The sequence below is a fragment of the Psychrobacter sp. M9-54-1 genome, assembly GCF_016613355.1.
Taxonomy (GTDB): domain Bacteria; phylum Pseudomonadota; class Gammaproteobacteria; order Pseudomonadales; family Moraxellaceae; genus Psychrobacter; species Psychrobacter faecalis.
On record NZ_JADGFW010000017.1, the window covers coordinates 57,672 to 115,342 of the forward strand.

50 protein-coding genes, 1 tRNA gene and 1 pseudogene (2 of these 52 cut by a window edge) are annotated in these 57,671 nt (G+C 43.9%); 31 read left to right on the forward strand and 21 right to left on the reverse strand.

The genetic code is table 11. From position 1 onward, the window contains the following. The 4 genes from IQ457_RS07675 to IQ457_RS07690 all read left to right on the forward strand — a co-directional run. Positions 1–1,376, forward strand: the 3' portion of a protein-coding gene (locus IQ457_RS07675) for a UDP-N-acetylmuramoyl-L-alanyl-D-glutamate--2,6-diaminopimelate ligase (protein ID WP_200662715.1). Its footprint begins 388 nt before the window's first position; the window shows 1,376 of its 1,764 coding nt (coding positions 389–1,764); its start codon lies off the left edge, out of view; its stop codon occupies positions 1,374–1,376. A gap of 115 nt (positions 1,377–1,491) precedes the next feature. Further along, positions 1,492–2,928 carry a UDP-N-acetylmuramoyl-tripeptide--D-alanyl-D-alanine ligase gene (locus IQ457_RS07680; protein ID WP_200662716.1) on the forward strand — a complete coding sequence of 479 codons (1,437 nt, stop codon included), beginning with the start codon at positions 1,492–1,494 and terminating at the stop codon, positions 2,926–2,928. Positions 2,929–2,931: 3 nt separating this feature from the next. Further along, a complete protein-coding gene (gene mraY, locus IQ457_RS07685) occupies positions 2,932–4,050 on the forward strand; it encodes a phospho-N-acetylmuramoyl-pentapeptide-transferase (RefSeq protein ID WP_200662717.1) in 1,119 nt (372 codons plus the stop codon). 161 nt (positions 4,051–4,211) lie between these two features. Beyond that, positions 4,212–5,162, forward strand: coding sequence for a putative RNA methyltransferase (locus IQ457_RS07690; protein ID WP_200662749.1), 951 nt, complete (start codon positions 4,212–4,214; stop codon positions 5,160–5,162). 35 nt (positions 5,163–5,197) lie between these two features. Here the strand turns inward: IQ457_RS07690 and cls are convergent, their stop codons facing one another. Both cls and IQ457_RS07700 read right to left on the reverse strand, forming a co-directional pair. After that, positions 5,198–6,649 (reverse strand): cardiolipin synthase, encoded by a 1,452-nt coding sequence (gene cls / locus IQ457_RS07695; RefSeq protein ID WP_200662718.1) that lies wholly within the window; start codon positions 6,647–6,649, stop codon positions 5,198–5,200. Positions 6,650–6,751: 102 nt separating this feature from the next. Further along, on the reverse strand, positions 6,752–7,546 hold the full coding sequence (locus IQ457_RS07700) for a YdcF family protein (protein ID WP_200662719.1): 795 nt from the start codon (positions 7,544–7,546) through the stop codon (positions 6,752–6,754). A 164-nt stretch (positions 7,547–7,710) separates the two neighbouring features. Between IQ457_RS07700 and arsC the strand changes: the two genes are divergently transcribed. From arsC to IQ457_RS07715, 3 genes are all read left to right on the forward strand, one after another. Then, complete coding sequence (arsC, locus tag IQ457_RS07705) at positions 7,711–8,118, forward strand: arsenate reductase (glutaredoxin) (protein WP_200662720.1); 408 nt, start codon at positions 7,711–7,713, stop codon at positions 8,116–8,118. Then, positions 8,105–8,917, forward strand: a complete 813-nt coding sequence (gene arsH / locus IQ457_RS07710; protein ID WP_223808573.1) for an arsenical resistance protein ArsH — start codon at positions 8,105–8,107, stop codon at positions 8,915–8,917. Before arsC ends, arsH begins: the two co-directional genes overlap by 14 nt. Before the next feature lie 66 nt (positions 8,918–8,983). Continuing rightward, positions 8,984–10,294, forward strand: coding sequence for an arsenic transporter (locus IQ457_RS07715; protein ID WP_200662721.1), 1,311 nt, complete (start codon positions 8,984–8,986; stop codon positions 10,292–10,294). Between the two features lie 63 nt (positions 10,295–10,357). On the opposite strand, the gene IQ457_RS07720 is transcribed toward IQ457_RS07715, so the two are convergent. Then, a tRNA-Ser gene (locus IQ457_RS07720) sits at positions 10,358–10,448 on the reverse strand. 146 nt (positions 10,449–10,594) lie between these two features. On the opposite strand from IQ457_RS07720, the gene IQ457_RS07725 reads away from it, so the two are divergent. The 3 genes from IQ457_RS07725 (at position 10,595) to IQ457_RS07735 (ending at position 12,484) form a co-directional block, all read left to right on the forward strand. Beyond that, positions 10,595–11,488, forward strand: coding sequence for a DNA/RNA non-specific endonuclease (locus tag IQ457_RS07725; protein WP_242465387.1), 894 nt, complete (start codon positions 10,595–10,597; stop codon positions 11,486–11,488). Between the two features lie 74 nt (positions 11,489–11,562). After that, on the forward strand, positions 11,563–11,826 hold the full coding sequence (locus tag IQ457_RS07730) for a hypothetical protein (RefSeq protein WP_200662723.1): 264 nt from the start codon (positions 11,563–11,565) through the stop codon (positions 11,824–11,826). 274 nt (positions 11,827–12,100) lie between these two features. Beyond that, entirely contained in the window at positions 12,101–12,484 is a 384-nt protein-coding gene (locus IQ457_RS07735) for a DUF2147 domain-containing protein (RefSeq protein WP_200662724.1), read from the forward strand. A 200-nt stretch (positions 12,485–12,684) separates the two neighbouring features. On the opposite strand, the gene IQ457_RS07740 is transcribed toward IQ457_RS07735, so the two are convergent. From IQ457_RS07740 to IQ457_RS07755, 4 genes are all read right to left on the reverse strand, one after another. Then, entirely contained in the window at positions 12,685–13,959 is a 1,275-nt protein-coding gene (locus IQ457_RS07740) for an ammonium transporter (RefSeq protein WP_200662725.1), read from the reverse strand. 93 nt (positions 13,960–14,052) lie between these two features. Then, on the reverse strand, positions 14,053–14,391 hold the full coding sequence (locus IQ457_RS07745; protein ID WP_011514651.1) for a P-II family nitrogen regulator: 339 nt from the start codon (positions 14,389–14,391) through the stop codon (positions 14,053–14,055). 449 nt (positions 14,392–14,840) lie between these two features. Continuing rightward, positions 14,841–15,695 (reverse strand): universal stress protein, encoded by an 855-nt coding sequence (locus IQ457_RS07750; RefSeq protein WP_200662726.1) that lies wholly within the window; start codon positions 15,693–15,695, stop codon positions 14,841–14,843. A 147-nt stretch (positions 15,696–15,842) separates the two neighbouring features. After that, a complete protein-coding gene (locus IQ457_RS07755; protein WP_200662727.1) occupies positions 15,843–17,342 on the reverse strand; it encodes a SulP family inorganic anion transporter in 1,500 nt (499 codons plus the stop codon). Positions 17,343–18,013: 671 nt separating this feature from the next. Here IQ457_RS07755 and murD point away from each other — a divergent pair. Together murD and IQ457_RS07765 are read left to right on the forward strand one after the other, a co-directional pair. Beyond that, on the forward strand, positions 18,014–19,432 hold the full coding sequence (murD, locus tag IQ457_RS07760) for a UDP-N-acetylmuramoyl-L-alanine--D-glutamate ligase (protein ID WP_200662728.1): 1,419 nt from the start codon (positions 18,014–18,016) through the stop codon (positions 19,430–19,432). Between the two features lie 498 nt (positions 19,433–19,930). Then, on the forward strand, positions 19,931–21,127 hold the full coding sequence (locus tag IQ457_RS07765) for an FtsW/RodA/SpoVE family cell cycle protein (RefSeq protein WP_242465388.1): 1,197 nt from the start codon (positions 19,931–19,933) through the stop codon (positions 21,125–21,127). Positions 21,128–21,204: 77 nt separating this feature from the next. On the opposite strand, the gene gluQRS is transcribed toward IQ457_RS07765, so the two are convergent. The 6 genes from gluQRS to IQ457_RS07795 all read right to left on the reverse strand — a co-directional run bounded on the left by gluQRS (position 21,205) and on the right by IQ457_RS07795 (position 26,832). Next, positions 21,205–22,164, reverse strand: a complete 960-nt coding sequence (gluQRS, locus tag IQ457_RS07770) for a tRNA glutamyl-Q(34) synthetase GluQRS (RefSeq protein WP_200662750.1) — start codon at positions 22,162–22,164, stop codon at positions 21,205–21,207. Between the two features lie 227 nt (positions 22,165–22,391). Continuing rightward, complete coding sequence (gene dksA, locus IQ457_RS07775) at positions 22,392–22,835, reverse strand: RNA polymerase-binding protein DksA (protein WP_068404274.1); 444 nt, start codon at positions 22,833–22,835, stop codon at positions 22,392–22,394. 512 nt (positions 22,836–23,347) lie between these two features. Continuing rightward, the gene (locus IQ457_RS07780; protein ID WP_200662729.1) at positions 23,348–24,187 is read right to left on the reverse strand and encodes a metallophosphoesterase; all 840 of its coding nucleotides are present in this window, start codon (positions 24,185–24,187) and stop codon (positions 23,348–23,350) included. A gap of 284 nt (positions 24,188–24,471) precedes the next feature. Next, positions 24,472–25,317, reverse strand: a complete 846-nt coding sequence (locus IQ457_RS07785; RefSeq protein ID WP_068404270.1) for a metal ABC transporter permease — start codon at positions 25,315–25,317, stop codon at positions 24,472–24,474. Positions 25,318–25,382: 65 nt separating this feature from the next. Then, a complete protein-coding gene (locus IQ457_RS07790) occupies positions 25,383–26,120 on the reverse strand; it encodes a metal ABC transporter ATP-binding protein (protein WP_200662751.1) in 738 nt (245 codons plus the stop codon). A 163-nt stretch (positions 26,121–26,283) separates the two neighbouring features. Beyond that, on the reverse strand, positions 26,284–26,832 hold the full coding sequence (locus tag IQ457_RS07795; protein WP_200662730.1) for a transcriptional repressor: 549 nt from the start codon (positions 26,830–26,832) through the stop codon (positions 26,284–26,286). A gap of 224 nt (positions 26,833–27,056) precedes the next feature. Between IQ457_RS07795 and IQ457_RS07800 the strand changes: the two genes are divergently transcribed. From IQ457_RS07800 to IQ457_RS07860, 13 genes are all read left to right on the forward strand, one after another. Beyond that, positions 27,057–27,941, forward strand: coding sequence for a metal ABC transporter substrate-binding protein (locus tag IQ457_RS07800; protein ID WP_200662731.1), 885 nt, complete (start codon positions 27,057–27,059; stop codon positions 27,939–27,941). Positions 27,942–28,251: 310 nt separating this feature from the next. After that, a complete protein-coding gene (locus tag IQ457_RS07805) occupies positions 28,252–28,659 on the forward strand; it encodes an ATP synthase subunit I (protein ID WP_068404263.1) in 408 nt (135 codons plus the stop codon). A gap of 730 nt (positions 28,660–29,389) precedes the next feature. Continuing rightward, positions 29,390–30,256, forward strand: coding sequence for a F0F1 ATP synthase subunit A (gene atpB, locus IQ457_RS07810; RefSeq protein WP_068404261.1), 867 nt, complete (start codon positions 29,390–29,392; stop codon positions 30,254–30,256). A 35-nt stretch (positions 30,257–30,291) separates the two neighbouring features. Beyond that, positions 30,292–30,540, forward strand: a complete 249-nt coding sequence (atpE, locus tag IQ457_RS07815) for a F0F1 ATP synthase subunit C (protein ID WP_025651437.1) — start codon at positions 30,292–30,294, stop codon at positions 30,538–30,540. 117 nt (positions 30,541–30,657) lie between these two features. Beyond that, a complete protein-coding gene (locus IQ457_RS07820) occupies positions 30,658–31,128 on the forward strand; it encodes a F0F1 ATP synthase subunit B (RefSeq protein WP_025651436.1) in 471 nt (156 codons plus the stop codon). A gap of 13 nt (positions 31,129–31,141) precedes the next feature. After that, positions 31,142–31,765 carry a F0F1 ATP synthase subunit delta gene (locus tag IQ457_RS07825; RefSeq protein ID WP_200662732.1) on the forward strand — a complete coding sequence of 208 codons (624 nt, stop codon included), beginning with the start codon at positions 31,142–31,144 and terminating at the stop codon, positions 31,763–31,765. Positions 31,766–31,856: 91 nt separating this feature from the next. Then, the gene (gene atpA, locus IQ457_RS07830; RefSeq protein WP_068404258.1) at positions 31,857–33,401 is read left to right on the forward strand and encodes a F0F1 ATP synthase subunit alpha; all 1,545 of its coding nucleotides are present in this window, start codon (positions 31,857–31,859) and stop codon (positions 33,399–33,401) included. A 248-nt stretch (positions 33,402–33,649) separates the two neighbouring features. Beyond that, a complete protein-coding gene (atpG, locus tag IQ457_RS07835) occupies positions 33,650–34,531 on the forward strand; it encodes a F0F1 ATP synthase subunit gamma (protein ID WP_068404256.1) in 882 nt (293 codons plus the stop codon). Between the two features lie 50 nt (positions 34,532–34,581). Next, positions 34,582–36,015, forward strand: a complete 1,434-nt coding sequence (atpD, locus tag IQ457_RS07840) for a F0F1 ATP synthase subunit beta (RefSeq protein WP_200662733.1) — start codon at positions 34,582–34,584, stop codon at positions 36,013–36,015. Between the two features lie 114 nt (positions 36,016–36,129). Continuing rightward, complete coding sequence (locus tag IQ457_RS07845) at positions 36,130–36,546, forward strand: F0F1 ATP synthase subunit epsilon (RefSeq protein ID WP_191690707.1); 417 nt, start codon at positions 36,130–36,132, stop codon at positions 36,544–36,546. Positions 36,547–37,310: 764 nt separating this feature from the next. Then, entirely contained in the window at positions 37,311–38,027 is a 717-nt protein-coding gene (locus tag IQ457_RS07850; RefSeq protein ID WP_021812806.1) for a response regulator, read from the forward strand. A 366-nt stretch (positions 38,028–38,393) separates the two neighbouring features. After that, positions 38,394–40,079, forward strand: coding sequence for an ATP-binding protein (locus tag IQ457_RS07855; RefSeq protein WP_200662734.1), 1,686 nt, complete (start codon positions 38,394–38,396; stop codon positions 40,077–40,079). Positions 40,080–40,163: 84 nt separating this feature from the next. After that, the gene (locus IQ457_RS07860; RefSeq protein WP_200662735.1) at positions 40,164–40,343 is read left to right on the forward strand and encodes a hypothetical protein; all 180 of its coding nucleotides are present in this window, start codon (positions 40,164–40,166) and stop codon (positions 40,341–40,343) included. Positions 40,344–40,428: 85 nt separating this feature from the next. On the opposite strand, the gene IQ457_RS07865 is transcribed toward IQ457_RS07860, so the two are convergent. After that, a complete protein-coding gene (locus tag IQ457_RS07865) occupies positions 40,429–41,901 on the reverse strand; it encodes an ATP-binding protein (protein ID WP_200662736.1) in 1,473 nt (490 codons plus the stop codon). A gap of 435 nt (positions 41,902–42,336) precedes the next feature. On the opposite strand from IQ457_RS07865, the gene rpsP reads away from it, so the two are divergent. From rpsP to rplS, 4 genes are all read left to right on the forward strand, one after another. Next, positions 42,337–42,606, forward strand: coding sequence for a 30S ribosomal protein S16 (rpsP, locus tag IQ457_RS07870; protein WP_021812802.1), 270 nt, complete (start codon positions 42,337–42,339; stop codon positions 42,604–42,606). A gap of 212 nt (positions 42,607–42,818) precedes the next feature. Continuing rightward, on the forward strand, positions 42,819–43,352 hold the full coding sequence (rimM, locus tag IQ457_RS07875; protein WP_144297691.1) for a ribosome maturation factor RimM: 534 nt from the start codon (positions 42,819–42,821) through the stop codon (positions 43,350–43,352). Between the two features lie 62 nt (positions 43,353–43,414). Further along, the gene (trmD, locus tag IQ457_RS07880) at positions 43,415–44,179 is read left to right on the forward strand and encodes a tRNA (guanosine(37)-N1)-methyltransferase TrmD (protein ID WP_200662737.1); all 765 of its coding nucleotides are present in this window, start codon (positions 43,415–43,417) and stop codon (positions 44,177–44,179) included. 204 nt (positions 44,180–44,383) lie between these two features. Then, positions 44,384–44,806: a 50S ribosomal protein L19 gene (rplS, locus tag IQ457_RS07885; protein ID WP_068403752.1), complete on the forward strand. Its 423-nt coding sequence runs from the start codon at positions 44,384–44,386 to the stop codon at positions 44,804–44,806. A gap of 222 nt (positions 44,807–45,028) precedes the next feature. Here the strand turns inward: rplS and IQ457_RS07890 are convergent, their stop codons facing one another. After that, positions 45,029–45,586, reverse strand: a complete 558-nt coding sequence (locus IQ457_RS07890) for a DUF4442 domain-containing protein (protein WP_200662738.1) — start codon at positions 45,584–45,586, stop codon at positions 45,029–45,031. Between the two features lie 439 nt (positions 45,587–46,025). Between IQ457_RS07890 and IQ457_RS07895 the strand changes: the two genes are divergently transcribed. After that, a complete protein-coding gene (locus IQ457_RS07895) occupies positions 46,026–47,549 on the forward strand; it encodes a DUF3360 family protein (RefSeq protein ID WP_200662739.1) in 1,524 nt (507 codons plus the stop codon). A 186-nt stretch (positions 47,550–47,735) separates the two neighbouring features. Further along, the gene (gene uvrC, locus IQ457_RS07900; protein WP_200662740.1) at positions 47,736–49,580 is read left to right on the forward strand and encodes an excinuclease ABC subunit UvrC; all 1,845 of its coding nucleotides are present in this window, start codon (positions 47,736–47,738) and stop codon (positions 49,578–49,580) included. Between the two features lie 109 nt (positions 49,581–49,689). Here uvrC and IQ457_RS07905 read toward each other — a convergent pair whose 3' ends face one another. The 6 genes and pseudogenes from IQ457_RS07905 to IQ457_RS07930 all read right to left on the reverse strand — a co-directional run. Beyond that, a complete protein-coding gene (locus tag IQ457_RS07905) occupies positions 49,690–50,262 on the reverse strand; it encodes a dihydrofolate reductase (RefSeq protein WP_200662741.1) in 573 nt (190 codons plus the stop codon). Between the two features lie 48 nt (positions 50,263–50,310). After that, positions 50,311–50,424 (reverse strand): annotated as a pseudogene (locus tag IQ457_RS07910) (thymidylate synthase); the annotation flags it as partial. Between the two features lie 225 nt (positions 50,425–50,649). Next, on the reverse strand, positions 50,650–52,437 hold the full coding sequence (locus tag IQ457_RS07915) for a restriction endonuclease subunit S (RefSeq protein ID WP_200662742.1): 1,788 nt from the start codon (positions 52,435–52,437) through the stop codon (positions 50,650–50,652). 26 nt (positions 52,438–52,463) lie between these two features. Continuing rightward, complete coding sequence (locus IQ457_RS07920) at positions 52,464–53,939, reverse strand: N-6 DNA methylase (protein ID WP_200662743.1); 1,476 nt, start codon at positions 53,937–53,939, stop codon at positions 52,464–52,466. A 107-nt stretch (positions 53,940–54,046) separates the two neighbouring features. After that, entirely contained in the window at positions 54,047–56,473 is a 2,427-nt protein-coding gene (gene hsdR, locus IQ457_RS07925) for an EcoAI/FtnUII family type I restriction enzme subunit R (RefSeq protein ID WP_200662752.1), read from the reverse strand. A 262-nt stretch (positions 56,474–56,735) separates the two neighbouring features. Next, positions 56,736–57,671, reverse strand: the final stretch of a protein-coding gene (locus IQ457_RS07930) for a hypothetical protein (protein WP_200662744.1). The gene runs 1,035 nt beyond the window's last position; 936 of the gene's 1,971 nt are visible here — the last part of the coding sequence; the start codon falls outside the window, past its right edge; the stop codon is at positions 56,736–56,738.

Consider the following 57,671-nt stretch of genomic DNA (forward strand, 5'->3'; position numbering starts at 1 on the left):
TTCCATTATCTACTGTTAATGCACAGTCCGTAGCGCAGCAGCAATTAGCCGCCCTGCCTTGCCCAGTTTTATACGTGCCCAATATTCGCGATTTTTTAGGCAGCCTTATTCAAGCGCGTTTGCAATATCAGCAGCCAGTGACCTTGCCAACGGTCGTGGCGGTGACGGGCACCAATGGCAAAACCACCATCAGTCAATTGGTCGCACAGTTAACCCAGCTGACGGGTATGAGCAGCGCTGTGATGGGAACGGCTGGTAATGGCCGGCTTGGTGCGCTGGTGCAAGCCAGCCATACCACGGGCGATGCCTTAGCAGTGCAGCAGTTTTTATATCAAATGGCTCTTGAGAACGCAGAATTACTGGCGTTAGAGGCCAGCTCGCACGGTCTGGATCAGCAGCGTTTACAAGGTATGCCCGTATCGGTGGCGATTTTTACCAATTTAAGCCGTGATCACCTCGATTATCATGCCGACATGGCAGAGTATGCCGCAGCAAAAGCCAAGCTGTTCGATAAAGCACACTTTCCAGACTTAACTCACGCCATTATCAATATTGATGACGAGTATGCACAGACTATGCTTGATACGGCGCGTGCCAGTGAGTTAACGGTTTGGACGTATAGTTTAAACCCAGCAAAATCTGCCACCTTTGTCGCCGCTGATATCACGCCAAGTTTACAAGGCGTTGAGATTGGTCTGCGTACAGATTTTGGCAATGAAAAAGTTAATAGTTTAGATATCGTCAGTCCATTACTTGGGCGCTTTAACGTGGCAAATTTACTTGCGGCGATGGCAGCGGCAGTCGCAGTTGAGACTAATAATGACGGTGATAGTAACAATAATATAGCCGATAACCTTGAACGTATTGCCGCCGTTGTCCCGCAGCTACAAGGCGCGGTCGGACGTATGCAGCGTGTGCCATCTACTAACGGCTGTTTTATCGTTGATTATGCCCATACGCCTGATGCGTTAAGCCAAGTGCTTGCCAGTTTAAAAACCCACTGTAAAGGTCAGCTGTGGGCGGTATTTGGTTGCGGCGGCGACCGTGATGCGGGCAAGCGCCCATTGATGGCGCAAGCGGGATTGGCAGGGGCGGATAAAGTGGTTTTAACGGCAGACAATCCGCGTACCGAAGACCCAAAGGCAATATTGCAAGATATGCAAGCGGGCATGACAATTGAGCAATATCAGCGTACCCATATCGAGCCTGCACGCAAAACAGCCATCGAATATGCGGTCAAGCAAGCCGCGGCTGATGACATTGTCGTTATCGCGGGCAAGGGTCATGAAACCTATCAAGAAATTAACCATGTGCGTTATGATTTTGACGACAGCGTTATTTTGCAAAATGCCCTCAAGCAAGCTGGGCGCCTATAACCTTTATAGCCAAATAATAGCGCCTGCCGTTCATTTTTTGAGCGTTTAAACAACAGATATCGTTAAATAACAAAGATAAAAAGATAAGTAGTCATCATATATAAGGTAATCAATTATGACAGCCGACCACGATAACAGCATTCAGTCGCAAGGGCTGTATGTTTGGCAAGCAGACAATCTGCTTGCGGCAACCACAGCACTTGATGGGCATTGGCAGTTTGCTGAAGCACAAGCAGAGTCAAGCAATGAGGTGATGAGTACTCGTATCGCCACCGATACCCGCACTATAAAAGCGGGAGACATCTTTTTGGCATTAACGGGTGATAATTTTGACGGTCATGACTATATCGTTACCGCTGTAGAAAAAGGCGCGGTTGCGGCTATCGTTTCACGTCCTATTTCTGCGGACATTCCGCAGTTAGTGGTGAGTGATACCCGTTTAGCGCTCGGTCAGTTGGCGGCATATCGTCGGCAGCAGCATAAAAATTTAACCGTCATTGCCATTACTGGCTCTAGCGGTAAAACCACCTGCAAAGAGATGCTGGGTAGTATCTTTGGCAGACTGGCGCCAACGCTGATTACCCGTGGCAACCTAAATAATGATTTAGGCGTGCCGATGATGCTGCTCGAGTTATCCGACTACCATCGTTATGCGATTTTGGAATTGGGCGCCAACCACATTGGCGAGATTGCTTATACTACCGAGATTGTGCAGCCTGATGTGGCGTGTATCTTAAACATTGGTACTGCGCATTTGGGTGAATTTGGTAGCCGTGAAGGCATTTGCCAAACCAAGGCTGAAATTTATCATACTTTAAGCGATGCCCAATTTGCCATCGTTCCTGATAAGGATGACTTTACCAATCAATTACGCCGTATTGCCGAAAAGCAAACCTCACACGTGATAGGTTTTGGTAATACTGATGTCAGTGCCAGTCATTTAGATGTCGAGCCTGAGCGCAGCGAATTTAAGCTACATATCGGCAACCAAGTTCATGATATCAATCTGCCATTAGCGGGCGAGCATAATGTAAATAATGCGTTGGCCGCCGCTGCTTGTGCGTATGCGCTAAATATTGGCATTAGCGATATTGTCGTCGGGCTTGAAAACGCGCGTCCTGCAAAAGGGCGCTTAAACAGTCAGCTACTTGGTATGCATCGCTTGATTGATGATACTTATAATGCCAATCCGCATTCGGTACGAGCGGCAGCCAAAGTACTTGCGGCGCAAACGGGTACGCAGGTCATGGTACTTGGCGATATTGCCGAGCTAGGAGAGGCGGCAATCAGCGAGCACCAAAGCTTAGGCCGTACCATTGCGACCACTGGCATCAATGTGCTGCTGTGCGTTGGTCAATATGCGCCCTATACGGTGGCGGGCGCGCAAGAGATTTCTGCTATCAATGCCCATGCTTTTGCTGATAAAGACAGTTTATTGGCCTATTTGCAGTCTTATTTACAAGCACAGCAGGCGCAGCCTTGTACGGTGCTGTTTAAAGGCTCACGTTCCATGCAGATGGAAACCCTTATCAATGCGCTAGTCGAGGAGTAGGCGGTGTTAGTTTGGTTGTTTGGCTGGCTTGGTCAGTATTATACGCCGTTTTCTGCGGTTTCTTCGTTGACGCTACGGGCGTTGTTGGCGGTTATTACTGCGCTGGCGTTCAGTATGGTGTTTGGCAGTCGCGTCATCAATCGCCTGCGTGCATTGAAATACGGTCAGGCGATTCGTAACGATGGTCCGCAGTCGCATTTGGTCAAAACCGGTACGCCAACCATGGGTGGGGTGCTAATTTTGAGCGCAATTGGCGTATCGACGTTACTGTGGGCGCGATTAAACAATCCGTATGTGTGGATCTTGCTCGTTGTGATGATTATCTTTGGCGCGGTTGGCTGGGCGGATGATTGGCTTAAAATCAAATATAAAGATCCCAAAGGTCTGATCGCGCGTAAAAAATACTTTTGGCTGTCGATGGGCGCGTTATTCGTCGGGGTTTCTTTATATTACATTGCTACCTTGCAGCCAGATATAGCGACCACGCGTGAGATGCAGGACTTGCTATTACCGATTTTTAAAGATTGGATGATTCCTTTTTCGGCCGTACCCTTTGGAATTGGCTTTATTATCTTTACCTATTTTGTGATTAATGGTGCCTCAAACGCCGTTAACTTAACTGATGGCTTAGATGGTTTGGCGATTTTGCCCGTGGTCTTGGTGGCGGCAGGTCTAGGCGCCATGGCTTATGTCTCAGGCGACGTACGCTTTGCTGATTATTTGCATGTGCCTTATATTGCTTATAACTCAGAAGTGATTATTGTTTGCGGCGCGATGATTGGCGCAGGGTTAGGTTTTTTATGGTTTAACGCTCATCCAGCGCAAGTATTTATGGGTGATGTTGGGGCGCTGGCATTGGGCGCGATGCTCGGTACAATTGCGGTTATGACCCGTCAAGAGATTGCCTTTGCCATTATGGGCGGTTTATTTGTCGCCGAAGCCTTGTCTGTGATGCTACAAGTTGGCTCGTATAAGCTGCGTAAAAAACGCGTCTTTCGTATGGCGCCACTGCATCATCACTTTGAAGAGATTGGCTGGAAAGAAACCCAAGTAGTAGCACGATTTTGGATTATTGCCATTATCCTTGTGATTCTTGGATTGATGACCTTAAAACTGCGTTAACTCGTCAAACAGCTTCAAATCAGAAAATTTTAAATCAAAAGCCATCTTAAAATTTAAGATGGCTTTTTTAGGTCTTATGCGAACTTCTTTTTGTTGCGGCATTTATCCCTTACTTAGCCGGAACTTTGTTAAAATGGCAGTCATATTGCGCTAACGTTGAGATACTTGTGAGCTTATTTATTTGTCCCCTTTGCCAATCACCTCTGCAGCCCGCCGACGATACGTGGCGCTGTGATGGTAGCTTAAACCCTAAGCAAACCGCTCATCCATTTGATGTGGCGCGTCAGGGTTATATCAACCTATTACCGGTGCAACAAAAAAAATCCAAAGCACCGGGCGACAGTCAGCAATCCATTGAGGCGCGTAAACGGTTTTTAAATGCCGGGCATTATCAGCCACTAAATGACTTAATTTGCCAAAAGATGACAGCGTTATTGATGGCAAAAAAAGCCAGTCTTAAGCAAAAAAATAAACCCATTAATTGGCTGGATATTGGCTGCGGAGAGGGCTATTACACGCAGGCAATGGCGCAAACAGGTATGGATATGCTTATCGCTGCCGATATCAGTAAACCTGCTGTTGTAGAGCTGGCGAGAACCAGTAAGGCTTTAGGTCGTCTTTGGTACCAAGAGGCTAAGGAGGCTAAGGAAGATGGGACTTATGCAGCAGCTATTTATCCGCTGGTGACTAGCGCGGCGCATTTGCCGCTACGCGCGCATAGTATCGATGGTATTAGCAGTATTTTTAGTCCCATTTTGCCAGAAGCATTTAATGAAGTGTTAAGCGATGAGGGCTATATGATCATTGCCAAGCCCGATGTTGGGCATTTAGCAACGATGCGTGAGGCGTTATTTGATGACGTCCGCGAGCATGATTCTGATAAGTTTTTGGACGAATTAGCGCCTTATTTTCAGTTGTTAGAGACTCATCATGTCAGTAGTAAGCTCAGTTTAGCGGCAGAGGCATTGGCAGATTTAATGACCATGACCCCTTATGCCTATCGGGCGCGCAGCGAAAAAAGGCAGACGCTACTAGCAGAGGTGGCAGCACAACCTTTTGCGACAGAAGCTAAGTTTGTTGTCTATGTTTTACAAAAAAAGCCCGCTCATTAATAGGCGGCAATAGGCTGCATCGGCTAAAGGTCGACTTATAAAATCGGTCCCATGGTGGCGACGATATTATTCCAAATCCGATACGGTAAAGGCCAGTTGTTAACCTCTTCAAGCGTTACTTCATCAGAATCAGCGATATACTGATATTGGCGCTCCATAATATCGGCGGTCAGTTTGTTATCACTAAAGACGATATTGTTTTCATAATTTAAATGAAAACTGCGCAAATCCAAATTGGTTGAGCCAATCAAGCTGATTTCACCATCGACAGTCAGGGTTTTGGCGTGTAGCAGCCCAGGCTTATACTCGTAGATTTTTACGCCGGCCTCAAGCAATTCCCAATAATAACTGTGACTGGTCGCGGAAACGATAAATGAGTCGTTTTTCTTTGGAAAAACCATCGTTACTGCAACCCCGCGATAGGCGGTCGCACATAGGATACTCACCAGCGAATAATCAGGCACGAAATAAGGGGTAGAAATTATTAGGGTATGCTGGGCTTGGCTAATTAAGGCACCCAAAAACTGCGGGGTGTTGCCGTGACGCTGGGTCGGTCCATCAGAGAAAACTTGCGCAGCAAAATCATTGGGCGGCAGATTTGGCTGCAAATCGGTGCTGTACGGAAAGCTGTCGAGCGGCGTATTAGGGTTTTCATTTAGCCAATCACTGGCAAATAGCATCTGATTTTGCGCAACGATGGGCCCTTCGATACGCAGCATAATATCAACCCAGGGAGCGTATTTTGGCTTTACGCGAAACTCAGGGTCGGCGCAGTTACGGCTACCAAAATAGCCAACCTTACCGTCAATCACGGTAATTTTGCGGTGATTGCGCAAGTCAATACGGCTAAAGAGCATAACCTTTATGATATTGGTTAACGGTAGCGCCACACTGAGCTGCACACCCGCGTCCTTCATCTCTTGCCATAACTTTGAGCCGACCATCTTGCGCGAGCCCATGCCATCGACCATCGCTCGGCAGGTGACGCCGCGCTTTGCTGCCCGAATTAGGGCTTCTGCGGTAGCCGTACCCATGCCATCGACCAGCCAAATATAATACAGCACATGGATATGGTTGGTTGCCGCATCAAAGTCGTCAATCATACATGTGCGCGTCTCATTGGCATCTGCCATTAGCTCAGCGCGATTGCCAACTGTCGTCTGAAAGCCGGTGGCTTTTGCTGAATAAGCAAAGGCTGCGCGGTACTCAGGCTTAACGGCATGTAATAACGCCATATCGCTACCAAGTACCTCTGGGCGATGACGATGCAATTTATCGATGATTTTCTGACGTTCGCGTGTGAAGTTGCGCCCTAAATGCACCTCACCAAACATCCAATAAACCAAGACGCCAAAATAAGGTAAGAGAAATAAAATCACCAACCAAGCCAAACGCGCCGGCGCCGTTAAGTCATGGCGCGCAAGGACGCGCAACGATATTAGCACCAGCAGTATAAAGTGAATGGTTAATAAAATATCGACGAGCATAGCGGAATCCGTTGTTATTATATTTATGAAGGTTATGGTTGCTCTTGGTTATATTTCAGGACTAAATTATTGGCCGAGTTGCCTTATTGATGGCTTTTATCATTAATATTCACCAAACAGCCAACCACTGACAAAGGCAAAATACTCACGAAACCACGCATTGTAGCGAATCGATAGCGGCGTCGGGCTGGCGAGCAAAATAGGTCGCTGATAGCCTTGATGCTTGGCAATGGCAGCCGCGCGAATGGTATGAAAATCACTGGTCACAATGGCAATAGGCGCCGTGATAGGCACTTCTTTTGCTGCCAAGATGACTTGGCTATAAATTAAGTTTTCGGCGGTACTGGTGCTTTTGCCCTCTTGTAAGATGTGCTCAAAGGCAATGCCATGTGTCTCATGTAAATAAGTCGCCATAATACTGGCTTCGCTATGCGTCTGCCCCATACCAATGCCGCCACTGGTCAGCGCCAATGCCTCGGGTTGTGCTTTAATCAGCGGGGCCGCCGTATCTAAACGCTGAGCAAGCGTTGGTGTTGGCTTACCGGCGATAGTACCTGAACCTAATACAATAATCGCCGCGACCTCAGGCACAGGTTGTGCGCTGCGCTTAATCTGCTGCTGCAATGAGAAAACAAATAAGCCAAAACTTATCAGCCAAATAAAAAACAGCAGCCATAGCGTGTACCAAAGACGATTGCGGAAAGGGTTTTGCCTAGTAAATTTGCGGATGGCATGCCAAAATATCCCATGGGCGACAAATGCGCTGCCCAATAAAAACGGTACCACGGTGCCAAAGTTGATTTTGCCAACCGTCATTAACACGGCACAATCAACCATGATAACGGTACCGATAACGACCAATCCAACTCGCGCTATAATGAGTAATTTTTTTGCCATAGTTTTAAATTTATTATGTTTAGGTAAAGCTGCTGTAGTTTAGGGTTTATTCAATCAAGTGCTTATTTGTCTATTTAATTATACGTTGTTTTAATTGCATGGCGGTTTGGTCATATCAAGACATACTAAATCTCGTCCCTTTCACCTTAAAAGAGGAAAACCTTATGACGCCAATAATTTTCCATAATCCCAAATGCGGCACTTCTCGTAATACCCTTGCCATTATGCAAGCCTCAGGTGAGACGCCAGATGTGGTGGAATACCTAAAAACACCGCCATCACGTGAGTACTTGGTTGAGCTGTTGGCATTGATGCAGAATACTCCGCGCGAGCTTTTACGCAGTAAAGAGAGTATTTATACCGAGCTTGGTTTAGACAATCCAACATTGACCGATGCGCAACTGATTGATGCCATGATAGCGCACCCTATTTTAATCAATCGTCCTATTGTTGTTACCGATAAAGGCGCGGCGCTGTGCCGACCGTCTGAAAAAGTGTTTGAATTACTGGAAAATCCGGTCAGTAGTTTCACAAAAGAGAATGGGGAAGTGGTGAAGCATGTTACAGAATAAAAAGACAGAAGTCTTAATAGTAGACGGTCTTAGTAATAAAAGTACTAGTAATATTGACGCTACTGATTTGCCCGCTGCTGATTCACTTAATAACGATTTACCCAATGTTGATTTTGATCAAATACAAGCCATTGATATTGAGTCTTTGGTCGGTAAAGATGACCCACGCCATGCGCCAAGAATATTGGTGTTATATGGCTCTCTGCGAGCGCGCTCATTTTCTAGATTAGCCGCTGAAGAAGCAAGCCGTCTATTGCGTTGGTACGGCTGCGAGGTGCGCATGTTTAATCCATCAGGTTTGCCACTGCCAGATGACGCAGATAGCGACCACCCAAAGGTGCAAGAGTTACGCGAGCTGGCACAGTGGTCAGAGGGCATGCTGTGGGTCAGTCCCGAGCGCCATGGCAGCATTACCAGTATTATGAAAGCGCAAATTGACTGGATTCCATTGGCGCTCGGCGGCGTACGTCCGACCCAAGGTAAAACTCTCGCTATCATGCAAGTCAGTGGCGGCAGCCAAAGTTTTAATACCGTCAATCAATTACGTATTCTTGGGCGCTGGATGCGGATGATTACCATCCCCAATCAATCTTCTATCCCTAAAGCATTTTTGGAATTTGACGATAATGACCGCATGAAAATGTCCCCACTTTATCTGCGTGTGGTTGACGTTTGCGAAGAATTGGTCAAATTTACCTGGCTTACCCGAGGTCGTTCGGTGTATCTGACTGATCGCTATTCAGAACGGGTTGAAAGCGCTGCGGAAGTCTCACAACGCGTCAATCAAAAATCGCTCTAACGTTGTTATTTTATTATTGCCTTTATTAATATTTCATTGCTTCAATTGGCTCATTAAGGTTACTTCATGCTCGCATTCGCTATTTTTATCGTAACTTTGGTCTTGGTCATCTGGCAGCCGAAAGGGCTTGGCATTGGTTGGAGTGCGATGGGCGGCGCTTTGGTTGCTTTAGTATTTGGTGTGGTGCACTGGTCTGACGTTGGTATTGTCTGGGATATTGTTTGGGACGCTACCTTTACCTTTGTCGCCCTGATTATTATCTCCCTTATTTTAGATGAAGCGGGATTTTTTGGCTGGGCGGCATTACACGTCGCTCGGCTTGGTAATGGGCGCGGGCGTTTGCTATTTCCGATGATTGTGCTGCTAGGAGCGTTTATCTCCGCCTTCTTTGCCAATGATGGGGCGGCCTTACTGCTGACGCCAATTGTGATTGCTATTCTACTGCGCCTTGATTTTCCCCCCAAATCTGCTTTAGCTTTTATTATTGCCACTGGTTTTATTGCTGATACCGCAAGCTTGCCATTAGTGACTTCTAATTTGGTTAATATCGTCAGTGCCAATTATTTTGATATAGGTTTTGGTCGCTATGCGGCGGTGATGGTACCGGTAAATATCGTCTCTGTTCTAGCGACGCTATCGGTATTGTGGCTTGCTTATGCGCGGCATATTCCTAAACACTACTCAACGGCAAATCTTAGCGCACCTCAATCGGCTATCAAAGATCCTCTGGTATTTCGGGCAGCTTTTCCACTATTGGCATTGTTATTAGTGGCGTATTTCGCGACTGAATCGCTCGGGCTAGTTATCTCTGTAGTAACAGGTGCAGCGGCGCTTCTCCTAATGGCCATAGCTGGACGCTGGTGGCAAGGCGGGCGTGATGCTAAGTTTTCTATCGTCAATATTCTTAAAAAAGCACCGTGGCAAATTGTATTGTTTTCAATCGGTATGTATTTGGTGGTTTATGGTTTGGGCAATGCAGGGCTTACCGCCTATGGCGCACGAATACTTAATTGGCTAGGTCAACAAGGCGCGCTCGTTGCGACGGTCGGCACAGGGTTCTTGTCCGCCATCGTAGCGTCTGTGATGAATAATATGCCGTCGACGCTGATAGGCGCGCTGGCGATTGATAGTGCCCAAGTGCCCGCTGCTACACGAGAGTTGATGATTTATGCCAATGTCATCGGCAATGACTTGGGACCAAAATTCACGCCTATTGGTAGTTTGGCGACGCTATTGTGGTTACACGTATTGGCTGAAAAGGATTATAAAATCAGCTGGGGGCAATATATGAAGGTCGGACTGCTGATAACGCCGCCGGTATTATTAGCCACGCTATTGGCGTTGGTATTTTGGCTGCCTAAATTGCCGAGTGTTTAGGGAGTTTGTGAAAGAGTAGAAAAAAATAGGAAAACTGCAGGCTTTGATTAAGTAGTATAAGATTGGCGGTGAAGGAGGGATTCGAACCCTCGATACGCTATGAACGTATACACACTTTCCAGGCGTGCGGTTTCAGCCACTCACCCACTTCACCGTTTTTTGCAAGACCAAGATTTTTGGCTGCCTAAGTATAGCGGATAGCATTTAAAATGTCACGGCCTGCGCAGCATCTTTCTTTATTACTAACGGCCTGCTAGGATAGCGCATACGTAATGGCAGGCATAGATGGTTGGAAGTGGCATGATAAGTTTTTTTAAAGATAAAGCACGGGTCAAAAATAACACCATAATGACCGTATTCACGGTCTTAATAGGAATATCGGCTGCACAAGCGGATGACCTTAGCCAGTGTAGCCAATCGTTTTATGGTGGCGTCTATCCTGAATTCACCAATCCTAAGATCAGTAACAACACCCAAGCGCTATGCATGGACGGTTTTGCCGTTATGTACTCAGGCGTATCACGTACTCCGCTGTGGTCAGCAGAATATCTCGACCGTAAGCGCTTGCAGCAAGCCAAACAGATTGATCGTGAAGACAGCTTTCATGAAGAAAGCCGCCTGCCAAAATCCATGCGCGCCAAACTGTCCGATTACTCAGGCTCAGGTTATGATCGCGGGCATTTAGCGCCCAATGGTAATATGGCCAATCGCAGTCAGCAATACGATAGCTTTAGCCTTGCCAACATCGCGCCGCAATCGCCGCGCAATAACCGCTATATTTGGCGTAATATCGAGTCAGCCACCCGCTATTTGACCCAGCAATACGGTGAAGTTTATACCATTACTGGAGTTGCATTTACTGATAAAAAGACCAAACAACTGGCGGATCGTGTACTGGTACCCAGTCATTTTTTTAAAGCGGTCTATATTCCAGCGAGCAACCGAGCAGGCGTGTATTATGCGCCCAATGATGAATCAGAGCGTATAGAAGTGATTAGTCTCGATCAATTAACTGCCAAGATTGGCATCGACGTGTTGCCCGTATTAGATGCTCAAACCAAAGCGCGCGCTTTTGATCTGCCGTTAAAAGCAGGTGACAGCTCAGATTTACCCGAAGACTCACCACAAGAGCCTACTTGGATGTTATTTGTGCTGGCTATTATCGATTGGCTCATGGCACAATTAAAAGCATAAGGCGTGTAAATATCACCATATTCTCACAGTATTGCAAAATCACGTAAACTGCTGTTAAGGTAGAGGAAGCATAAATGATTGAACCCTTTATGAATAATTATGAAAGTATGCAAATTGGCGATTTAGTCATCGAAAACCAAGAAGATAAAATCATCATTTATGGCGACATTAATCTAGTCTTTGACGAAGCTGGATTCAAGCAGGCACAGCAACTACACGAGCTAACGAGCAAAATTATGCTGGCATTTGAAAACCGCAGTCAATATAGTAGTTTTGATGATAAGTCAAAACAAAAAGATGACCAAGTGGATAAAACTATAGACAATCCGTTTCTATAACTGTTTGATATGCTTTTGATTTTAGAGAAATAATAAACTATAAAAAAATTACTAGGCAAAATCTTAAAATTGCTTATAATGGGTCAAGACATCGCTTATGTCGATCAAAACTTTTATGGAAAGCTACTCATTAATTGAGTATTAATGTCGGTGACTAACTTGAAATTAGAATAGAACCGCAGTGCTTGCATTAAAAGATTGTTGATAAAAGGATAAGCGTGGGACATCAGAAACACACCGTTTCTAGTAATCATTGAATGAAGGGAGTCAATTTATGAAATTATTTGCAAAAACCACTTTAGCAGTTGCGGGTATCAGCATGGCAAGTATGGCATTTGCCGCTGACCCATTACATAACACCACTTGGCAGACTTATGATGAAGGTCAACCAAAAGGTTTGGTTAAAATCACTGAATCAAATGGTGTATTGACGGGTAAGCTTATCGATACCAACTCAGCCAAAGGTAAAAAGCATATTGGTACGACTATCATTAAAGGTTTAAAAGCTGACGGCGGTGGCAAATATAGCGGCGGTACAATTACTGACCCTGAAAAAGGTAAAGATTATCGTATGACGGCTAACCTAAGTGGCAACAGCTTAAAACTAAAAGGTTATATCGGCCCGTTCTCACGCAGCCAAACGTGGAAAAAGAAATAAGCCAATATAATCTTACTCTATAAAGTTCAGCTATTAGACTGGGCATTATAAAAAGACAAACTGTTAAAGACTATAGTGTTAAAGAATAAACAATCCCGCAAGACCGAAAGGTTTTGCGGGATTTTTGATGGGATAGATTTCTAATAAAAGGGTTTTATCGATGATTAGTAAATCAACAATAAAACCCTCTTAAATACTTTTTACCTTATAAACTCTGGATAGGCTTCCATACCACATTCAGCGATGTCTGCTCCTTGATATTCTTCTTCTTCAGAGATACGCAGACCTATGACAAATTTAATGATGCTCCAGACTATCAGACTACTGATAAACACCCAAGTAAAGATGGTCGCAGCACCAGCAATTTGACCGAGCAAAGTAGCATTTGGGTTGGTCAGTGGCACTAGCATCAGACCGAACAAGCCGCACACCCCATGTACAGAGATAGCACCGACTGGATCATCGATTTTTATTTTATCTAATGCAAGGATTGATATGACCACAATAACGCCTGCTGTCATGCCAAATAACGTTGCTTGCAGCGCCGACGGGGTGGACGGTTCGGCAGTGATGGCGACCAGACCCGCTAATGCACCATTTAATAGCATGGTCAAATCTGCTTTACCAAAAATGATGCGCGCGATAATAAGCGCGCCAATCGCCCCGCCCGCAGCGGCAGCGTTGGTATTTAAAAACACCATCGCAACGGCGTTGGCACTGGTGATATCGCCAAGTTTGAGCACGGAGCCGCCGTTAAACCCAAGCCAACCCATCCATAAAATAAGCGTACCAAGCGCTGCTAAAGGTAAATTGGCGCCGGGAATCGCCCGTATCTCACCGTTAGGTCCATATTTACCTTTACGTGCTCCTAAAAGCAGAACGCCCGATAGCGCCGCCGCTGCTCCTGCCATATGCACGATACCTGAACCGGCAAAATCAGAAAATCCCAAATCGCCAAGGCTAAATAAGCCAAATACGGCTTTACCGCCCCACGTCCAGCTGCCTTCTAATGGATAGATAAATCCAGTCATAACGACGGCAAACAGCAAAAAAGACCATAGCTTCATACGCTCAGCCACTGTTCCTGAAACGATAGACATGCAGGTAGCGACGAATACAACTTGGAAAAAGAAATCGGAAGCCGCCGAGTATACCGCATCGCCATTAAAACCATTTTTAGCTGAAGTCGCTAAGGCATCGGCTACTAACGTATTATTTAAGGCATCAGTGCCAGCAATACCGCTTAAAAACAGATTACCATCGTACATAATGGCATAACCGCAGATCATATACAGAGTACAGGCGGTAGCAAAGAGGGCGATATTTTTGGTGAGGATTTCGACGGTGTTTTTTGAGCGTACCAGTCCAGCTTCTAACATGGTGAAGCCGGCGGCCATCCACATGACTAGCGCGCCACAGATTAAAAAATAAAATGTATCTAGCGCGTACTGGAGCTCAAAGATTTGGTTTTGCATATTAATTCCCCCTTGAATAGATGCAATACAGTGATCGAGATGACCTATAAATCAGTGTTTATAAGTGGTCTAGCGCTTAATTATTCTTAACTACTAAATAGCGTCAGGACCTGTCTCACCCGTACGAATACGAATGACTTGCTCAAGATTGGTCACGAATATCTTGCCGTCACCGATTTTGCCAGTACTGGCGATACGCGTAATGGCTTCGATAGCAGGTTCGACCATCTCATCCATCACCGCCACTTCGACTTTTACTTTAGGTAAAAAGTCCACCACGTACTCGGCGCCGCGATAGAGCTCGGTATGACCTTTTTGACGACCAAAACCCTTGACCTCGGTGACGGTGACACCCTTTACACCGATGTCAGAAAGCGCTTCGCGCACATCATCGAGCTTAAATGGTTTTAAGATCGCAGTGATTAGCTTCATAAAAAAATCCTTATATAGATGATGTCGCAGGTTAATAGAGACCGTTTGCTGGCTCGTATTATTGTCAGGCTCATGGTAAATAGTTCAAGAATTGTGCCAAACCTACTCAAGGGGGTTGGTAGGGTTGCGCGCATTTGCTTAAAAATAACCATGATAATGACAAAAACTCTTGCCTATATCGCAACAATAACTATGCTTTTAGGGATATAAGTTGGAGTTATCAACCTTTAACGTTGGGAGAATAAACACTTTATTATAACCAACTTTTTAAGCCCTTGGGGAGGCTATCACTTTATTTCATGTGACGATTTGATAAGAGGTTTGATAAGAAAAATGGGAAGAGATAGGAGAAAAGTAAGCGCGTAAGCATTGTAAAAACGTCGATTATTAAAAACGCCATTATGAATAATAGCGTTTAAAATCAAAAGTTTATACATAAAAAGAAGGTTTTAAGCTTTGGGGAAGAGTAAATACGGGGTTTTGGTACTGCCAAGTAGTTTTTTGGTGTCACTACCTTTTAGCAGCTCAAGCAGACGCGGTTGCCCAAAGGCGCCGGTCATCAGCAGCCCAATATCATTTTTGCTTTGATAGTAATTTAAGGCAGCGGTCACATCACGGCAGTCGAGCAAGGCTTTTTTACACTTGATACCCGCTTGTTTAAGGCGCGCATAGGCTTCCCGCAGTGCATCGCAGTTTTCTGAGTTTTCTTTAGCAACCATGACAATATGTACGGTCAACGCACGAATAAGCGGCGTTTTACACAGCCAATTGAGCAGCTTATGCGAAGTTGGACTGTTATCAAAAGCAAATAACGCCGTCGTTGGGGGCAAAAATGGTGCATGCGTCACCAAAATGGGGCAGTGGCTCAAACGTATCAGCTGACTCAAGGTTGATTTGCAAGTCACATGATGACCGATGACCATTAATTGTGCTTTGTCATCGACGTAATCAATACTGTCACTCAGACTTTCATGCCGATGTAAGGTATAAGTTTTAAGCTTGTGACTTTGTTGCTCACAATAAGTGCTGGCCTGATGCAGCAGCAGTTTACCTTGGGCTTTTAGCTCGCTATTGCTCAAATGCTCTTGTGCGGTGAATTGGTCTAGCAAGACATTTTCATCGTCAATATTGAGACAACCAGAATAATCAACGGCAGCTTTTTGTTGCAAACTTGGTACAGAATGCAGCAGACCAATGGGTGCTTGCAGACGAATAGAGGCCCACATACTAGCATCCAATACCGCTTGCACATGATTGGGACAGTCCAAGCAAGCAATCACACTATCTGGCTTCAAATTACTCATAAGGGCACCACATATCTCAATAATAAAATCAGGCTCACGGTTTAAAGGAGTGCCTTTAAGCCGCGAGCCTGATTTTATATACCAATATAATTGCTGAACAATAAAGACACTATTGCGCTCAGCTTGATAACAGCAATACCGTTTTGTTTAATCTAACAGTCCAATATCTCGGCGATCGTGAATCGAAAAGCGATCGATAAGGGTACGGCTGGCGCTGTTGAGTCCAACCACTTTGACATCAATACCTTCGCGCTGCAAACGCATGACCAGTTTGTCCAAGGTATCGACGGCACTCACGTCCCAAAAGTGGGCGTGGCTAACATCGATTTGTACGCTGTCCAACGCTTCTTTGGTATCAAAGCTTTGCAGAAACTGCGTCGTTGACGCAAAGAAAACCTGTCCTTGCACATAGTAATAACGAGTGTTGCTACTGTCGTCATACTCACTAAAGACCGTTAAGAATTGCCCGATCTTATTGGCAAACGCCAACGCTGAGAGCAGCACGCCAACGCCGACGCCGTACGCGAGGTTATGGGTAAACACAGTGGTTATCACGGTCGCCAGCATCACGATATTAAAGGACAGCGGGTGGGTTTTAAATTCTCGAATAGATTGCCAATTAAAGGTGCCGATAGAAACCATAATCATCACCGCTACCAAGGCTGCCATCGGAATTTGGCTGACCCACTCACTTAAAAATACCACCAAGATGAGTAGCACCACGCCAGCAATAAGCGTTGATAAACGCGTACGGCCGCCAGATTTGACGTTAATCATTGATTGACCAATCATCGCGCAGCCTGCCATACCGCCAAAGAAGCCTGATACGACGTTGGCCATGCCTTGACCACGGCACTCACGGTTTTTATCACTTGGCGTATCAGTCAATTCATCGACGATGGTCGCGGTCATCATAGATTCTAATAAACCTACGATGGCAAGCGCGATAGAATAAGGCGCGATAATGATTAGGGTCTCAAAGTTAAGCGGAATGTCAGGTAATAAAAACACCGGTAAAGAATCGGGCAAATCGCCCATGCTACCGACGTTACGAATATCAAGATTCATATATATGGCAACCGCAGTCAAACCAACGATACAAATCAGCGGTGACGGAATCACGCGTCCGATTTTAGGAAGCAGCGGAAATAAGTAAATAATCGCAAGGCCTGCCGCCGTCATGATATAAACCGTCATGCCGACGCGCTCAGTCATCGGGTTCAGCTCAGGCAACTGGGCGGCAAAGATTAAAATCGCCAGCGCATTAACAAAACCAATCACCACCGAGCGCGACACAAAGCGCATCAAGTTACCAAGTTTTAAAATACCCATGATGATTTGAATGACGCCGCACAGTAGCGTAGCGGCAAGCAAGTACTGCAGCCCGTGCTCGGCGACCAAATCAACCATCACCAGTGCCATTGCGCCAGTCGCCGCCGAAATCATACCCGGACGTCCACCGACAAAACTAATGACCACGGCGATGCAAAATGAAGCATATAAACCGACTTTTGGGTCGACACCAGCGATAATAGAAAAGGCAATCGCTTCTGGAATCAAGGCTAGTGCGACCACTAAACCTGATAACGTATCACCGCGAATATTGGAAAACCACTCTTCACGCAAACTGCCAAAAAAAGATGTCATAAGTAAACTGTATAGGGTTAGAGGCAAAAAAAACAACCATTTATGATCGAGCAATAAAGCGTCACCCTAAAATGATTGTATCGAGACTAACGGTTATCGACCTTTATAGCGGTATCGCACAAACCGTTACCCTTAATCAGTAGGATAACAGCTCTTAAAAATATGAATAAGTGTTTGCCGTGAAATACGGTGGAAGAAGATATGTCTCTTGTCAGACAAAACGCCAAAATATGGGGCAGCGGTTGCCTGTCATATCCACTTCAGCATAAAAAACATAACTGCAGGACGATGACAATGGCGCGATAAAGGTGACAACATGCTAAACTAAAATGCTAAATTAAAGATTTGGTTAAAGAGCGCTTACTATCGTAGCGGTTCTTATTAAGGCGGCTATTATAGCATTAGCGGCGCAATATAAAAACAGGTGCATAATAACACAAAGCCTCAAAAAACCAGTACCGAAATTGTGGCAATGGCTTTATGATGCTCATCATCCACAGCGGCTTACTTATACTGGTTCAAGCTGGTTCAGACTTGCTAGAACTGGCTGAGATTAGTTGTAGCCCTGACGTTTAGCGTAAAGCCCACTACAAAAAGCCATTATCAATACTATTGATAAAGCCAAGATGCTTGATACAATTTTGTTCGTCCAATAGATAAAAGGAATAGATATGACCACTAACACCGCAACAGAATCCTTACTTCATAAGGGCAGTGGTTTACAAGTCGTGGTCGGTTTGGGGCAGTCGGGGCTGTCGGTTGCGCAGTATTTGACCAAGCAAGGTTACCAAGTCGCTGTCACCGACAATCAAGTCAATCCCACTTTAGCAGACCAATTGCCTGCTGCTGTTGAGATTCGCCAGTTTGGCGCGATAGATGCCGATTTATTGCAACAAGCGGCTCGCATTATCATCAGCCCAGGTATCTCCTTAAAAACCCCAGCGGTTGCTGCGGCGCGAGAGGCTAATATTCCCGTTGTCAGTGACATTCAATTATTTTGTGAAGCGTGCCGCGTACCGATTGTTGCGATTACAGGCTCTAATGCTAAAAGTACCGTCACCACCTTGGTTGGACAAATGGCCGTCGATGCTGGGGTCAATGTTGGCGTAGGCGGCAATATTGGCGTGCCAGCACTGACGTTACTGTCCAATACCGAGATGGAGTTGGCAGTTCTCGAGCTATCAAGTTTCCAGTTAGAAACGGTGACCAATTTAGGCGCACAAGTGGCAACGGTACTGAACATGTCGCCTGACCACCTAGACCGCCATGGCGATATGCTCGGCTACCATCAAGCCAAGCATCGTATTTTTCAAGGCGCCAAGTCTGTAGTGATAAATCGCGAAGATGCCTTGACGCGGCCGCTAGTGGCGGATAATTTGCCACGCTTAAGCACGGGCATTCACGCCCCTGACAAAGGTCAATATGGGCTGATTACCGACTCAGAAGGGCAGACGTATTTGGCCCGCGGGACAGAGCGTTTGCTGTCGGCAGACAAACTGCGTATCAAAGGTCGGCATAATTTACTCAATGCGCAAGCAGCTTTAGCACTTGGCGAGCTTGCAGGTTTACCGCTTGATAGTATGCTCGCCACCTTGCAGAATTTTACAGGACTTGAGCATCGCTGCGAATATGTGGCTACGGTCGATGGCATTGATTATTTTAATGATTCTAAGGGTACTAATATTGGCTCAACCATGGCGGCAGTCGAGGGCTTAGGAGCGGTATATGCGCCTAAAGACGGTAAACTGCTATTAATTTTAGGTGGCCAAGGTAAAGGTCAGCAATTTGGCGAATTAACGCCATTTATCAATCAATACGTCAGCCAAGTGCTGTTTATTGGCGAAGATAGCCAGCAGGTTGAGCAACATTTACGCGCCGCTGGTATCAACGACGATGATGTCTATATGCATCAATGTCAAACGCTAGAAGGCGCTTTTGCGACGATACAGCAAGTCACAAAAAGCAGTTTATCGCAGGTACAAGCGGTGCTTTTATCACCAGCTTGTGCTAGTTTCGATCAGTTTAGTGGTTTTGCCGAACGCGGCAAGTACTTTAGTCAGCTGGTCAACCAGTTAGACAAGGCTTCATAAAGCATCTTGACGTTTTATCATACGTTTTGGCTTGAAGTAGTATCAGCGTTAGGTTTTAAGTAGTTTTACTGATGTTATAAAAATGGAAAGCGTTTTTCGATAAATGATTGTTTTGCTTATAAATTGCTGCTACTGTCAACTAGGTAATAAAGCGGGCGATAAACGATTTGTAAACCATCGTTGCTATTCATGTTGCTAACCACTGTACCATTAATACTGACAAACTAAACGATTAACAATCGGGGTTTGTCGCCGCTTTGCTGTCTGCTATTATCTATTGGATAAAATCAACTTCATTTTTTGGTGGTGTTCTAAAAAGTATGCTGGCGATAGAAGTCAATAAGAAATCTATGCTAAGTTCTCTGATTCTATAGGGCTTTCAAGGCTTCAAAAATTGTTCAAGTTTTAATCAGCATACTTTTTGACACACCACCCATTTTTTTAAACGGTGGCGTTTTATAACGCCGTGTTTTCTCGTTTGCTAGTGTATACAAAATTATGGCGCTCTCTTCTTTTTTTCGATCAAACTCTCAATCGCCGCGAGCTACTGGCTCAGATGGCGTTCTCTCCATGCCCTCAGCGCGCGCCATTTTATTAGCAAGCGTTGGCTGTATGTTGGTGCTCAGCTTATTGATGGTAGCTTCTGCTTCTATCCCGTTTGCCCTTAGTCGCGGCATGAGCGAGCTGCATTTCTTTTATAATCAGCTTTTATACATGGCGATTGGGCTGGTTATCGCTGGTATTTCTTATAAAGCAGTAACGCTAAAAAGGCTTTATAAAACCGAAACCCAGTTTATGCTCTTAGCCATCACAGGGTTATTGTTGTTTGCCACTTTATTTAGTACGCCTATCAATGGCTCAAAGCGTTGGCTCACGCTCGGCGGTTTTAATTTTCAGGTCGCAGAGCTTGCCAAATTGGTGATGATTATCTTTGTCTCAGACTTTGTTGTACGGCGCTCATTTGAGGTACGTAACGGCTGGGATGGGTTTTTACGCATAGCCATCGTGGTTGGATTAATCACCGTTCTGTTGCTCGCGCAGCCAGATTTTGGCTCGTTTGTGGTTATTATTGGGACGGTCTTTGCCATCTTTTATATTGCTGGTGCGCCTTATAAACAATTTATCGCGCTCGGCGCTGTGGCCGTTGGCGGTGCTGTATTAATGGTGGCGACCGTACAATACCGACTGGTACGGGTAATGTCGTTTTTGGACCCTTTTGATGATGTACAAGATACCGATTATCAGCTAGCCCGTAGCTTAATTGCCTTTGGTCGCGGTCAGTTTACTGGCGTCGGCTATGGCGAAAGCGTGCAAAAACTGTCGCATTTACCAGAGGCGCATACCGATTTTCTACTAGCCATTACTGGTGAGGAGTTGGGCTTCGTTGGGGTGACCATGATTCTCATCTTTGAGGCGCTGATTATCGGAAGTGCGATGCGCATCAGTTATAATGCCCTAAAACGCCGGCAAATGCGTATGAGCTATACCGCCTTTGGTATCGCGGTGGTGTTTATTGCGCAGACAATTATTAATGCGGCGATGAATATGGGCGCGATTCCCACCAAAGGGTTGACCATGCCGTTTTTCAGTTATGGCGGCTCATCGATGCTGATTAGCTTAGTAATGGTCGCAGTATTGCTAAGGATTTATAAAGAAAGCCCTGAGATTGAAAAGAGCCAGTGCCGTTATTACTAAGTCGTGTAATGATTAGAGTGTTTACGGCAATCCAGTTATTGATGATAAAGAAGCGTCGCTTATAGCGGCGTTTTTTGTTAAATGTCGCTTGTATTAAAAGTCTGCATATTTTGTAATGGCGAGTTGTCCCATTGCGCAATTGCTTGGGTAAGCATGTTTGTCGGCGTGTCTCTATCAACGGCAGGTTGCTGTAATAGCTGCAAAGCATGGGCAATTAGACGACTTGGGTCACGGGTATCAATTGGCTGGGCAAGGTTTTGTTTAGAGAGCTTTTGACCATCAGGACTGCATATTAATGGTAAATGGTACCAATGATCGATAGCTGTCAAATGCGCCGCATGCATGATGCTAATTTGCGCGGTGGTCATCGGTAAAATGTCCAAGCCACGCATAATATGCGTCACACCTTGCAAGCCATCATCGAGGCTAGCAGCCAAAATATAGTTGATCATGCCGTCTTGGCGACGCACCACCATATCTCCCAAGCTTTGCTGCGGATTGCTCCATTGCACACCTTGAATACCATCTTTAAAGCCAATACGGTAATCTGGTAGCTGTATACGCAGTTTGTTTTTTTCTTTATCAAGATTGGCATTTAGACAACAGCGCGGATAGCGTTGCCTGTTCAGCAGTTTTTCCTGTACCTGCTCTGCGTCCATGCTTTCTCCCATCGCTTTTTGCTGCCAATAACGCTCAAGGCTTTTACGCGAGCATTGACAGCCGTAAGTCAGCGGATATAGGCTTGAAGATAAATAATCATTATAAATATCAAGGCGCTCAGATTGGTAGATGACATCGCCATCCCAGTGCAGCCCAAGCACTTCTAAATCAATCAAAATCTGCTCAGTAAACTGTCGATCACAGCGCTCGGTATCGGTGTCTTCGATACGCAGTAGCCACTTACCACCAAGAGATTTGATCTGACAAAAGCTGGCAAGCGCGGTGGTTAAGGAACCAAGATGCAGCTCACCGGTTGGTGACGGCGCAAAACGGCCAATAGGTTGGGGCAGAGTAGGAGTAATAGGCGTGTTTGCCATAGAGGTAGCAGATGTTTTCAAAATAGACACTTAGCGAAAGTGGAAATAGATAGAATAAATAAATCGATGCCAAAAAGATATTTGCTAAATATGCGTATTTTGTTGGTGCCGTGTCAACCACTAAAAGCTATTTAATAAAAAATAACGCGGTAAAACGCAACGAGCGACCAATGAATGGTCGCTCGTATTTGTATTTAAATGATTAATGACTATTAAAATAACTGGATTTAAGCGCCTTGGTTTTGACGCTCTTTAATCTCAGACAAAGTTTTACAGTCAATGCACTGGGTCGCGGTTGGACGGGCTTCAAGACGACGCAGGCCAATCTCGACGCCACAAGTTTCACAAAATCCATAATCCTCGTTTTCAATTTCAGCGATAGATTTATCAATTTTGCGAATCAGCTTACGTTCACGATCACGCGTTCGCAAGGTTAGGGCAAACTCTTCTTCTTGAGTGGCGCGGTCATTGATATCAGGCATGGCACTGGACTCATCTTGGATATAAGTCTTGGTACGATCTGCTTCGCCAATCAATTGATGCTTCCAATCTAATAAAATGGCTTTAAAGTGCGCCAATTGCTCATCCGACATGTATTCTTCGTTTTCGGCAGGCGCATAGGGGGTGAACTTTACATCACTTGGATTTGGGTTTGGGGTCAGGGTGCTCATATGGGTATCCTACTTTTTCAAATTAATTCAATAAAACGACCTATCAACAGACAAGACGTTATCAATTTACCAAACGCTATAAATGGCTTCTTTTATAAGCGTTTTACCACTTAGTGACACAAGTAACACAGCTGATCTAAACATACGGTTATTTCGATATCCTGCTAGCAATTTATCGATTATCAATGGTCAGGTATATTGTTATCAATGTTTTTATTTAAATGCTAGCCATTAAATAAAGCTACAAATCACTGACTGTGGAAACTTAGCTTGTGGTCAATTTAGCCGTCCTAGCTATTATAATTTTGTCTAAATGTAGACCGTTCTCATTTTTTACCTTATTTATGATATAACTTATTTATCATTTTTAGCTTTACGGTTAGGTTGCTAGTATTAGCAATCACGCTGTGGCTGTCTATAACCAGTAATTTTAGCTAGCCCTATAACATACACACTCTGGCGGTATTATACTAGCTAAATACTAGCCAAATTTCTGCCAATAAAACTGGTTGTCAAGTATCTAGTCTTTCGACCCAGCTTGCAACCTCTCCATTGTTGGCTAATTGCAACCAGCGATAGCCGGGCAGGGCGCTTTTATCATAAGCGAAATCATCTTCAAAAGGCTTAAACTGATAGCAAGTAGAGGGTGTGCTATAAACCGTTACCCCATGCCGATAGCGGACTTGCTCTTGGTGGGTATGGCCGCTGATAATGACTTTGAGATGCTCAAATGTTGCCAGCCGTTGCCAAAAAATATCGGCGTTTTCGACCATATGCTGATCAATCCAATCTGAATCGACCGCTATCACATGATGGTGCAGCGCAATAAGCGCAGGCTTAGCGCATGTCTCTAGCTGCTTACAGAGCCAATCAATGTCGCTTAGCGCCACTTCTCCTTCTACCTTGCCTGTCATCGAAGAATCTATTAACAACAACTGCCAATGGTCGGTTTCGATAACATGACGGTTCAATAAGCGTCTGTCTGCGGGTCTGGCAATCAGTTCACGCTGAAAAAATGGCAGCTCGCTGTTGTTTTCATCGGTAACGTCATGGTTGCCGGCGATACAGGCAAAAGGAATCCCCGTTGCTTGTAGTACGTCAAAAATATGATCGTAAATCTCTGCTTGTACTTTATTGACCAAATCGCCTGTCACGAGAATCAAATCGCAGCGCCGCTCCGCACTTAACGCTTGCTTGATAATCGCCTCAAAATTGTATTGGCAAACCGCTACTTCGCTACTGGTTTCGTCAGCCGCCGCAGGCACGTGGGAGGATAAGTGCAAATCGGTAATTTGCAAAACATTGACCTGTCCGTCGGGCGTGTTGACTGCGCTGGCGGGGTAGCTAAGCATGGGGGTTAGTCCCTTATCAAGCAAAACGATAATAAATTAGAATATGATGAAACGAAAACATTCGTTAAAAAAACATCTTAGATTAGTATACCGAGTATTTATTAAACCAAATATTTTCCAACTATCGCATTGATAGTATTCAGGAAAGTTTATAACATAATGGGCATTAAAGCTCTAGCAATATTGATGAAATAAAGTTCGATAAAGGCCAAGCAAATATCAAAATCACGACCTAAATGTCATGGCTGAGGTACGTGGTAATTTGGTGCTACATGTAAATAACGCTAACGGCGTGGGGACCAGAATTTTGCTAATATGGATTCCGACCCTGATTTTTTGCTTATTAGCTTTGAGATAATGAGCGCCACAAAAAATAAAATAGCCAGTACCAAAACGATAGCAAGCCCCGTTTGGATATCTAGCCAAATGCTGCCCCAAACGCCAAGCGTGACGCCAAGCTGGGCGATGATTAAAGAGATAACAACCATTTGTTTTGGTGAGGCCGACCATAAACGTGCTGTTAATGCTGGCAACACCAATAGCCCGCTGATTAATAAACTCCCAACCGCTTGCAAGGCAATAGCACAAAACCCTGCCAATACGCCCATAAAAAACAAGCGCTGGCGTGTTGGATTGATCCCTTGAATGCGTGCCAAAGCTTCGTGGGTGGCAAGCTTGATTTGTGCTGGCCATATATAAATCAGTAATCCTAAGCCCACCAAAACACTTACTGCAATCAACGGCAAATCTGCCCAGTCAAGCTCGAGCAAATTGCCAAATAAAAAACCTAAAACATTGGCTTGCTGATCGGTCAGCTGCGTCAAGGTTAATAAACCTAAACACAGCAGCGATACTGCAACCACGGCCAGCACTGCATCGACCGGCAGACGCTCATCATCGATGAATACTAAGCCCAGTACGACCAAAATACTGACGATGCCAATGCCAATGCCCATCGGTAATTGCCACAAAACTGCCAACGCCACACCAAGTAACGTGCCATGTGCCAAGGCATCGGCAAAAAATGCCATGCGCCGCCATAAGACTAGGCAGCCTAAAGGCGCAGAAAGAAGCGCTAAAATGCTACCAGCAATCCAAGCAGGGGCGATGATGGCTAACCAAGCGGTCATAATAGATATCCGTAACGTTTTTATAAAAGGAACAAGGCAATTTGTCTAAAAAGCTTGGTTTTTAATTATATCTCGCTTGGGGCATGGTGCTCACAAGCGTGCGGCTGATGCACATAAGGCTGCTCATAATGATGGCCAAAAAGCTTCTGAAACTCCGAACTAATCGCAAGCTCGCTTGGTTGCCCTTCGCAGCAAATATGCTTATTTAAACAAATGACTCGACGGCTACCTTTCATGACCCAATGCAAATCATGAGAGACAACGAGCATGGCGCAGCGCAAAAATGCTGGCAGCTCATCGATAAACTGATAGAGCCAAACTTCTGTATCAGGGTCTAGTCCTTGCATCGGCTCATCTAAGATTAATAAATTGGGCTTGTCTAATAAGGCACGCGCCAATAATACCCGCTGGGTTTCACCGCCTGATAAATGCAGCATTTGCCGAGACAATAAATGCGTCAACGACAAATTATCAAAGATAAATTGCCGCTGCTCAGCCGTTAAGCGCTTTTTATCGGCTTGTGCCAATAAATCGCAAACGCGTAACGGTAAAATAGGTGGCACGGCAAAGCGCTGCGGCACATAGCCGAGCTGTAATTTTTGATGTGACGTTATCTGGCCACTCGTCGGTTTGATTAAGCCTAAAATTAGTTTAACTAAAGTAGACTTGCCCGCGCCATTAGGTCCGATCAGACTGACTGTTTCATTAACAGCGATATCGATATCGATATGCGAGAGGATACGTTGCTGCCCGATATGGTAACTGACATCACTTAAGCTCAGCAGTTTAGCCGCGTTAGACATGGATTTATCACTTGTATTCATAGCAGATGGCTTGGTTGGTAAAATTGCTAGGCTCATAAGGCAGTACTGATGTATTAATGACAATTAAGAAATGGCAGAATAATGATTCAGCATGAAAGCGTAAACCTAAAATTCAGGTTAAAAATATAAGCGAACCGTTATTTTACTGACACGCTTGGCAACGACCGCTCAATTCAATGACGCTACGCTCGACCGTAAAGCCAACGTCTTGCTCTGCAAAACTCATCATTTCTTGTACTGGCAAACTGCTGCATTCTTGTACCCGCTGACACTGGGCACAGATTAAAAACGCCGCTGTATGTTGGGCGCGTGGGTGACAACAAGGCACATAAGCATTAATCGAGGTTAGCTGGTGAATCAAGCCCTCGCTCAATAAAAACTCCAAGCTGCGATAAACCGTCGGCGGCGCGACATTTTTTGGCGTTTGAGTATTTGCTTGATTGTTCGAGCTGTCGCTTTCTGCTTCAGGCTCGGCAAGGCGCATCTGCTGCAATTGAGTGATTAGATCATAAGCGCCCACTGGTTTATTGGCTTCTAGCACCAACTGGTAGATTTGTTGACGCAGAGGCGTAAAGCGTGCGCCGCTTGAGCGGCATTGCTCTTTGGCTGCTAGTAAACGCTCATTGACATCAGAGGTGGTAAAATCTTGCACATTATGGACATGAGCGCAAACAGATGAATGAGTAGACATGCAGCAAGCTCCTAAAGATGATCTAGCGGTGTGACGGACAGCGTTTTTAGATAATGGATATTTTATAATGGTTTTTTATATTGTTATAGTATAACATACTAAAATGTAAAACAGAGAGGTCCTTTGCATTTATTCACAGGTCTGCTGTTTTATAACTAGAATAACGTTGCAAAATATTTATAACTATCTTTGTCATTTATCCTTGAACCTTAAAAGCCGCTATTATGATTCCATTATTTAAAAACTTTATGCATTTACCTCTGCGCTTACCGCGATTGCTCATAACTGGCGTGCTTATATTTGCCTCGTTCATGATGAGCGCGCAAGCAGCAACGGTGAGCGTCAGTAACTATCCGCTGTTTTTATTAAGCCAAGCGGTGACGGAAGGCGCGCCATCAGCCAAGCAATTATTGCAAGCAGGGGAGGTCGGACATCACGGCAGTATCAGTCCCGGCGATATCAAGGTCATTCAAAATAGTAAGTTTGTGGTTTGGTTTGGCGAGCCGCTAGAAAACAACTTAGCCACCACGCTCAATAGCGCGCCTAATGCGATTACGTTATTTAAGTTCGACGCCTTTAATCGTCATCCGCTGCGCGATGTTAAAGGCAAAGCCATTGCTGGTACGCTCGATCCGCATATTTGGCTCGATCCTGAAAACGCTAAAGCCATTACGCGAGCGCTTGCTGTCATTCACAGTCATGCCAATCCGCAATATAAAAAGCTCTATCATGCCAATGCGCAAAAATTTGCCCAGCGCATGAATAAAGCCGTGGTGTCAGCTCATGCAAACCACGCGCAAAAACCTTTGCCGTATTGGGCCTATCATGATGCTTATCAATATATGGAAGACAGCGCCAAGTTCCAATTAATTGGCAGCTTAAGTACTGACCATCATTTAGCGCCAAAAGCCAGTCAGTTGCGCTGGTTAAATGAGCAGCGCCCAGCAAAACAAATGTGCTTGGTTAGTCCAAGTCAGCCTGCTAAAGGTTTGCTTACAAAGTTACAGCCAGTTAAGAGTACCGTGCAAGCGGAAGACATGAGCAACAGTAAAGATTTTGTTAGCGGCTGGCAGACAATGGCACAGCAAATCCGTCAGTGTATTTCCTAAATATCGGTAACCCTAATAGCAAGCTGAGCTTTTAGGCTATTTGAAATGATGCAAGTTAAATTAACGGTAGAATAGATGGATTTAGAGGTGATTAGTGCTACTTTATTGACTCTGTAGAGAGATTTTCAGCGCTAAATAACTAAATGCTTGATAAAAGTCATATTTCACTTGCTTAAAATCTGCTTGCTCCCTATAATAAGTGGCGTTTTATTTTGGTTAAAAGATAACGTCTGTAGAGTGAGCCATTCACGGATAATATTGTCGCAACGGTGCGGCGTTGTCCCCACGTTATAGAGCTATAGAAATATCAATGACCAAACCTGCCAAACGCACCCAAAGAGATAAGATTGCTATTTATCTAAAACGCCAAGCATGGATTTTATTTATCCTGATTGTGCTCGGTTGGATAGTAGATGTTACTTGGTTGGGTAATAACGGCAATACGCTTGTTATCGCAAAGAGTAACGCTATTGGTGCGCTACTCAGTTTTGCCACCCAAGCGGTCTTTGCTGGATTTATCTTTTGGTATACCGGATATCGCGCGCGCAGACATATTGTCAGCCAGCTATATCGGGGTCAAATGGTCAAATGGTTATTGACCGTATGTGGTTTTGCACTAATTTTTATTACCATACAACCTCTATCAGCGCCTGCGCTATTCGTCGGTTTTATGGTAATGCAGATTAGTCACAGTTGGATGTTGTGGCAGATACGCTAGCCTTATAAGCTATTATAATTTTAATAGCTCAATAATACAGCACATACATTTGTCATCCTGCGGTCCAGCTTCTCTAAGATTACTGTTAAAAAGTCATCAATCACTGATTAAGTGACTGAAAACTGTTTTTACAATAAAAGTATGAATAAAGACGCTTAACTAGAGCTAAGCGTAAAAATCGCGATAAGTAAGCCTCCTTTTAAATAGGGTGTTCAAATACAATTAAATTATCGGCTTTGATGGATAGAGGCAAAGCCATAGTAGCGAACGTTAACAGCGGTTAACGTATTCATACCGTAAATAAAAAAGTCATAATTGACTTTACACGATTACAACGCTGCATTAATATAGACAGCTAACTGTCTTGCTGCTGAGCACCGTATTGGGTGTGATGAAATTAAAGCGAGACAAGTAAACAATACTTAAAAATTTGCGTAGATATGCAAGGGCCATTAATGAATAATCGTGCGCCCTTTTTTGATAGCTAAAATTTATCCATGACTATCAAATTGAGCCGCCGCAATAAAAAAATTGGTTATTCCGCTTAATTATTTAAGAATAACAGAGTAGTTATAGAGCTATGGGTTGGATGTTATTGGTTACATGAGGGCTGTAAGTGTTTTTCTGGATTTGCTTAACCGCAGATTGGTGACAACGCAAACGCCTCATCAGATGACAACCATATTTTTTGGTAGTTGATTAAATCGTTGATTAATAAGAAGCTTACATTATGGCATCCGAGCAAACATCATCAGAATATATCTCTCACCACTTAACGAATTGGACGTACGGCTATCTGCCGGGCGAAGGTTGGAAAGTTGCCCATACTGCTGAAGAAGCAGGATTAATGGGTTTTAAAGCTATCCATCTTGACTCCATGTTATGGTCAATCGGTCTGGGTATTTTATTTTGTGCCATCTTTTGGATGGTTGCCAAAAAAGTTACTTCAGGCGTTCCCGGCAAAACTCAAGCAGCGGTTGAGATGATCGTTGAGTTTGTTGATAACAACGTTCGCGATTCTTATAGTGGTACGTCAAAATTGATTGCGCCGCTAGCGTTGACCATTTTTGTATGGATTTTCTTGATGAACTTGATGGATTTATTGCCTATCGACTTCATTCCAAGTCTAGCAGGTCAAGTTGGCGCTGCGATGGGTCATGATCCACATCACGTGTTCTTCAAGATTGTACCAACGACTGACCCTAATATCACCCTAGGCATGTCATTTTCTGTCTTTGCGTTGATTATTTACTACAGTATTAAAGAAAAAGGGTTGGGTGGTTTTATCGGTGAGTTAACACTGCATCCGTTTAGCGCCAAAAACCCAATCATGCAAATCATTTTAATCCCCATCAACTTTATCTTAGAGTTTGTTACTTTGATTGCCAAACCCATTTCACTAGGTTTGCGTCTGTTCGGTAACATGTATGCTGGGGAGCTAATCTTCGTATTGATTGCCCTGATGCCGTTTTGGATTCAATGGGCGTTATCGGTGCCGTGGGCGATTTTCCACATCTTAATTATTACCCTTCAAGCGTTCGTATTTATGATGTTGACGATAGTTTATATGTCGCTTGCATCATCAACTGAACATTAATTATATACATTCAATAGGTAAATGAGGATACATCAATGGATCCAGTATTAGGTGGTTACACAGTTATCGCAGTAGCACTGCTTATCGGTCTTGGCGCACTTGGCACAGGCATTGGTTTTGCTATTCTAGGCGGCAAGTTCTTAGAAGGTGTTGCACGTCAACCAGAACTTGGTTCACAACTGCAAACTCGTATGTTCATCGTGGCAGGTCTACTTGATGCCGTACCGATGATTGGTGTTGGTATTGCTATGCTATTGTTGTTCGCTAACCCTCTAGCAGGTTAATCAGAAAGCTCAGTTGTAAATGTTTGGTGGTCAAAGTTTGTATATTAAACATAGCCAAAGTTTGGCTATCAAATATGATCAATGAAACTGATTTTTCATTAACAAAGAGGTGATCACGTGAATATCAATTCTACCCTCATCGGTCAAGCCATTGCTTTTGCAATATTTGTTATTTTTTGCATGAAATTCGTGTGGCCACCACTTATCGGTGCCATTAATGAGCGTCAGCGTAAAATCGCTGAAGGCTTAAACGCCGCAGAAAAAGCAAAAGCAGATTTAGCGACCGCGGAGCAAAATGTACAGCAGGAGCTTGATGTTGCAAAAACTAAAGCTGCTGCGCTAATTGAGCAAGCGAACAAGAGCGCCAATCAGCTTGTTGAAGATGCAAAATTGCAAGCCCAAGCAGAAGGCGAACGCATTCGTCAACAAGCGCAAGCCTCTATCGACCAAGAAATCAATCAAGCGCGTGAATCATTGCGTGCCCAAGTTGCTGAACTGGCTGTACTTGGTGCTGAAAAGATTTTGCAAGACAAAGTCGATGTGCAAAAACATGCCAGTATGTTAGACCAACTGGCGGCGAAGCTGTAATTGTGAGGATATCATGGCTGACTTATCAACCTTAGCACGACCGTACGCTAAAGCCGCGTTTGACTATGCCAATGAAAACGGGGTAGTAAATGAGTGGGAAAACTTCTTATTTATTGCCGCTACCGTTGTCAATGACAAGTCGTTCAGTACTTGGCTAGACAATCCAGCTGTTTCTGCTGAGCATAAGTCAGCTGCTTTGGTCGATCTTTATGATACGCAAGTAGCTAGCGCGAATGATTCTGCTTTTAAGCAGTTATTAGGTGAGACCCAAGGGGCTCGTCATGACCAAAACGCCAGCTATCCTAAAGTATCAGTAGCACTTAGTAACTTCGTTAAACAGTTATCAGAACAAGAGCGTCTGGCGCTGCTTCCTGAAGTTTATGAGCATTATCGCCGTCACAAGGCAATAAGCTTAAAGCAGCTTGACGCTTATGTGACCTCTGCTTATCCATTAACCGATGCTCAGCGTCAGACGCTGCAAACGCGTCTTGCTGACTCGCTCAATGCGAGCGTAGTGATTCACGAGTCGGTTGATCCAAATCTATTGGCGGGCGCTACGATTAAAGTCGGTGACAAAGTTATCGATGATTCGATGCGTGGCAAGTTACAACAGTTAAAAACACAGCTAACGGCCTAATGCCAATCATCCGTGCAGCTTAATAAAGCTTGCGTGATATAAGAGCATTTAAGTCAGTGGCGGGTTATCATAAATTAAAGGAAACAAGGCAATGCAACAATTGAATCCAGCGGAAATCAGTAATCTGATTAAGCAGCGTATTCAAGACCTTGATGCGGGTGCAACTGCAAAGAATGAAGGCACGATTGTCAAAGTATCTGACGGTATCGTGCAGATTCATGGTCTTGAAGATGCCATGTACGGCGAAATGATTGAGTTTGAAGGTGAAATCTACGGAATGGCGCTTAACTTAGAGCGTGATTCTGTTGGTGCAGTAGTATTAGGCGACTTCCTAAAACTACAAGAAGGTCAAAAAGCCTATTGTACTGGTCGTATTTTGGAAGTACCCGTAGGTCCTGAGTTGCTAGGCCGTGTTGTTGATGCTTTAGGTAACCCTATTGATGGCAAAGGTCCTATCGATGCCAAGATGACTGATAAAGTCGAAAAAATCGCCCCAGGCGTAATCGACCGTCAATCAGTTGATCAACCAGTCATGACAGGTTATAAAGCCGTTGATACCATGATTCCAATCGGTCGTGGTCAGCGTGAGCTTATCATTGGTGACCGTCAGACGGGTAAAACCGCCATGGCTATCGATGCGATCATTGCCCAAAAAGCCTCTGGTATTAAGTGTGTCTACGTGGCAATCGGTCAAAAACGTTCTACCATTGCTAACGTGGTACGTAAGCTTGAGCAAACTGGTGCGCTTGAATATACCACTGTGGTTGTCGCTTCAGCGTCAGAGCCAGCAGCACTTCAATATATCGCACCGTACTCAGGTTGTACGATGGGCGAATACTTCCGTGACCGCGGCGAAGATGCACTGATTGTATTTGATGACTTATCAAAACAAGCCGTTGCTTATCGTCAAATCTCACTATTGCTACGTCGTCCGCCAGGTCGTGAAGCCTATCCTGGTGACGTATTCTACTTACACTCACGTTTACTTGAGCGTGCATCACGCGTAAACGCGGCATACGTAGAAAAATTCACCAATGGTGAAGTGGTTGGTAAAACTGGTTCTTTAACCGCGCTACCTATCATTGAAACCCAAGCCGGTGACGTCTCTGCATTCGTACCAACCAACGTGATTTCAATCACTGATGGTCAGATTTTCTTAGAGTCTAGCCTATTTAACTCAGGTATCCGTCCAGCAGTCAACGCTGGTATCTCGGTATCGCGTGTTGGTGGTGCTGCTCAGACGAAGATTATCAAGAAACTGTCTGGTGGTATCCGTACTGCACTGGCTCAGTATCGTGAATTGGCAGCATTTGCTCAGTTTGCATCAGACCTTGATGACGCAACGCGTGAACAGCTTGATCATGGTGAGCGCGTGACTGAATTGATGAAGCAAAAACAATATCAGCCAATGTCTATCTCTGAGCAAGCCGCAGTTATCTATGCGTCGAACGAAGGCTTCTTAGCTGACGTACCAGTCGAGAAGATTGGTTCTTTTGAAGAAGCTTACTTACGCTATATGCATGATGAGCAAAGTGAATTGATGCGTGAGATTGATGACACTGCAAATTATAATGATGATATCGCAGGTCGTTTAAAGTCATCTTTAGAGACCTTTAAACAAAATCACAGTTATTAATTTAACGGGTTAAACCTGAAGTGGTTAGCGCTCTGCTTTAGAGCGCAAAAAGTGGCGCATTATTTAAGAAACTTTTAAGTCTAAAAGACTTTCTTTTAAGATAATGGCGCCGCTATTTTAACCAATGAAGGTCTAAGATTGCGTCATGCCACAAGATGTAAAGACATTACTTCGATAAGTTCAGTGTTTTATATTAAACGATTGTTGCATACGCCCATGCTTTTTAACCCTCTTATATTGGAATCATTATGGCAAGCTTAAAAGAGATACGTGCCAAAGTCACCAGTATTAAAAGTACCCAAAAAATTACTCGCGCTATGCAAATGGTAGCCGCTAGTAAAATGCGCCGTGCCCAAGAGCGCATGGAAGTGGGTCGCCCGTATGCTGATAGTATGCGCCGGGTTATTTCGCATTTGGTGCATGCCTCATCAGATTACAAACACCCATATATGGTCTCGCGTCCGGTTGATAAAGTTGGCTATATTGTCATCACATCAGATCGCGGCCTAGCGGGTGGTTTGAATATTAACCTATTCAAAGCTTTATCTAAAAGCATTCAGCAGTATCAAGACCAGTCCGTACAAGCCGAGTTTGCCGTTATTGGTGCTAAAGGCGTGAGTTTCTTTAAAAACTTCGGTGGTAAAGTCACTTCAGCCGTTACTGACTATGGTGATAAACCGACGTTTGAGCAATTAAACGCGCCGGTGCAAGCGATGTTAGAAGACTATAGCAACGGTAAATTAGACCGTATTTATGTGGTCTATAATCAGTTTGTCAACGCTATGACCCAAAAGCCGATTGTCAACCAATTGGTACCTTTACCAGAGGGTTCATTTGGTGATGAAGAAAGTGGCATACAAACAGAGCTGAGCTGGGATTATATCTACGAGCCTGACATTAAAACCTTGATTGATGAATTACTTGGTCGCTATATCGAGTCGATTGTCTATCAAGCGGTAATGGAAAACATTGCCTCTGAGCAGTCTTCACGTATGGTTGCGATGAAAGCGGCAACAGATAATGCTGGTGACCTAATTAACGATTTACAGTTGGTTTATAATAAGCTGCGTCAAGCGGCGATTACCCGAGAAATCTCGGAAATCGTTGGCGGTGCTGCTGCTGTTTCATAATTGAAACCCTTTATAAAACCCACTATATACAGAAGTTCAAGGAGAACGCAATGAGTAGCGGTCGTATTGTACAGATTATTGGCGCGGTTCTTGACGTTGAGTTTGACCGTAACGAAGTTCCTCAAATTTTTGATGCCTTGCAAGTAGACGGCACTGAGACCACCCTAGAAGTCCAGCAACAGCTAGGTGACGGTATCGTACGTACTATTGCGATGGGTTCAACCGAAGGTTTAAAGCGTAACCTACCAGTGACTAACACGGGCGCACCTATTTCTGTACCAGTCGGTATGGGTACATTAGGTCGCATCATGGATGTTCTTGGTCGTCCTATCGATGAAGAAGGTCCAGTTGCTGCTGAAGAAAAATGGTCCATCCACCGTGAAGCCCCAAGCTATGCAGAACAGTCAAACAGTACTGAGCTGTTAGAGACAGGTATTAAAGTTATCGACTTACTTTGCCCGTTTGCTAAAGGTGGTAAAGTTGGTCTGTTTGGCGGTGCTGGTGTTGGTAAAACCGTCAACATGATGGAATTGATCAACAACATCGCCCTTAAACACGAAGGTCTATCCGTGTTTGCTGGTGTTGGTGAGCGTACTCGTGAAGGTAACGACTTCTATCACGAAATGCAAGAAGCGGGTGTTGTCAACGTTGAAGACTTTAGCAAATCTAAAGTTGCGATGGTATATGGTCAGATGAATGAGCCACCAGGTAACCGTTTACGTGTTGCACTGTCTGGTTTGACCATGGCTGAGTACTTCCGTGATACCAAAGATCCTGTCACTGGCAAAGGTCGTGACGTATTATTGTTCGTTGATAACATCTATCGTTATACGCTAGCGGGTACTGAAGTATCGGCACTGCTAGGCCGTATGCCATCAGCGGTTGGTTATCAGCCAACGCTCGCTGAAGAAATGGGTATGCTGCAAGAGCGTATTACTTCAACGCAATCAGGTTCAATTACTTCTGTACAAGCGGTATATGTACCTGCGGATGACTTGACGGATCCATCACCAGCAACGACGTTTGCTCACTTGGATGCGACAGTGGTACTAAGCCGTGATATCGCTTCACAAGGTATCTATCCTGCGGTTGATCCACTAGATTCAACATCACGTCAGCTTGATCCATTGGTTATCGGTGAAGAGCATTACAACGTTGCTCGCGGCGTGCAGGAAGTTCTTCAGCGTTATAAAGAGCTTAAAGACATTATCGCCATTCTAGGTATGGATGAGTTGTCAGAAGAAGATAAACTAGTCGTTTATCGTGCGCGTAAGATCCAGCGTTTCTTGTCACAGCCATTCCACGTAGCGGAAGTATTCACCGGTGCTCCTGGTAAATATGTTGCATTACGCGATACCATTGCTAGCTTTAAAGCAATCATCGCGGGTGAATACGATGACCTACCAGAGCAAGCTTTCTATATGGCAGGCGGCATCGACGAAGTTGTTGCTAAAGCAGAAAAAATGAAGTCTTCTGCAGCGTAAGTTTATAAGTATGGGCTAACGAGTAGGTATAATATAACCTTTATATCTACTCCTCAGTAACGCATCGCAGTTTTTACTGTTTTTTGATCGCGCTTTGATGGTAAGGAATTAAGTATGGCAACGTTACAATGTCGCGTCGTAAGTGCTCGTGAAGAGTTGTATTCAGGCGAAATTAGCATGTTAATAGCTAGTGGTACCGAAGGCGAAATTGGTATATTGCCAGGTCACACCCCGCTTATTACTTTGCTAAAACCCGGTCCGATGCGCGTACAAACGCCTAACGGTGAAGAAGAAGTTATTTATGTATCTGGCGGTGTGTTAGAAGTACAACCAAAAATGGTCACCGTACTTGCTGATACTGCGATGCGTGCGCACAATCTTGACGAAAGTAAAATCGTTGAAGCACGTAAGAAAGCTGAGCAAATGCTGGTCAACCAATCTGATACCGTACAAACCAATGCGGCATTAGCGTCATTGGCTGAATCAGTCGCCCAGTTGCAGACTATTCGTAAATATAAAAACCGCGCCTAGTACATTGTTACGCTTTAGTTTTTGTTATAAACATAAAAACAGTCCATGAAGGGCTGTTTTTTTATGCTTGTTCTTCTAATAGTTAGCTTTCTAGTAGTTAGCGTTTAATATTTGCCATAGCTCAGACATTTACTATAGTGAGTGAAAAGTAATATCAATACAGTACGCACTGCTGATATCAGTTTTTCTTGCTTGCTGTGCCTGCGCAGACAGAGGCTACAAAAAATTGATATCAGCAATACCCTCGCGTTTTAGGATATTTTGACTATATTTGAAAATCTCCTAGGTGATGCAATATTTATCAAAAACTAAACTGATTTTCATAAAATGATGGAAAAGTGACTAGCGGCAACGCTGATATATGGTTATATTAGAGAGTAGCAACCACATTTTTTATTTTAAAAGTCCAGCAGTTATTTGGCGTCATCTAATAACATTTAATGTTTGAGCTTTTAAAGCGTTGGTTCGATATAAGACCAGTAGAATGATTAAATAAAATTTATCCTATGCCTTTTAAAGTTAATAAAAGGTATAATTTTTGGACGCAAACTAACGTTTTAAAGGACGTAGTTTATAGGTTTTGTTACCAACTATAAGCTATAGTATAGGAAGCTGTGTGTTTAATAGTATACTGTGCTACCAAGTTTGTAACCGTGTTACGGTCACTGCCTGTATTGGATTACAAATTGATTGAGTTACGGTGCTATTAATTTACCGCTCTTATTTTCACCGCTTTTAAATAAGATGTATTAGAGGATATAACAATGACAACGAATGAAGAAGACAACACCCCCCGAATCTTGATTGTTGAGGATGACGAGCGCTTAGCCATGTTGACCCAAGATTACTTGGTTAAAAATGGTTTAGAAGTGGCAATTGAAACCGATGGTAATCGCGCCATTCGCCGTATTGTCAATGAACAACCAGATTTGGTCGTACTTGATGTCATGCTTCCTGGTAGCGATGGCTTGACGGTATGTCGTGAAGTACGTCCACACTATCAAAATCCTATTTTGATGCTGACCGCGCGCACAGAAGATATGGATCAGGTTTTGGGTCTTGAAATGGGCGCTGATGACTATGTCGCTAAGCCTGCGCAGCCACGTGTATTGCTTGCCCGTATCCGTGCTTTACTACGCCGCTCAGAAAATGCGCCATCGGAAGATGTGCCGCAGCGTCTTGAGTTTGGTGAGTTGGTTATCGACAATGGCGGTCGCTCAGTGAACTTGGGTGACGAATTGGTTGATTTCACCAGTGCCGAATATGACTTATTATGGTTACTTGCGTCTAACGCTGGTCGTATCTTGTCACGTGAAGATATCTTTGAGCGTCTACGCGGTATTGAATATGACGGTCAAGATCGCTCAATCGACGTACGTATCTCGCGTATCCGTCCAAAAATTGGTGATGATCCAGAAAATCCTAAACGTATCAAAACCGTGCGTAGTAAAGGCTATTTGTTCGTTAAAGAAGGCAATTAACAGCGAATTGTTAATACAATTCTCTTTACTAAAATACTTTTTAATAAAAAACCAGCGTAAAGCTGGTTTTTTATGGTCTAAATTTTAATTTTTAAACTTAAATGCTGCGTTATGTGGTTTAATTGAGCGATAATTATGGACGCTAGATTAATAGTATAGTGAGTGAAAAGTAATATCGATACATCACGCACTGCTAATATTAATTTTTCTTGTTTGCTGTGCCTGCGCAGACAGAGGCTACGAAAAATTGATATCAGCAATACCGTCGCGTTTTTAGGATATTTTGATTATATGAGATAAATTGCGCTGCAAGAATTTCTCTTCTTCCTTTATCAATAATTTTTTATTAGGTTGGTCACGGCACGTATGTCATTAGTTTCTTCTCTTAAACACAGTATCTTTGTTCGTATTTATGCTGGACTGCTCATTGTCTGTTTGTGTGTGGCATTATTTGCGCAATTGTTGATGGATACGATCAATAAAGAACGCGTCCAATCTTACCGCGAAAATATGGCCACGGGCGCTTTTCATATCGTTGCTGAAGGCATTGCCCATCAAGAAAGCGAATCGCAGCGTGAGTATTGGTTGTCGGATGCCAGTAGCTTATTTGGCGCAGAATTTAACATTGTGCCTATTAACGAGGTCGATTTTAATGCCAGTGAGCTGCGCCGTTTTGAAAAAGGCAACACCGTCGTTCGCTATGTTGCCCAGCCTATTTATGCTGATGTTTATTATCGCTTGCCAGACAACGAGAGTGTTTTAACCGCGCGTATCTCGCAAGTGACCGAGCAGCAAGTACGCGCCATCGCGATATTTTTGCTCGATGATTTGTCTTATTACGCGACTTTATCCGATAAGCGTGCGCGTTTGGCAGAACTAGAAGAAAAATTCTCTTTTCCATTAGAATTTAGAGCGATCAATACCCTTAATTTAGACCCCGATCAAATGGCACGCTTACGCCGCGATGAGGTCGTCATCTTATTACAAGATACCAATACCAGCAAAAGTAATTCGTCTATTAAAGTGGTCGTGCCGTCTGAAATCAATGATATGGCGATTTTAATCGGGCCGGTACCTTTGTTTAACTGGTTCCCGCTCAATCTGATTGTCAGTATGATTTTGATCAGTATGTTCCTAATCAGCTTAGGCGTGTATGCGCTTATTTTCCCGCTAGAGCGCAAGCTGCAACTGATTCAGGTGGGCGTTAACGAAGTCAGTAAAGGCAATCTTGATATCAAAGTACAAGTCATCGGACAAGATGAAATTGCGCGTTTATCGGCGACATTTAATGCGATGACGGCCCATATTAAGCGTTTGATTGAGTCACAGCGCGAGCTGACGCGGGCAGTATCGCACGAACTGCGAACGCCGGTTGCACGTATTCGTTTCGCTGTCGACATGCTGGCAGATACCGATGATGAAGATTCGCGCTTTATGCAGCGTGATTATATTGATGAAGATATCGAAGCGCTAAATGGTTTGATTGATGAGATTCTAACGTACGCCAAGCTTGAAGAGGGCTCACCAAAACTGGATTTAGAACCGGTCAATCTGCGCGAGTTGCTTGAGCAAATTGAGCGTGAAACCAATGCTTTGGGCAAACCGATTAAGATAGTGACTAAGCTGCCCAATGCAAAAGTAACGGCGGTTGCGGATAGACGTTACCTGCATCGCGTGATTCAGAATCTAGCCGGAAATGCTTTACGTTATGCCGAAACCACGATTATCATTAGTGCTGGGGTGAGAAAAGGCAATGCTTTTGTCAGCGTAGAAGATGATGGGCACGGTATTCCTGAAGCCGACCGTGAAAAAGTCTTTATTCCGTTTTCACGCTTGGACGATAGTCGCACCCGTGCATCAGGTGGTTATGGTTTGGGCTTGTCTATTGTGTCGCGTATCGCCTTTTGGTTTAATGGCAATATGAAAGTAGACGAGAGCCGCGAGCTTGGCGGCGCACGCTTTGTCATGACTTGGCCGATTAAACCCTTGACCCAAGTTCTTGCTGCCGATGAGTTGACACAAGAAAAAAGTGAACGCGATTTCGATGCTTAATTTTTTGTAATGACGGATAAATTGATATTGATGATTTATTAAAATGATTGAAATGAGCTTATTAATAGTAGAGGAGGGCAAAGGATGCCGTATTTGTTTGGTGGTTTAGTGGTATTGAACGCAGCAGCGCTTGGATATTATTTATTTTTGCAGCAGCCAACCAGCACTGAGACCCTAAAGGCTGCGCAGCAAGAAATAACCCTACCTTTAACTTTTAGCAATAGCGCCGAGTACATTCCTCCGGTGATTGGTACCAAAAAGTAGGGCTATTAAAGTGTCCAATAACGATCAGTTATTAGCCACACTCTGATGTTGTCTGCTATTTCTATTTATTCAACGACCATCTATTTTATTGGTCGTCTATATTGCTAGCAACGTTAGATAGTCTGTCATTGTCAGCAGCCAATGGCGGCTCTCCGGCAACTTTAGAGATAAGTGGAATACGGACACAGACTTGTAGGCCGCCATCTGGGTGATTGATGGCCTCGACAGTCCCATGATGCAGGCGCGCGATACGGTCGACAATCGCCAGGCCTAAACCGCTACCCTGAGTAGTACGTGCTGACTCTCCGCGCTCAAACGGTTGCATAATACGCTCTAATTGGTCTTCTGCGACGCCCTCACCGCAGTCGCGCACACATATCAATAACTGCTCTTTTGCTTCTTTATTGACCTCATTTTCAGTCACTACATCGCTGTCTTCTACCACCGTTTTTTCTATGAATGTCGGCACTACAGTCGCGGATAAATAAATGGGCGGTTTGCCGTAACGTTTGGCATTATTGACCAAGTTAATCACCAAGCGTTTGATAGACATTGGCCGTACGGGTACCATTTTGTGACATTCGGATTGATAAATAAACTCCAGCGGCGCAAATTGCACCATGATTTCATTAAATATGGTGTCCAAATTGGTCAGACGCATCGGCTCATCGGAACCGTCTTTCATAAAGGAAATAAACTGCTCCAAAATCGCATCCATATCTTCGATATCGTAAATCAAACCTTCACGGAAAAATTCATCGGGCAGCATCTCAGCGGTTAAACGCATACGGGTCAGCGGCGTACGCAAGTCGTGCGAGATACCCGCCAGCATAATCGTCCGCTCTTTTTGTGCCTGATTGAGGGTAGTAAATAAGCGATTAAATGCCATATTAACTTGGCGAATCTCAGTGGGACCATTGTGGGTCGGTAAGGTAGTAGCGTGACCCAAGCGAATATAGTTGGTCGCCGCACGCTGCAAATAGCGTAGTGGACGATTTAATTGCCGCGCTAATAAAATAATGGTCAGCAAGGTTAAAATTGGTAGGCCGACTAAAAACAATACTAATAAAGCGGGACTGTACTGCGAATAATACACCACCGGCTCGCGAATCCAAAAGCTGGTATCGCGACTGTCTTGCACCCATAGCTGCGGCGTTGGTTTAAACTTAAAATACACCTCTACGGGACGACCCAATTGCGCGCCGATTTCGCGCTGCAATACATCGGTAAAGACGCCAACAAACGCCTTATCTTCTATCACCGGAAAATCACTAGGATTATTGACCACCACCACATGTGAATGTTGATAAATCCATTGCCGTACGGCCGGCTCATTTTTCCAGTCTTTATTGACGCTGTTCATCAAACGTAATTCGCTGGTCAGATAGCGCGCATGGTTTTTAAGCTCTGGCAAATATAGACTGCGCCAAAAAAACGAAATCGACACCCCGACACTGATAATGACAATAAAAGCGACCATCAAGGTGGTGAGCCAACTATTAGAGTAGGAGCGGGCGAGCCAACCTTTGCGCCGAGGCTGTGATTTTGCGGTGGTCATATATATCCAAAAAATTAATAAAAATATGGGTAAAGTGATTTTCTTTAAAATGGCAGGTAAAGCAGGTAAAGCAGGTAAATAAGGTATTTTTATTGAATGTCTATATAAATTAAATATCTAGATAAAAAGTACATCGCTGTATGCGCGCTTACAAGCTTACGTTTTATAGATTTCTATCACTGCTATTGTTGGTAGCATAGCATAATCAAATAATAAGACAGGTTGCTTTACGATAGTCAATTTGCAAGAAGACTCAAGCCTGAAATAATATTTTGTCCCTATAATAGACAAGATATTTTGAATTGTATTTTACATGCTTTACCATTTAAGCTATTGTTAATAAATAATTAAATAAGCACGGTTTATGTTTTCAATAAAATAAGACTGTGCTATAATTATGCCCTTTTTGGTATACCTGCGAAAGAGAGAATTCACATGGTTGTTATTCGTTTAGCACGGGGCGGTGCCAAGAAACGCCCATTTTATCAAGTAGTTGTTGCTGATCAACGCCGCGCGCGTGACGGTCGCTACATTGAAAACATCGGCTTTTTTAACCCACTCGCTAAAGAGTCTGAAGAAGCAGTACGCCTAAACATGGAAGCGTACAATGCGTGGATCGCTAAAGGTGCACAACCTTCAGATCGCGTTGCTTCATTAGCAAAAGCTTATAACAAGTCTGCCGCTCAAACTGAAGCAACTGCTTAAGTTTGTACCGTCAATGAGGCGCTGATAGCTGGTCTATGGCAGTCTCAACAGACTTTAGAAAACATAGCGTAACTGGTCTGACCAGGGTGCGCCATTAACTGTTTATGACTTTTGATTGCGCTTAGCGCTGTTGATTGAATTGTATTTATCCTCGTTTTTTAGTCATTGCTGTATCTATCATTGTTGTTTTAGTCATCGTTAGGTTAGCCGTTATGTCATCTGTTCCAAACGCTAGTGCGCTTATGAAAATCGGTCAGCTAAAAAAGCCTTATGGCATCAAAGGCTGGCTGTGGGTATTTAGTGACACGGATGATCGCACGGCAATCTTTGACATGCAGCCTTGGTGGATGAAAACTGCTACTGGCATGAAGCCTTTAACCGTAAAGGCGTGGCGCGAGCAAGGGACGGGCATTGTCGCTCAATTTGAGCAAGTCCCTGATCGTAACGTTGCAGAGACCATGAATGGCGTGACCATTTGGGTTGAGCAAAACGTTTTGCCAGAAACCGGTGAAGACGAATATTATTGGTCAGATTTGGTGGGCCTGCGCGTGATAAACGAGCAGGACGAAAACTTAGGCGAGATTACTGAAATGTTTGAAACCGGGGCCCATGACATCATGCGTGTCGCGGCAACGTCAGACAGTTTGGACGCCGAGGAGCGCCTAATACCTTGGCATAAGCAAACGGTGATTGAGGTCAATTTGGCTGAGAAAACCGTGCTTGTGGCATGGCAAAGTGATTATTAATCGTAATTTCTTTTGATTGATAAAAACGTCATTAACGCAGTTTTTATGCAAGTAGAGATCTGATGTATTTTGCCGTGATTAGTATTTTCCCTGAAATGTTTGCCACGATTCGTGAGTTTGGAATCACGGGACGGGCAGTCACTCAGGAGCAAGTCACGATTGAATGCATCAATCCACGTGATTATACCACGGATAATTATCGCCGTATTGATGAGCGCCCGTATGGTGGAGGTCCTGGTATGGTGATGATGGCTGAGCCATTATCCCTAGCAATTGAGGATGCCCGCCTGCGCGCCAGTCAGCACGGTTGCCGTGTCGATAGTGCGCACTGTCCGGTGATATATATGTCACCACAAGGCAAAACGCTCAGCGAAAGTAGTGTGGTCAGTATGACTGAGTATGACGGCATGATTTTATTATGTGGTCGTTACGAAGGTATTGATGAGCGCTTACTGACGCAGTATGTCGATATGGAAATTTCACTTGGTGATTATGTGTTGACCGGTGGCGAGCTACCAGCAATGGTGCTCATGGATAGTGTGATACGTCGTCTGCCTGATATTATGGGTGATGATAAATCTGCTGAGCAAGACTCGTTTGTCGATGGTTTGCTTGATTGTCCGCACTATACCAAGCCGCATGAATTTGCTGGGTTGGCGGTCCCTGAAGTTCTACTTTCAGGACATCATGGCAATATCGCCAAGTGGCGCTTTAGCCAACAGGTCGAACGTACGCAAGCGCGGCGTCCAGATTTATGGCAAGCGTTTACGCCAACGGTCGAGCAAGCGAAGTGGTTAAAGGCATTGACAAAAGCAGATAAAAAATAGCGTTAATAGCGGTTAATAAATAAACAGTTAAGCAATAAAATTTTGAGCAACAATAAAACGTGTCATAGCATCATGGCCGTTGGTCATAACCCATTTACGTTGTAGTTATTATTAATCCAAGATATTAATAATAGCTATGATTCATTATTACAAACAGGTGATATGCGTCAAGCCTCTATTATCTAATGTGAGGAGATAACTCTCATGAGCAACAAGCATCCATTGGTTCAGGTCATCGAAAATGCGCAATTGATTGAGCGCCCAAGCTTTGCACCCGGCGATACCGTTGTGGTTCAAGTAAAAGTACGTGAAGGTGAGCGTGAGCGTTTACAGGCTTTTGAAGGCGTTGTAATTGCCAAGCGTAACCGCGGTCTAAACTCAGCGTTTACCGTACGTAAAATCTCAAGCGGTGTTGGTGTAGAACGTGCATTCCAATTGCATTCACCAATCATTGATAGCATCGAAGTGAAACGCCGTGGCGCAGTTCGCCGTGCGAAACTATACTACTTACGTGAGCGTTCTGGTAAATCAGCCCGTATCCGCGAAAAACTTGGTGCTCGTCCAGCTGCAAACAAAAAAACTGACGCTGGCGTACCTAAAGCAGTTGATACTGCTCCTGGTATTTAAGAACCAGTTTGCTTTGCCGCGCTTAGTCGTCTGATTGGACGCTCGATGTTTGGCAAAGCGAAAGTAGATACAAGCCCTTATTCATAGGTTTATTTATAAATAAGCGGGCCATACCAAAAAAGACAAAACCCCAATCTGTGCTGATGCCAGATTGGGGTTTTTGTTTCTGCCGCTTTTATTTAGGCTTTAATTGCCATCTTAATGAAGCATTTAAGCGAGATGTTAGCCCTCAATGTTGTCCACGCGGCTGGTTTGGTCTTTAGATTTGCTGTACTTACGCAAGCGAATATAAAGAGTCTTATTAACAGTAGCAACGACTTTTTGCTGCTCATCGACGATATCGACGCTGTATTCACGAAAAACGGGCTCGCCATCTTTTGCCAACTCTTGAATAGCGATTACTTCAGCACTGCTAACTTTGATGCGCGCGGTGACTTTGCTCTTACCCGGCGCGATAAATTCAATATGTGAGCTTTTATCCCACACTACGTAGCTGCTGCCCAGTTGGTGCATAAGCATCAGCATATAAAACGGATCTACCATCGAGTATAAGCTGCCACCAAACTGGGTGCCAACGATATTCTTGTTTAAATTATTTAAGCCCATGCTGACCACGCATAAACCTTGATCTAGGTTCATATGTTCAATCTTGATACCAGCGCCGATGTAGGGCGCATAAGTGTTGATACGCAGTTTAAGCAAGTAGGGCGTCAGTAATGGCATGATATTTTTTTTCGCATTACGTTTAAGCGTTTCAAGTCTTTTAGGCAGTAAATTCATCAATATTTCCTATTCCCTTTTTAGATATTGCTAGTCTGGTGGTATGAGTTATTTTTATTGTATTAAGTTAAGTATGACTGCAAGGATTGTTGCTTATAAGGTAAGTTTTCAAGCAATGAGTCATAAAAAGACGTTTATCATAGTGAAAAACCATGAAGCTCGCCAGTTTTAAAGCGTAACGAAACGGCAAGTGCGATGATAAAGCCATTATCTTGTTTGCATTCATTACCATTTTCTAAGTATCACCGATTGAGTCATAAAAAATACTTTTCATAACGATACGGATAGTATCTTTTAATGGTTAAAGCCTCGCATTATCTTTGGCGATGCCTTACAATAGCCGCATTTTGTTTTGAGCGGTTTTATTTTCCCTGTATTGGTTTACGCCGTCATAAGGTAAGTAGGATCGCGCAAACCTCAGTCGACATAAGGAAATGTGATGAGTGGTACACAGCTTCCCGCCTCAGGGTCCAATCCGCAGCAACCAATCCCTTTTGATAATGACGATTTGCAAGGCAGCTATGTAGAGTTACATAAGCCCAGCACTAGCTTTAAAAATCGTAATGCCTACCTCAATCATGAACTGCAAATTATGCAACCAAAACGTTGGCGTGCTAATTTGCCGTTCCGCGATTATCGTTTTGAGTATGAGGATACGATTCCGGCAATGGCAGCGACCATCGGTAAAGTGGTGATGGTGGGCGCCATTGCTGCAACCTTTGCTGGTCCGCTTGGTTTGGGCGATGCTTTTGTGTTAGAAAACGTGCGTTATGAATTGCTTATCGTGGCGTTTTTTGTGATTTTATTCTCAGGCTTCCTGCTACCGACTGCTAACCTTGCTGGTACGCACGGCCCACTGATTCCACTGATTCCTATCGTCGTTGCCGCGGGTGGTCACCCGATGGCCTTTGGTCTACTAATCGGTGCTTTTGGTTTGCTACTTGCCATTAGTAAAGGCGGCAGTCTGCTGGCGAACTTGACCAGTAAAGGCGTGTGCGGCGGCCTACTGCTGTATTTAGGCTTTATCGGCACCACTTCACAAGTCAAAAACCTATTTGCTTGGGCGGAAGGGATTGGTATGTCGCATATCGCCTTTGTAGTGATTCTACTGACGATTATCTTATACGCGCTGTTAGAGAATTATCAAAAACGCTGGCTGGCGGTGCCACTCAGCTGCTTGTTAGGCGGCGGAGTTGCCTTTGCGATGGGCGCGCCATTTGCCTTTAAAACCGCACCCGGCCTACCAAATATGAACCCGATGTATTGGTGGGGCGAAAATACCGGCTGGATGTTAGGCTTGCCGACTGTCGAAAGCTTTATCGTGGTGTTGCCCTTTGCGGTGTTGGCGGTGGCTATGTGGTCGCCGGATTTTTTAGGTCATCAAGTCTTTCAAAAAATAAGCTATCCAAAACGTACTGAGCGCGTGCTGATGGATATCGATGACACCATGACCAGCGCCTCTATTCGTCAGGTGGCAGGCTCTGTGCTTGGCGGCGCGAACTTTGCGTCGTCATGGGGCACCTATATTGTACCAGCGGCAATTGCGAAGCGTCCTATTCCAGCCGGTGCGGTATTAACGGGATTATTCTGTATTATTGCTGGTGTTTGGGGTTACCCCATGGATTTAGCCATTTGGGAGCCAGTAATGTGTGTGGCGCTGATTGTCGGCGTCTTTATCCCGCTACTTGAAGCGGGCATGGAGATGACTCGCGAAGGTAAAACCACGCAGTCTGCGGCGATTGTCGTCTTTGCTTCTGCCTTGGTCAATCCAGCCTTTGGTTGGTCGATTACGCTGGTACTGGATAACTTAGGCTTGATTGGTTCAAAAGAGCGCAGTGCCAGCTTAACAAAAATGAGTCGCTGGATTATTCCTGTGGTGACCTTTGTCATTTTAACCACAGTGATGGCTATCGTCGGCATGTTGCCCGGTATTCCAGCGCTTTTGCCAAACTTCCGTCACTAGATTTTTAACGTTTTCCATAAAAAGCCAGCCTCGATGCTGGCTTTTTTTATGACTTTGGTTAAGCCAGTTTTTGGCTTGCAAAATGCCTGCTGTTGCCCCATACATATGATATTACTTACGTTTTTACAGTGTGCTGTTTTTACTCTGTACTAACGTTAAAGCCCTAATTTAAGAGTCAAAAATTCTATGGTCAATGTCTCCGCATCGAGTCCCGTCGACGATAAAAAAGCCCGCCTAAAGCATTTAATCCAGCGCCTGCCAAATCTGCCAGGTGTGTATAAAATGCTGGGTAAAAATGGCGATATTCTTTATGTTGGTAAGGCCAAATCATTGAAAAGCCGCGTCAACAGCTACTTTGCCAAGACCATTGACCATCCAAAAACACGGGCACTGGTAGCACGAATTCATAATATCGAAACCATTATTACCCGTAGTGAGACCGAAGCGCTATTACTTGAGCAAAACCTGATTAAAGAGCATCGTCCGCCTTATAACGTGCTACTACGTGATGATAAATCTTACCTTTATGTGTTTATCTCTGCGGATAAGCCTTATCCAAGATTGGCTTATGGTCGCGGTAAGGGCAATCACCAAAAAGGTCGCTTTTTTGGGCCGTTTCCATCGGCTCATGCGGCGAAAGAGACGCTGGTGCTGATGCAGAAAATGTTTCAAATGCGCCAATGTACCAATACTTTTTTTAAACAGCGTAAGCGCCCGTGCCTTGAATACCAGATTAAGCGTTGCCGTGCGCCCTGCGTTGGCTTGGTGTCGCCAGAAGAATACGCCGAGGACGTTAATAATACCATTCGTTTTTTAAAAGGCGATTCAAGTGATATTCATCAGACGTTAATTAAAAAGATGGAGCGCGCAGCGGAAGCCTTAGACTTTGAAAAGGCAGTTTTTTATCGTGATCAGCTCTCTATGCTGCGCGAAGTACAAGCGAAGCAAGCCGTTTATACCGTAGAAGGTGAGGCAGATGTGATTGCAATTGCCAGTCAGGCGGGCATGACTTGCGTTAATGTGCTGACTGTGCGCGGCGGGCGCGTGCTTGGCGGTAAAAACTATTTTCCCGATATCGATAGCAGTGAGCCACTTGCCGATAATTTATCGGCGTTTATTACTTCGTTTTATTTTCAAGTAACCGATGATTTGCCAGCTGAGATTATACTCAGCCATGAGCTACCGGATCAAACAGCGGTCAACGAAGCATTGATAACCCACTTTGGCAGTAAGACGGTCATTAAAACCAACGTCCGTGAGCACCGCGCTGAATGGTTAGATTTGGCCAAACTCAATGCCAATAACGCCCTAAAAACTAAACTTGGCGATTATCTAGAATTGCATGCGCGCTTTGGCGCTTTAAAAGATGTCCTCGCCGACGTTACCGATCGAACCATTGACCGTATCGAGTGTTTTGATATCTCACATACCATGGGCGAGGCGACCATCGGTAGCTGCGTGGTCTTTGACCAAGGTGGTTCGCGTCGCCGTGATTATCGTCAGTATGCGATTCATGATATTCAAGGTGGTGATGACTATGCTGCGATGAAACAAGTGCTGACGCGGCGTTATAAGAAGCAGCCATTGCCGGATTTATTGCTGATTGATGGTGGTAAAGGTCAACTTGGTATTGCTAAAGAAGTACTCACAGAGTTGGGTATTCTTAATGATACGTTGCTCATTAGTGTGGCAAAAGGTGAAGGGCGTAAAGCAGGCTTGGAAGTATTGCACTTTATCGATCATGAGCCGCTTGATTTGCCGATGGATAGCAAAGCGCTGCATTTATTGATGCATATTCGCGATGAAGCGCATCGGTTTGCCATTACCGCGCACCGTAAAAAGCGCGATAAACGCCGTTCCTCATCGGTGCTAGAAGTCATACCGGGGCTGGGTGAAAAGCGTCGCCGTGACCTTCTTAATCATTTCGGCGGTATGCAGCAATTGCTTGGCGCATCGCAGCAGGAGCTGGCTGGCGTGCAAGGAATTGGTCCGGTATTAGCGAAAACGATTTATAAAGTGCTACATGAGTAGTTTAAGCAGTATGGGCTAAATTTAAGCTTGTGCTCATAAAGCCCAACAATAAAAAAGCTGTCTTAGAATTATCTAGGACAGCTTTTTTTATTTTAATAAACTACAGTTATTATTCGGCATTTTCTCTTTTATAAGTCACAAACCTAAAATCTAAGCCACTTTTTTCATCGTGTTTTTGCTCAGATTCTGCTACGACTACAAACTCCTTTGGCAGCTCAGGGTAAAAGGCATCGCCATCTTTAATATCAGTATCGACATGCGTCAGCTCGACGCGGTCGGTATACATCATCGCCTCACTAAAGACCCGCTCGCCGCCGATGACCCAAATCGTATCTAAGTGAGCACCATGGGCGAGACTGGCAGCTTGCGTTAAAGCATCATCCAAATTATGCACCACATGCGCATTGTCTTTGCCTACTAGGCCGCTCTTTTCGGCGTAGTCCATCTGACTGCTGATAATAAAGCTGACACGTTTTGGCAACGGCTTGCTGCCCATTGATTCAAAGGTCTTGCGCCCCATGATGACGATACCTTGAACCGCACCGCCCGTTGCTTTGGTGGTCATTTGTTTGAAATGCTGCAAATCTGCTGAGATATGCCACGGCAGCTCATTGTCCTTGCCGATACAGCGATTGCTACTAATAGCAGCGATTTGGGCGACTTGGGTATTGGCATAACTCATAATATGTCCTTATTGTTTTCATCAGTCATATGAAGTAAAAAACAGTCTTTATACCGCGACTTTTGCTTTGATAGCGGGATGTGATGCATAACCGTTTACGCTAATATCCTCAAAACGAAATGCAAAAATATCATCGACATCAGGGTTGAGCGTCAATGTCGGTAGTGCATAACACTCACATTATAACCCCTAATTTATGCACAAGACGCCTAATAACATAGCCTTAACAGCTATAATAGCATTGTGCACTTTTAATTCTGCACAATATGGGTTATACATACAAGGTTATTATACCTGATTTTAAAATATCACTGCTAATAGAAGGTCTTGTTTATTTCTTTTAGTTGTACTAAGGCATATAAAACGTGATTGCTCCAACATTAAAACTCACCCTAAAGCTCGATCAATCAACGCATCAGTAAGCTGAACTTGCGTCTCTTGAGACTGTTTTAGCCTTTCTTTTAGCTGGTCGCAAATAGCCATTAGTTCTTCAACCTTAGCAACGATACGCTGTTGTTCAGATAATGGAGGTATTGGGATTTCGAAAAGCTCCAAAACTTTTTTACTTAACCCTTCAATAGCCATCCCCACTTGTCTTTCCCAAACAATCTTCTGAAGTAAAGGAGAGCGTATACATAAATATATAAATGGGGTCATACTGTGATCGATTAGTCGAATAATCGTAACATGCTGACTAACATTTGCTTCTAGATAAGTATCAGGGAAAACAATAGACCTTCCAAGAGATGCCCCTGTTATATTGAGAAGAATGTCACCAGGATAAACAACGGTATTACTCATACGTTGATGTGTTTCGCTAGTAATATATGCAATGTCATCATTATTTAAACCTTCATTCCATACGTTTTGAGAGCGTAAAAAAGGGATTCCTTCAGAAACATAAGCGTTTTGTCCACCTCTTGGTGTACTGCCAGAACCAAGTTTTTTTATCAAATTACCTAAACGATAAAACTCCCACCCTGTTGGAGATTCAAAAGGTTTTTCATCATCAGTAAGTTCTGGCAATGGTTTTGTCTTTTTAATATCACCTTCTTTAATCAACTGCTCTTTTTCTTCCGCAATTTTTTCTAACAAAACCGAAGCAGGTTCATCGTCTGGGTTTTGTGGAACTAACTTACCCATCACCGCCAATTGCAACACAGTTTGCTTTAGAGCTTCGATGCTTTGCTCGGTGGTAAATAGGCTATCAAAATGCTCAGAAATTCTTGCCCAGTTTTGTGCCAGCTCATCAGCGTCCGCACTATCTGTCAACGTGGATAATAATACTTCTACAAGCGTCGCGTGAGCTTCGATACTAGTTTCGGTTTGCTGCTCCAGCTGATCACATAGCAGCATCAGTTCATCGACTTTAGCGACGATGCGGTGTTGTTCTGCTAAAGGGGGTACTCCTAAGATGAATGGATTTAACTTAGCCAGTGAGATATTAGCAATGTTAGTAGTTTGACTAGCAGTACCAATAATTGACTCTCTACTGGTTGGAGATCGTAAAACCACCATTAGGTAGTCAGATAGTATGTGATAAGGTCTTATTACACTTAGAAACCCACCAAATGAAGTTTTCATTTTTGGAGAGGTTTTAACTTTCGCAACTTTTCCAACTAGCTCTCTACTATTAGCCATCGACATAACAATATCAGAATCACATAAATATTGATCATCTCTCTTCACAAATTCTGGTCTTATGTAGAGAATATCTTCCCACTCTATTTCATCTTGAACATTAGATGTTCTTAAACAAGCAATTCTGCCAGGCTCGGGATGTTTTGATTTCTCACTCCCTGGAAAAGTTATTCCTCTAACAATCTCAGTAATGTCTCCAAGTCGGCAATAACTCCAGCCCTGCGGTAAATCGTATAGTATTTCATCATCACTAATATCAGGAAGTGCTTTCGCTTTTTTAATTTTACTTTTTAGAATTAGCTCAGATTTTTCAGCTGCTACTCTCTCTAGTAAAATAGATGCTGGCTCATCATTAGTATCTTGCGGTACTAGCTTGCCACGTACTGCTAACTCCAAGATCAGCTCACGTAATTTTTTAATACCATATAGCTCATACTTTTTGCTACTACCACGCCCACTATTCGATTTAGCCAATATAGCGCTGGTCCAGATATCGATATGTAGCTGCTCTGGCTTGCTGATGTCTTCACTCATCTCTAAGCTCGTCTTTACATTCATAGCTACTTGTCCTCTGTCGTGTAATCAGACAGCGCAGTACCCAGTACATCTTTTAATTGGCTGCGTAACGTATCGATGCTCTGTTGTTGCTTTGCATAGTCAGCCAGTAGCTTATTTGGGTCATAATCGATGACTTCACCTTGGTAAGGGTTTGAGATATCGAGGTTATAGTTACGCTTGATGACCTCATCAATGCTGACCTTCCAAGCGTGATCATTTTCCACACGACTGGCAAAGCCATCAGACTCATTACCCCACCAGTCAATTTCAGTTTGAAACTCTTCAAACTTCATTGGTTTGGTTTTGCTGTAGTTTTTGACGCCTTCAGGATAAGGGTGTTCATAAAACCAAATATCTTTGGTTGGCTGTCCTTTGGTAAAGAAGAGAATATTGGTCTTAATCCCTGTATAAGGGTTAAATACACCGTTTGGTAAACGTACGATGGTATGCAGATTACATTCTTCTGTCAGCATTTTCTTTAGCTTGGTTTTTACCCCTTCACCAAACAGGGTGCCATCAGGCAATACGACGGCGGCGCGACCTTTTTCTGCTAAGACCTCGATGATTAATTGTAAAAACAAGTCTGCCGTTTCGCGCGTTTGAAACTCAGCAGGGAAATTCTTTTCGATACCGTGCTCTTCAGTGCCACCAAAAGGCGGGTTGGTTACGATGACATCGATATCACTATCCCAGCTCGACAGCGGCTTATTTAGGGTGTTATCGTGGCGTATCTGTACGGGTACTTCGATGCCATGCAGCATCATATTGGTCGTACAGAGCAAATGCGGCAGTTGTTTCTTTTCAAACCCTAAAATCTGCTGCTGTAGTACTTGGTGATCTTCAGCAGTTTCAACATAGTTGTTTTTGACATGATCGAACGAACATGCCAAAAACCCACCTGTGCCACAAGCTGGATCCATAATGCGCTCACCCAGCTTTGGATCGATACGGTCAACGATGAAGCGTGTCACGGCACGAGGGGTATAAAACTCACCTGCATTGCCCGCACTTTGTAAATCACGCAGCAGTTGCTCATAAATATCACCAAACAGATGACGCTCATCTGAACGGTTAAAGTCCACTTCGTTAAGCTTATTGATTACTTGGCGTAGTAGCGTGCCGTTCTTCATGTAGTTGTAAGCATCGCTCAACCCTTGACGCACCACAAAGCCACGTGGGTTAGTATCTACTGGCGCGGTAAGGTTTTTTAGCTCAACGAATATTTCATCGTTTACGAACTCTAGTAGCTCCTCACCAGTGATACCTTCGGGATCAGCCGCCCAATTACGCCAAAGGTATTGCTCAGGGATGGGGGTCTTATAGTTTTCTTGTTCGAACTCAAGCGCTTCTTCTTGTGCATCAAATATTTTGAGAAACAATAACCATGACAATTGGCTTAAACGTTGGGCATCACCATCGACACCAGCATCTTGACGCATGATATCTTGAATAGACTTGATAACTGAACTGATTGACATGTTGTTTCTCTTTTTAATAAACGGTAGGTCTAAATATACGATAGGAATAAAACAAGCCTCAATAAGAGGCTTAGATTTATAGTTTATAGTTAATCTTTTTTAAACACTTAAGCTTGCTTAGGTGGCGGTACCCAATAGATCTCATCTTCAAGATCACTAATGGCTTGTTGATAGTCTTTTTTGCTACCAAAGCCTTCTCTGACAATTTCCATCGGACTACCTAGCTGATCGAGTGGTTTTACTTTGAGCACATTAAGACTTTCGATTTCTTCTACACCAGCATCAGCATATTTATCAAGCAAGGCGTTCAGTACTTTTTGAGCAGTATCTGAGTACTTGGTAAAGTAATTGCGCTTTTTGACTTCATTCGCACGTTCACGTCGGGTCAAGGGCGGTTGGTCATAAACCACATGACAAATCAGATCGAAAGGATCCATATCCGAGCCGATCTCTTCTTGCAATGCTTCCCAAATAATACCAGCGTTTGCCAGCTCATCAATGATGGTTTGTTTACGCTCAGTAGCGTTCCAACGCTTTATAAACTCATCCAAACTAGCAAACTGCTTGCTGAAGGTTTTGCGAGTATAGTCCTGAAAGGATTCGGTGACCAGTTTACCATCAGTATCATAGTACTGGATACGCTGAGCCATTACTTTTACAGATACGCCTTTCACATGGTATTTTTTAGCAGGCTCACTAACACCTATGTCATCACCCATACCAGCCCCTAAATCAAAGCCCCTATCATCACTCTGGGTTGTATAAGCTGGGTCGGTGCCATTGACAATATCTAGATCTGCGTCTGACTCACCATCTACCACTTCATCAAGCTCGTCGCTGCCTTCATTAATCTGCGATGGCGTCACAGTCATGATACGTTCAGGAACACCATCAAAGCGTTCATCTGCAAATAGCTCAGTCGCTTTTTTGAAGTCGAGAATCGTAAACCAAAGCTTACCGTATTTATCATTGATACGAGTGCCACGACCGATAATTTGCTTAAACTTGGTCATCGATTTGATATTTTGATCTAGCACGATTAGCTTACAGGTTTGGGCATCGACACCTGTAGTCATCAGCTCTGAAGTCGTCGCTATCACTGGATAGGGTTTTTTGGGGTTGATGAAATTATCAAGCTGCGCTTTGCCTAACTCATCATCGCCCGTAATTTTCATGACATACTTTTCGTTCTTTTTGACTTGCTCTGGATTGCAGTTAATCAGAGCACGGCGCATTCGCTCCGCATGATCAATGTCATTACAGAATACAATGGTTTTGGCCATTGGATCAGTGCGCTGAAGGTAGCTAGTGATGGTCTGTGCTACCAACTCAGTACGTTCATCAATTACTAGAGTACGATCAAAATCTTTTTGGTTATAGATACGATCCTCAATCAATTCACCATGCTTATCTGTCTGTCCTTTCGTTGGACGCCAGCCTTGCATATCGACATCGATATCAATTCGAACCACTTTATAAGGCGCTAAAAAACCATCTTCAATACCCTGTTTTAGGGTATAGGTATAGACAGGGTCCCCGAAATAATACGAATTAGAGACCTCGTCAGTCTCTTTAGGTGTCGCTGTTAAGCCTACTTGTGTGGCGCTATTAAAATACTCTAATATCTCACGCCAAGCACTGTCTTCAGCAGCACTGCCTCTGTGGCACTCGTCAATGACGATTAGGTCAAAGAAGTCTGGTGCGACCTGTTTAAAGGCTTTCTGATGCTCTTCTGGACCTGTTAACGCTTGATATAAGCCAAGATGAATCTCAAAAGCTGGATCAACGGTACGGCCTTCTATTTTGGTCATCGCAGTGCCAAAAGGCTGAAAGTCATTAACCCGAGTTTGATCGACCAAAATATTGCGGTCTGCTAAAAATAAGATACGCTTTTTTTCTCTGGCTTTCCACAGACGCCAAATGATTTGAAAGGCAGTGTAGGTTTTGCCCGTTCCTGTTGCCATCACGAGCAGGATACGATTCTGTCTGCGAGCAATGGCCTCTATGGTCTTATTAATGGCTTGTAGCTGATAGTAGCGTGGTGACTTACCACTGCCATCATCATGATAGTCTTGAATGATGATAGGCAACTGAGCTTGCGTATAGCCTTTCCACTGACAATACTTATCCCATAGCTCAGCTGGCGTTGGGAAGTCTGATAGTGAAATCTCTGTTTCGAGGGTAGTGGTATTGGTTTTATCATGAAAAATAAAGCCATCACCATTTGATGAAAACACAAACGGTACTTCGAGCAGCCCAGCATAATCAAGCGCTTGCTGCATACCTTTACCAATAGAGTGTTTATTAGCTTTGGCCTCGATAACAGCAAGCGGCAGATTAGGCTTGTGATATAAAACAATGTCAGCAGACTTGACTGTTTTACGTACTGCCATTTGACCACGGACAATAACTTTACCGTCACGAAGCTTAACCTCTTCGCGAATTTGGGTCATGTCATCCCACCCCGAGCCAATAACGGCAGGTAGAATGAATTTGCTGATAATATCAGCTTCGGATAATTCTAGTTTGTTGATACCAGCCATGGCAGTACGTTTCCTATCTAGCTAGTGTTAGTAATAGCCTATACTTTAACATATGTTCTGTATTTATAATCTACTAGACTTTAGCCATGTAGTATTTAACCACCTTTGAGATAATACTGTTTGTATATCATCGCCTATAGAAAATAATTTATAGAAGTAAATACGGGGCCTGAACTTAATATTTAAGTTATTAGCCTTAATAAGTTTATCTGCTACAGGTCTGTCTTTTTTATGTTTTATAGTGTTTTAGAGCTTAGTAAGGAGTGGTCATACTTTTCATAGAAGTATTAATATTTAAATCATCCTCAATTTTTAGTAGTGCTAAAAATATCAACTTTAAGTAAGTAAAATAAGCATTCCCATGAACATTAGTTTCATCATGACTCGCTTGTGTTCCATGTAAGTAGCTATTTCTTAAATCAAGCCCGTTAGTAAACTCACTTTTGTTTAAGCAGTAATTAAAATATGATTGCTCAGGCTTGGAAAATAGTGTCTTCTCAAACTGTACTATACCTTCAGCAGCCATTCTTTGTGCCTCCTGACGATATTCAAGCGGATAATGATAGTAGGATCCTACATCGTTATCATGCAAGTCACTGAGTATGATTAGCCTTATAGGATTTGTAACTATTATAAAGTCGTTTTCGTCAATTATTATAAAACCATTATCTATAAGATAGTTCAGCTCAGGCTGTTGATACTCTTCATAATTACTAGACTTTACCTTTTCTTTTTCTAATAAATCAAAAAAATTACTGTATCCTTTCTCTTTGAAAGGCTCTACATAATTAAGGCTTCTTTGGTCTGAAAAGAATAAGTTTAGACATTGAAGCAATATATTGTTGTTATTGTTTAAATAAATATATTTATCCTCGTTAAGGCTGGGAATGTCTCCTATCGAAGATGGAGAAGATGATATCTGTAAGAGCTCAAAATCAATATGACCTTCTTCTACAAAAATTTTGAACTGCTTTAGAGCTGACTCAAACTCCGGTGCCAACAATCTAACTTTTTCTAGAAACGTTTTTGCTGTAGGAATTGAGAATTTGGAGTTATCTGCGAAGTTGTACTTCTCTCGAAATGATTCCTCAAATACGTAATGGACTATATCTTCTAATGATGTCCCTAATTTATTTACAACTTTACTGTAAGTAGCTATTTGGGCTTGTGAGGTCATTTCAGACACTGA

Bases quoted from the DNA above. Each gene is read 5' to 3' on its own strand.
- IQ457_RS07905 (WP_200662741.1), bottom strand. From the start codon at position 50,262: ATGAGTTATGCCAATACCCAAGTCGCCCAAATCGCTGCTATTAGTAGC.
- IQ457_RS07825 (WP_200662732.1), top strand. From the start codon at position 31,142: ATGGCTGACTTATCAACCTTAGCACGACCGTACGCTAAAGCCGCGTTT.
- arsC (WP_200662720.1), top strand. From the start codon at position 7,711: ATGACGCCAATAATTTTCCATAATCCCAAATGCGGCACTTCTCGTAAT.
- IQ457_RS07765 (WP_242465388.1), top strand. From the start codon at position 19,931: ATGGCGCTCTCTTCTTTTTTTCGATCAAACTCTCAATCGCCGCGAGCT.
- IQ457_RS07865 (WP_200662736.1), bottom strand. From the start codon at position 41,901: ATGACCACCGCAAAATCACAGCCTCGGCGCAAAGGTTGGCTCGCCCGC.
- rplS (WP_068403752.1), top strand. From the start codon at position 44,384: ATGAGCAACAAGCATCCATTGGTTCAGGTCATCGAAAATGCGCAATTG.
- IQ457_RS07845 (WP_191690707.1), top strand. From the start codon at position 36,130: ATGGCAACGTTACAATGTCGCGTCGTAAGTGCTCGTGAAGAGTTGTAT.
- IQ457_RS07790 (WP_200662751.1), bottom strand. From the start codon at position 26,120: ATGTCTAACGCGGCTAAACTGCTGAGCTTAAGTGATGTCAGTTACCAT.
- IQ457_RS07860 (WP_200662735.1), top strand. From the start codon at position 40,164: ATGCCGTATTTGTTTGGTGGTTTAGTGGTATTGAACGCAGCAGCGCTT.
- IQ457_RS07680 (WP_200662716.1), top strand. From the start codon at position 1,492: ATGACAGCCGACCACGATAACAGCATTCAGTCGCAAGGGCTGTATGTT.
- IQ457_RS07735 (WP_200662724.1), top strand. From the start codon at position 12,101: ATGAAATTATTTGCAAAAACCACTTTAGCAGTTGCGGGTATCAGCATG.
- IQ457_RS07780 (WP_200662729.1), bottom strand. From the start codon at position 24,187: ATGCTTAGCTACCCCGCCAGCGCAGTCAACACGCCCGACGGACAGGTC.
- IQ457_RS07850 (WP_021812806.1), top strand. From the start codon at position 37,311: ATGACAACGAATGAAGAAGACAACACCCCCCGAATCTTGATTGTTGAG.
- IQ457_RS07730 (WP_200662723.1), top strand. From the start codon at position 11,563: ATGATTGAACCCTTTATGAATAATTATGAAAGTATGCAAATTGGCGAT.
- cls (WP_200662718.1), bottom strand. From the start codon at position 6,649: ATGCTCGTCGATATTTTATTAACCATTCACTTTATACTGCTGGTGCTA.
- IQ457_RS07715 (WP_200662721.1), top strand. From the start codon at position 8,984: ATGCTCGCATTCGCTATTTTTATCGTAACTTTGGTCTTGGTCATCTGG.
- IQ457_RS07785 (WP_068404270.1), bottom strand. From the start codon at position 25,317: ATGACCGCTTGGTTAGCCATCATCGCCCCTGCTTGGATTGCTGGTAGC.
- atpA (WP_068404258.1), top strand. From the start codon at position 31,857: ATGCAACAATTGAATCCAGCGGAAATCAGTAATCTGATTAAGCAGCGT.
- IQ457_RS07740 (WP_200662725.1), bottom strand. From the start codon at position 13,959: ATGCAAAACCAAATCTTTGAGCTCCAGTACGCGCTAGATACATTTTAT.
- murD (WP_200662728.1), top strand. From the start codon at position 18,014: ATGACCACTAACACCGCAACAGAATCCTTACTTCATAAGGGCAGTGGT.
- IQ457_RS07890 (WP_200662738.1), bottom strand. From the start codon at position 45,586: ATGAATTTACTGCCTAAAAGACTTGAAACGCTTAAACGTAATGCGAAA.
- IQ457_RS07755 (WP_200662727.1), bottom strand. From the start codon at position 17,342: ATGACATCTTTTTTTGGCAGTTTGCGTGAAGAGTGGTTTTCCAATATT.
- IQ457_RS07795 (WP_200662730.1), bottom strand. From the start codon at position 26,832: ATGTCTACTCATTCATCTGTTTGCGCTCATGTCCATAATGTGCAAGAT.
- atpD (WP_200662733.1), top strand. From the start codon at position 34,582: ATGAGTAGCGGTCGTATTGTACAGATTATTGGCGCGGTTCTTGACGTT.
- IQ457_RS07805 (WP_068404263.1), top strand. From the start codon at position 28,252: ATGACCAAACCTGCCAAACGCACCCAAAGAGATAAGATTGCTATTTAT.
- IQ457_RS07915 (WP_200662742.1), bottom strand. From the start codon at position 52,437: ATGAGTGAAGACATCAGCAAGCCAGAGCAGCTACATATCGATATCTGG.
- rimM (WP_144297691.1), top strand. From the start codon at position 42,819: ATGTCATCTGTTCCAAACGCTAGTGCGCTTATGAAAATCGGTCAGCTA.
- IQ457_RS07750 (WP_200662726.1), bottom strand. From the start codon at position 15,695: ATGAGTAATTTGAAGCCAGATAGTGTGATTGCTTGCTTGGACTGTCCC.
- IQ457_RS07855 (WP_200662734.1), top strand. From the start codon at position 38,394: ATGTCATTAGTTTCTTCTCTTAAACACAGTATCTTTGTTCGTATTTAT.
- IQ457_RS07920 (WP_200662743.1), bottom strand. From the start codon at position 53,939: ATGTCAATCAGTTCAGTTATCAAGTCTATTCAAGATATCATGCGTCAA.
- atpB (WP_068404261.1), top strand. From the start codon at position 29,390: ATGGCATCCGAGCAAACATCATCAGAATATATCTCTCACCACTTAACG.
- atpG (WP_068404256.1), top strand. From the start codon at position 33,650: ATGGCAAGCTTAAAAGAGATACGTGCCAAAGTCACCAGTATTAAAAGT.
- IQ457_RS07800 (WP_200662731.1), top strand. From the start codon at position 27,057: ATGATTCCATTATTTAAAAACTTTATGCATTTACCTCTGCGCTTACCG.
- IQ457_RS07745 (WP_011514651.1), bottom strand. From the start codon at position 14,391: ATGAAGCTAATCACTGCGATCTTAAAACCATTTAAGCTCGATGATGTG.
- gluQRS (WP_200662750.1), bottom strand. From the start codon at position 22,164: ATGGCAAACACGCCTATTACTCCTACTCTGCCCCAACCTATTGGCCGT.
- arsH (WP_223808573.1), top strand. From the start codon at position 8,105: ATGTTACAGAATAAAAAGACAGAAGTCTTAATAGTAGACGGTCTTAGT.
- dksA (WP_068404274.1), bottom strand. From the start codon at position 22,835: ATGAGCACCCTGACCCCAAACCCAAATCCAAGTGATGTAAAGTTCACC.
- IQ457_RS07895 (WP_200662739.1), top strand. From the start codon at position 46,026: ATGAGTGGTACACAGCTTCCCGCCTCAGGGTCCAATCCGCAGCAACCA.
- IQ457_RS07700 (WP_200662719.1), bottom strand. From the start codon at position 7,546: ATGGCAAAAAAATTACTCATTATAGCGCGAGTTGGATTGGTCGTTATC.
- atpE (WP_025651437.1), top strand. From the start codon at position 30,292: ATGGATCCAGTATTAGGTGGTTACACAGTTATCGCAGTAGCACTGCTT.
- uvrC (WP_200662740.1), top strand. From the start codon at position 47,736: ATGGTCAATGTCTCCGCATCGAGTCCCGTCGACGATAAAAAAGCCCGC.
- rpsP (WP_021812802.1), top strand. From the start codon at position 42,337: ATGGTTGTTATTCGTTTAGCACGGGGCGGTGCCAAGAAACGCCCATTT.
- trmD (WP_200662737.1), top strand. From the start codon at position 43,415: ATGTATTTTGCCGTGATTAGTATTTTCCCTGAAATGTTTGCCACGATT.
- IQ457_RS07725 (WP_242465387.1), top strand. From the start codon at position 10,595: ATGATAAGTTTTTTTAAAGATAAAGCACGGGTCAAAAATAACACCATA.